The organism is Pseudoalteromonas sp. 120-MNA-CIBAN-0494, assembly GCF_040308885.1.
Lineage (GTDB): Bacteria > Pseudomonadota > Gammaproteobacteria > Enterobacterales > Alteromonadaceae > Pseudoalteromonas > Pseudoalteromonas nigrifaciens.
Genome location: NZ_JBEOOE010000020.1, coordinates 1 through 57,671 on the forward strand (window position 1 = coordinate 1; position 57,671 = coordinate 57,671).

The 57,671-nt window shown below is 40.2% G+C and carries 54 protein-coding genes and 1 pseudogene (1 of these 55 running past the window's edge); 41 read left to right on the forward strand and 14 right to left on the reverse strand.

Annotation, left to right across the window (positions count from 1 at the left end; genetic code table 11):
* The first annotated feature begins 207 nt into the window (after positions 1 to 207).
* The 6 genes from AAEY55_RS12220 (at position 208) to AAEY55_RS12245 (ending at position 4,778) form a co-directional block, all read left to right on the forward strand.
* Positions 208 to 1,209 (forward strand): fatty acid desaturase, encoded by a 1,002-nt coding sequence (locus AAEY55_RS12220; protein WP_011329065.1) that lies wholly within the window; start codon positions 208 to 210, stop codon positions 1,207 to 1,209.
* A 32-nt stretch (positions 1,210 to 1,241) separates the two neighbouring features.
* Positions 1,242 to 2,036, forward strand: coding sequence for a LuxR C-terminal-related transcriptional regulator (locus AAEY55_RS12225; protein ID WP_179807499.1), 795 nt, complete (start codon positions 1,242 to 1,244; stop codon positions 2,034 to 2,036).
* 180 nt (positions 2,037 to 2,216) lie between these two features.
* Entirely contained in the window at positions 2,217 to 3,479 is a 1,263-nt protein-coding gene (gene tyrS, locus AAEY55_RS12230) for a tyrosine--tRNA ligase (RefSeq protein ID WP_179807500.1), read from the forward strand.
* A gap of 95 nt (positions 3,480 to 3,574) precedes the next feature.
* On the forward strand, positions 3,575 to 3,787 hold the full coding sequence (locus AAEY55_RS12235) for a hypothetical protein (RefSeq protein ID WP_011329062.1): 213 nt from the start codon (positions 3,575 to 3,577) through the stop codon (positions 3,785 to 3,787).
* 132 nt (positions 3,788 to 3,919) lie between these two features.
* A complete protein-coding gene (locus AAEY55_RS12240) occupies positions 3,920 to 4,333 on the forward strand; it encodes a GFA family protein (RefSeq protein WP_350551560.1) in 414 nt (137 codons plus the stop codon).
* Between the two features lie 7 nt (positions 4,334 to 4,340).
* Entirely contained in the window at positions 4,341 to 4,778 is a 438-nt protein-coding gene (locus tag AAEY55_RS12245) for a Rid family detoxifying hydrolase (RefSeq protein WP_086993227.1), read from the forward strand.
* Positions 4,779 to 4,858: 80 nt separating this feature from the next.
* On the opposite strand, the gene AAEY55_RS12250 is transcribed toward AAEY55_RS12245, so the two are convergent.
* Positions 4,859 to 6,052, reverse strand: a complete 1,194-nt coding sequence (locus tag AAEY55_RS12250; RefSeq protein ID WP_350551563.1) for an MFS transporter — start codon at positions 6,050 to 6,052, stop codon at positions 4,859 to 4,861.
* Positions 6,053 to 6,166: 114 nt separating this feature from the next.
* Between AAEY55_RS12250 and AAEY55_RS12255 the strand changes: the two genes are divergently transcribed.
* Positions 6,167 to 6,961 (forward strand): helix-turn-helix domain-containing protein, encoded by a 795-nt coding sequence (locus AAEY55_RS12255; protein ID WP_011329058.1) that lies wholly within the window; start codon positions 6,167 to 6,169, stop codon positions 6,959 to 6,961.
* Here AAEY55_RS12255 and AAEY55_RS12260 read toward each other — a convergent pair.
* Both AAEY55_RS12260 and AAEY55_RS12265 read right to left on the reverse strand, forming a co-directional pair.
* The gene (locus AAEY55_RS12260) at positions 6,949 to 9,015 is read right to left on the reverse strand and encodes a TonB-dependent receptor (RefSeq protein ID WP_179807504.1); all 2,067 of its coding nucleotides are present in this window, start codon (positions 9,013 to 9,015) and stop codon (positions 6,949 to 6,951) included. The two genes, AAEY55_RS12255 and AAEY55_RS12260, sit on opposite strands and share 13 nt — an antisense overlap.
* A gap of 73 nt (positions 9,016 to 9,088) precedes the next feature.
* Entirely contained in the window at positions 9,089 to 9,748 is a 660-nt protein-coding gene (locus tag AAEY55_RS12265) for a YoaK family protein (protein ID WP_011329056.1), read from the reverse strand.
* Positions 9,749 to 9,929: 181 nt separating this feature from the next.
* On the opposite strand from AAEY55_RS12265, the gene AAEY55_RS12270 reads away from it, so the two are divergent.
* The 3 genes and pseudogenes from AAEY55_RS12270 (at position 9,930) to AAEY55_RS12280 (ending at position 11,803) form a co-directional block, all read left to right on the forward strand.
* Positions 9,930 to 10,178 (forward strand): TIGR03643 family protein, encoded by a 249-nt coding sequence (locus AAEY55_RS12270; RefSeq protein ID WP_011329055.1) that lies wholly within the window; start codon positions 9,930 to 9,932, stop codon positions 10,176 to 10,178.
* Positions 10,179 to 10,257: 79 nt separating this feature from the next.
* Positions 10,258 to 10,707: pseudogene (locus tag AAEY55_RS12275) on the forward strand (hypothetical protein).
* Between the two features lie 19 nt (positions 10,708 to 10,726).
* Positions 10,727 to 11,803 carry an endonuclease/exonuclease/phosphatase family protein gene (locus AAEY55_RS12280; RefSeq protein ID WP_011329053.1) on the forward strand — a complete coding sequence of 359 codons (1,077 nt, stop codon included), beginning with the start codon at positions 10,727 to 10,729 and terminating at the stop codon, positions 11,801 to 11,803.
* A 202-nt stretch (positions 11,804 to 12,005) separates the two neighbouring features.
* Here AAEY55_RS12280 and AAEY55_RS12285 read toward each other — a convergent pair whose 3' ends face one another.
* Positions 12,006 to 13,385, reverse strand: coding sequence for an NAD-dependent succinate-semialdehyde dehydrogenase (locus tag AAEY55_RS12285; RefSeq protein ID WP_179807506.1), 1,380 nt, complete (start codon positions 13,383 to 13,385; stop codon positions 12,006 to 12,008).
* A 286-nt stretch (positions 13,386 to 13,671) separates the two neighbouring features.
* On the opposite strand from AAEY55_RS12285, the gene AAEY55_RS12290 reads away from it, so the two are divergent.
* Positions 13,672 to 14,238, forward strand: coding sequence for a Crp/Fnr family transcriptional regulator (locus AAEY55_RS12290; RefSeq protein ID WP_182678290.1), 567 nt, complete (start codon positions 13,672 to 13,674; stop codon positions 14,236 to 14,238).
* Between the two features lie 48 nt (positions 14,239 to 14,286).
* On the forward strand, positions 14,287 to 14,784 hold the full coding sequence (locus tag AAEY55_RS12295; RefSeq protein ID WP_182678288.1) for a YgjV family protein: 498 nt from the start codon (positions 14,287 to 14,289) through the stop codon (positions 14,782 to 14,784).
* A gap of 34 nt (positions 14,785 to 14,818) precedes the next feature.
* Here the strand turns inward: AAEY55_RS12295 and AAEY55_RS12300 are convergent, their stop codons facing one another.
* Positions 14,819 to 15,331 carry an NUDIX hydrolase gene (locus AAEY55_RS12300; RefSeq protein WP_182678286.1) on the reverse strand — a complete coding sequence of 171 codons (513 nt, stop codon included), beginning with the start codon at positions 15,329 to 15,331 and terminating at the stop codon, positions 14,819 to 14,821.
* A 229-nt stretch (positions 15,332 to 15,560) separates the two neighbouring features.
* Between AAEY55_RS12300 and AAEY55_RS12305 the strand changes: the two genes are divergently transcribed.
* The 6 genes from AAEY55_RS12305 to AAEY55_RS12330 are packed head-to-tail and all read left to right on the forward strand — an operon-like array spanning position 15,561 to position 21,714.
* Positions 15,561 to 16,901, forward strand: a complete 1,341-nt coding sequence (locus AAEY55_RS12305; RefSeq protein ID WP_350545992.1) for a sigma-54 dependent transcriptional regulator — start codon at positions 15,561 to 15,563, stop codon at positions 16,899 to 16,901.
* 15 nt (positions 16,902 to 16,916) lie between these two features.
* Positions 16,917 to 17,123, forward strand: a complete 207-nt coding sequence (locus tag AAEY55_RS12310; RefSeq protein ID WP_182678284.1) for a histidine kinase — start codon at positions 16,917 to 16,919, stop codon at positions 17,121 to 17,123.
* A gap of 26 nt (positions 17,124 to 17,149) precedes the next feature.
* Positions 17,150 to 18,634 (forward strand): ATP-binding protein, encoded by a 1,485-nt coding sequence (locus AAEY55_RS12315; protein WP_182678282.1) that lies wholly within the window; start codon positions 17,150 to 17,152, stop codon positions 18,632 to 18,634.
* A complete protein-coding gene (locus AAEY55_RS12320; protein ID WP_011329045.1) occupies positions 18,635 to 19,096 on the forward strand; it encodes a response regulator in 462 nt (153 codons plus the stop codon).
* Between the two features lie 26 nt (positions 19,097 to 19,122).
* A complete protein-coding gene (locus AAEY55_RS12325) occupies positions 19,123 to 21,078 on the forward strand; it encodes a response regulator (protein ID WP_350551568.1) in 1,956 nt (651 codons plus the stop codon).
* A gap of 21 nt (positions 21,079 to 21,099) precedes the next feature.
* The gene (locus AAEY55_RS12330; RefSeq protein ID WP_306287789.1) at positions 21,100 to 21,714 is read left to right on the forward strand and encodes a fumarylacetoacetate hydrolase family protein; all 615 of its coding nucleotides are present in this window, start codon (positions 21,100 to 21,102) and stop codon (positions 21,712 to 21,714) included.
* 92 nt (positions 21,715 to 21,806) lie between these two features.
* Here the strand turns inward: AAEY55_RS12330 and AAEY55_RS12335 are convergent, their stop codons facing one another.
* Both AAEY55_RS12335 and AAEY55_RS12340 read right to left on the reverse strand, forming a co-directional pair.
* Positions 21,807 to 22,859, reverse strand: a complete 1,053-nt coding sequence (locus tag AAEY55_RS12335) for an aldo/keto reductase (protein ID WP_197182820.1) — start codon at positions 22,857 to 22,859, stop codon at positions 21,807 to 21,809.
* Positions 22,860 to 22,880: 21 nt separating this feature from the next.
* Positions 22,881 to 23,309: a thioesterase family protein gene (locus tag AAEY55_RS12340; RefSeq protein WP_086993205.1), complete on the reverse strand. Its 429-nt coding sequence runs from the start codon at positions 23,307 to 23,309 to the stop codon at positions 22,881 to 22,883.
* Between the two features lie 140 nt (positions 23,310 to 23,449).
* Here AAEY55_RS12340 and AAEY55_RS12345 point away from each other — a divergent pair, with 140 nt between their 5' ends.
* The 3 genes from AAEY55_RS12345 to AAEY55_RS12355 all read left to right on the forward strand — a co-directional run bounded on the left by AAEY55_RS12345 (position 23,450) and on the right by AAEY55_RS12355 (position 26,413).
* Positions 23,450 to 23,626 carry a hypothetical protein gene (locus AAEY55_RS12345; RefSeq protein ID WP_179807513.1) on the forward strand — a complete coding sequence of 59 codons (177 nt, stop codon included), beginning with the start codon at positions 23,450 to 23,452 and terminating at the stop codon, positions 23,624 to 23,626.
* Between the two features lie 73 nt (positions 23,627 to 23,699).
* Positions 23,700 to 24,755 carry a DNA polymerase IV gene (dinB, locus tag AAEY55_RS12350; RefSeq protein ID WP_011329039.1) on the forward strand — a complete coding sequence of 352 codons (1,056 nt, stop codon included), beginning with the start codon at positions 23,700 to 23,702 and terminating at the stop codon, positions 24,753 to 24,755.
* 122 nt (positions 24,756 to 24,877) lie between these two features.
* On the forward strand, positions 24,878 to 26,413 hold the full coding sequence (locus AAEY55_RS12355) for a leucyl aminopeptidase family protein (RefSeq protein WP_197182819.1): 1,536 nt from the start codon (positions 24,878 to 24,880) through the stop codon (positions 26,411 to 26,413).
* A 52-nt stretch (positions 26,414 to 26,465) separates the two neighbouring features.
* Here AAEY55_RS12355 and AAEY55_RS12360 read toward each other — a convergent pair whose 3' ends face one another.
* Positions 26,466 to 28,103 carry a methyl-accepting chemotaxis protein gene (locus AAEY55_RS12360; protein ID WP_197182818.1) on the reverse strand — a complete coding sequence of 546 codons (1,638 nt, stop codon included), beginning with the start codon at positions 28,101 to 28,103 and terminating at the stop codon, positions 26,466 to 26,468.
* Between the two features lie 136 nt (positions 28,104 to 28,239).
* Positions 28,240 to 30,465: a S9 family peptidase gene (locus tag AAEY55_RS12365; protein ID WP_197182817.1), complete on the reverse strand. Its 2,226-nt coding sequence runs from the start codon at positions 30,463 to 30,465 to the stop codon at positions 28,240 to 28,242.
* 111 nt (positions 30,466 to 30,576) lie between these two features.
* On the opposite strand from AAEY55_RS12365, the gene AAEY55_RS12370 reads away from it, so the two are divergent.
* A complete protein-coding gene (locus AAEY55_RS12370) occupies positions 30,577 to 30,975 on the forward strand; it encodes an HIT domain-containing protein (RefSeq protein ID WP_041454540.1) in 399 nt (132 codons plus the stop codon).
* Between the two features lie 27 nt (positions 30,976 to 31,002).
* The gene (locus AAEY55_RS12375) at positions 31,003 to 31,536 is read left to right on the forward strand and encodes a fused DSP-PTPase phosphatase/NAD kinase-like protein (RefSeq protein WP_086993181.1); all 534 of its coding nucleotides are present in this window, start codon (positions 31,003 to 31,005) and stop codon (positions 31,534 to 31,536) included.
* A 141-nt stretch (positions 31,537 to 31,677) separates the two neighbouring features.
* On the opposite strand, the gene AAEY55_RS12380 is transcribed toward AAEY55_RS12375, so the two are convergent.
* A complete protein-coding gene (locus AAEY55_RS12380) occupies positions 31,678 to 33,372 on the reverse strand; it encodes a dipeptidyl-peptidase 3 family protein (RefSeq protein WP_197182816.1) in 1,695 nt (564 codons plus the stop codon).
* Positions 33,373 to 33,655: 283 nt separating this feature from the next.
* On the opposite strand from AAEY55_RS12380, the gene AAEY55_RS12385 reads away from it, so the two are divergent.
* Positions 33,656 to 34,495: an HDOD domain-containing protein gene (locus tag AAEY55_RS12385; RefSeq protein WP_011329032.1), complete on the forward strand. Its 840-nt coding sequence runs from the start codon at positions 33,656 to 33,658 to the stop codon at positions 34,493 to 34,495.
* Between the two features lie 76 nt (positions 34,496 to 34,571).
* Here the strand turns inward: AAEY55_RS12385 and rdgC are convergent, their stop codons facing one another.
* On the reverse strand, positions 34,572 to 35,483 hold the full coding sequence (rdgC, locus tag AAEY55_RS12390) for a recombination-associated protein RdgC (RefSeq protein ID WP_011329031.1): 912 nt from the start codon (positions 35,481 to 35,483) through the stop codon (positions 34,572 to 34,574).
* A 469-nt stretch (positions 35,484 to 35,952) separates the two neighbouring features.
* On the opposite strand from rdgC, the gene AAEY55_RS12395 reads away from it, so the two are divergent.
* The 14 genes from AAEY55_RS12395 to AAEY55_RS12460 all read left to right on the forward strand — a co-directional run bounded on the left by AAEY55_RS12395 (position 35,953) and on the right by AAEY55_RS12460 (position 51,895).
* Positions 35,953 to 36,321 (forward strand): response regulator, encoded by a 369-nt coding sequence (locus AAEY55_RS12395; protein WP_086993178.1) that lies wholly within the window; start codon positions 35,953 to 35,955, stop codon positions 36,319 to 36,321.
* 229 nt (positions 36,322 to 36,550) lie between these two features.
* Positions 36,551 to 38,968 carry a bifunctional aspartate kinase/homoserine dehydrogenase I gene (gene thrA / locus AAEY55_RS12400; RefSeq protein ID WP_011329029.1) on the forward strand — a complete coding sequence of 806 codons (2,418 nt, stop codon included), beginning with the start codon at positions 36,551 to 36,553 and terminating at the stop codon, positions 38,966 to 38,968.
* Between the two features lie 9 nt (positions 38,969 to 38,977).
* On the forward strand, positions 38,978 to 39,913 hold the full coding sequence (gene thrB, locus AAEY55_RS12405) for a homoserine kinase (protein WP_350551572.1): 936 nt from the start codon (positions 38,978 to 38,980) through the stop codon (positions 39,911 to 39,913).
* Between the two features lie 10 nt (positions 39,914 to 39,923).
* The gene (gene thrC, locus AAEY55_RS12410; protein ID WP_338410988.1) at positions 39,924 to 41,207 is read left to right on the forward strand and encodes a threonine synthase; all 1,284 of its coding nucleotides are present in this window, start codon (positions 39,924 to 39,926) and stop codon (positions 41,205 to 41,207) included.
* A gap of 271 nt (positions 41,208 to 41,478) precedes the next feature.
* The gene (gene glyA / locus AAEY55_RS12415) at positions 41,479 to 42,735 is read left to right on the forward strand and encodes a serine hydroxymethyltransferase (protein ID WP_350551576.1); all 1,257 of its coding nucleotides are present in this window, start codon (positions 41,479 to 41,481) and stop codon (positions 42,733 to 42,735) included.
* A gap of 104 nt (positions 42,736 to 42,839) precedes the next feature.
* Positions 42,840 to 43,289, forward strand: a complete 450-nt coding sequence (nrdR, locus tag AAEY55_RS12420) for a transcriptional regulator NrdR (RefSeq protein WP_011329025.1) — start codon at positions 42,840 to 42,842, stop codon at positions 43,287 to 43,289.
* A gap of 2 nt (positions 43,290 to 43,291) precedes the next feature.
* Positions 43,292 to 44,440, forward strand: a complete 1,149-nt coding sequence (gene ribD / locus AAEY55_RS12425; RefSeq protein WP_192531648.1) for a bifunctional diaminohydroxyphosphoribosylaminopyrimidine deaminase/5-amino-6-(5-phosphoribosylamino)uracil reductase RibD — start codon at positions 43,292 to 43,294, stop codon at positions 44,438 to 44,440.
* 4 nt (positions 44,441 to 44,444) lie between these two features.
* On the forward strand, positions 44,445 to 45,098 hold the full coding sequence (locus tag AAEY55_RS12430) for a riboflavin synthase (RefSeq protein ID WP_086993175.1): 654 nt from the start codon (positions 44,445 to 44,447) through the stop codon (positions 45,096 to 45,098).
* A gap of 28 nt (positions 45,099 to 45,126) precedes the next feature.
* On the forward strand, positions 45,127 to 46,239 hold the full coding sequence (ribBA, locus tag AAEY55_RS12435) for a bifunctional 3,4-dihydroxy-2-butanone-4-phosphate synthase/GTP cyclohydrolase II (RefSeq protein ID WP_011329022.1): 1,113 nt from the start codon (positions 45,127 to 45,129) through the stop codon (positions 46,237 to 46,239).
* Positions 46,240 to 46,332: 93 nt separating this feature from the next.
* The gene (gene ribE, locus AAEY55_RS12440) at positions 46,333 to 46,797 is read left to right on the forward strand and encodes a 6,7-dimethyl-8-ribityllumazine synthase (protein ID WP_011329021.1); all 465 of its coding nucleotides are present in this window, start codon (positions 46,333 to 46,335) and stop codon (positions 46,795 to 46,797) included.
* A 15-nt stretch (positions 46,798 to 46,812) separates the two neighbouring features.
* Positions 46,813 to 47,223: a transcription antitermination factor NusB gene (gene nusB / locus AAEY55_RS12445; RefSeq protein WP_011329020.1), complete on the forward strand. Its 411-nt coding sequence runs from the start codon at positions 46,813 to 46,815 to the stop codon at positions 47,221 to 47,223.
* Between the two features lie 93 nt (positions 47,224 to 47,316).
* Positions 47,317 to 48,291 carry a thiamine-phosphate kinase gene (thiL, locus tag AAEY55_RS12450; RefSeq protein WP_179807524.1) on the forward strand — a complete coding sequence of 325 codons (975 nt, stop codon included), beginning with the start codon at positions 47,317 to 47,319 and terminating at the stop codon, positions 48,289 to 48,291.
* The gene (locus tag AAEY55_RS12455; protein ID WP_350551580.1) at positions 48,288 to 48,773 is read left to right on the forward strand and encodes a phosphatidylglycerophosphatase A; all 486 of its coding nucleotides are present in this window, start codon (positions 48,288 to 48,290) and stop codon (positions 48,771 to 48,773) included. Before thiL ends, AAEY55_RS12455 begins: the two co-directional genes overlap by 4 nt.
* A 35-nt stretch (positions 48,774 to 48,808) precedes the next feature.
* Complete coding sequence (locus AAEY55_RS12460; RefSeq protein WP_350551583.1) at positions 48,809 to 51,895, forward strand: diguanylate cyclase domain-containing protein; 3,087 nt, start codon at positions 48,809 to 48,811, stop codon at positions 51,893 to 51,895.
* A 70-nt stretch (positions 51,896 to 51,965) separates the two neighbouring features.
* On the opposite strand, the gene dxs is transcribed toward AAEY55_RS12460, so the two are convergent.
* From dxs to AAEY55_RS12475, 3 genes are all read right to left on the reverse strand, one after another.
* A complete protein-coding gene (gene dxs / locus AAEY55_RS12465) occupies positions 51,966 to 53,828 on the reverse strand; it encodes a 1-deoxy-D-xylulose-5-phosphate synthase (protein WP_179807526.1) in 1,863 nt (620 codons plus the stop codon).
* 112 nt (positions 53,829 to 53,940) lie between these two features.
* A complete protein-coding gene (gene ispA / locus AAEY55_RS12470) occupies positions 53,941 to 54,828 on the reverse strand; it encodes a (2E,6E)-farnesyl diphosphate synthase (protein WP_011329015.1) in 888 nt (295 codons plus the stop codon).
* Positions 54,829 to 54,830: 2 nt separating this feature from the next.
* The gene (locus AAEY55_RS12475) at positions 54,831 to 55,073 is read right to left on the reverse strand and encodes an exodeoxyribonuclease VII small subunit (RefSeq protein ID WP_011329014.1); all 243 of its coding nucleotides are present in this window, start codon (positions 55,071 to 55,073) and stop codon (positions 54,831 to 54,833) included.
* A 268-nt stretch (positions 55,074 to 55,341) separates the two neighbouring features.
* Between AAEY55_RS12475 and pomA the strand changes: the two genes are divergently transcribed.
* From pomA to AAEY55_RS12490, 3 genes are all read left to right on the forward strand, one after another.
* Positions 55,342 to 56,109 (forward strand): flagellar motor protein PomA, encoded by a 768-nt coding sequence (gene pomA, locus AAEY55_RS12480; protein WP_041454537.1) that lies wholly within the window; start codon positions 55,342 to 55,344, stop codon positions 56,107 to 56,109.
* A 2-nt stretch (positions 56,110 to 56,111) separates the two neighbouring features.
* A complete protein-coding gene (locus tag AAEY55_RS12485; protein WP_011329012.1) occupies positions 56,112 to 57,032 on the forward strand; it encodes a flagellar motor protein MotB in 921 nt (306 codons plus the stop codon).
* Between the two features lie 202 nt (positions 57,033 to 57,234).
* A protein-coding gene (locus AAEY55_RS12490) for a DNA topoisomerase III (RefSeq protein WP_350551588.1) crosses the window boundary here: on the forward strand, positions 57,235 to 57,671 show its 5' end (the start). It continues 1,504 nt past the right edge of the window; 437 of the gene's 1,941 nt are visible here — the first part of the coding sequence; its start codon is at positions 57,235 to 57,237; the stop codon falls past the right edge of the window.

Here is a 57,671-nt window from a genome sequence, read left to right on the forward strand (position 1 = left end):
GCCTTGCCAGTGTTTTATTTTTTGCTGTTTATTCATAATTACCTCAGGTTAATATGCTGAGTAAATTATGCATAGGTGCCATTAACATTGGTATGTGGGGCTAATTACGCGCTTACGTATCAAAGAGCATAAGAAAGTACTCTCAAAGGTGTTTTTTTTACCAGTTCGGGTATTATCCGCCCCAACATAATTGATCGGTTGTAATTTATGACTCATTTAAGTGCAAAAGAAAATATTCAAGCCATTGTTAAAGCTATTAAGGCTGAAGAGGCGAAGCTACGCGCTAAGCATCCATTATTAACGCATCAAAATACCTTGGGATTGGTTATTTTACTGTTATCTCTTGGGGCATTAGTTGGGGTTGGCTTTTTATATTATTTAGCCATTATTCCTGCGTGGTTATGTATTATTTTAGCTGCTATGGCTGCATCTATTTCGCATGAGTTAGAGCATGATTTAATTCATAAACAGTATTTTAGTAATCAGCCATTTATGCATAATTTTATGATGCTAACCGTGTGGTTAATGCGCCCTAATACTATCAGCCCTTGGTATCGTCGTAAGTTACATTTACACCATCATAAAACTTCAGGCACACAACAAGACCTAGAAGAGCGCTTAGTGGGTAACGGTATTAAAAATCCTTTGTTACGCGCGTTGGTTATTGTGGATGGCTTATTAGGCTTATTAATTAACGCCAAACGTTTTTCTAAAGAAATTAAAGGCTTTCACTTTTTTAAGATATTTAATGCCGGTTTTCCTATTACCACCGCTTACTTTATTGTTTTATACAGCGTAATTATATTTCATGGTGTTAATTTATTTACTGGGCTTGCACAAAGCTCGCCGGCTTGGTTATTAAGCACTATGTCGCTATTTGAGTTTTTAATGGTGGTGTTAATTGTACCTAATATTGTGCGCTCGAGCTCGCTAAATTTTGTTACCTCGTGCATGCATTACTATGGCGGTGTAACCAATATGCTGGAGCAAACCCATGTGTTAACCAGTCGGGTATTTATGCCGTTTCACTTGTTTTGTTTTAACTTTGGTAAAACCCATAGTATTCATCACTTTGTGCCAAATCAGCCATTTTATTTACGCCAAATGCTAAGTAAAAAAGTGCTAAATGTAATGCGCGAACATGGCGTGCGTTTTAATGATTTTGCCAGTATTAAACAGGCAAATTTTTATAATGCTAACGCCAATTAAACTTTTAATTTAACTAAAACACCGTGGCAGTAATGATTGCAAAACCCACTGAAAATGAGCTAATTGCGCAATGTGTTGAAGCAATCAATTCAACTGGTTTTGCACAAAAAATAGTTAATTACATTGCTCATTTAGTGCAATTTGACTGCGCGGTGATTTTAGGCTGTAGAGCCCATAAACACCCCATTTATTTATACGACTCGATAGATACTCGACGCGAGTTATTGTTTCAGCGCTATTTAACCAATTCGTTTATTAACGATCCCTTTTATATTGAACTGTCAAAAAGTGGCCATGAAGGTGTGTATCGGTTAGTCGATATCAGTGCAAATAAAGATTTAGCAGCTTATACCCAATACCAGCAACAGTTTTATAACGAAACCGGTTGGGTAGATGAACTAAGTATAAGTGTGCGCACAGATGAGAGCCGCTGGATTGTTATTTATTTAGGCTTTTTAGAAAGCAAACAGCGCTTTAGCGCCGCACAAAAAAGCACCTTAATAGCTCATTTTAGCCTTATAAAAGCATTATGCCGCCAACATTGGGGCAATAACTTATTATTGCTTGGGCCTTTAACTACCACAGCTACAGGGCGATTAATTGAGCGTGGCTTAGCTACCTTTGCCAACGAGCAACTTACCACCCGCGAGCGACAAATAGCTATGCTATTAGTGCAAGGCTGCGACTCTAACGATATTGCTAAGCAATTAAATATCACCTTAGGTACAGTTAAAAACCACCGTAAACGTATTTACGCACAATTAAAAGTGTCTTCGTTGAGTGAGTTTTTTCAGCTGTTTTTAAACCACTTAATCACTAGCGAGTAAGATTAGTTAGCATAAATATTTGCCTTGCCTTAATACTACTTTCGCACCGTTAAACAGCGCTTCTACTTAAATTGATTAATATAAAGTACTTTCTATCCCTTTAGGGATATATGGTTGTGTAGCAGCTTTAATTAGTATTTTTACCCTAACTAATTAACACATGTGTGTGGGATAAATACAATGACAACACAATTACTGGAAGATATTACACATCGCGGCCTGGTTTCTCAGGTTAGTGATTTAGCGCAGCTTGAGCAGTTATTAGCAACCTCGCAAGTTGTGTATTGTGGTTTTGATCCTACCGCGGGCAGTTTACATATTGGCCACTTAGTACCTTTGCTAATGTTAAAGCGTTTTAGTGATGCCGGCCATAAAGCGGTGACATTAATTGGTGGCGCAACCGGGTTAATTGGCGATCCAAGCTTTAAAGCCACCGAGCGCAGCTTAAACAGTAAAGAAACCGTACAAGGTTGGGTAGCAGATTTAAGCTCACAAGTAGAGAGCGTAATGAACCCGCATTTAAGCGAGCCAATTCAATTAAAAAATAATGCCGACTGGTTTAGCGGTATTGAAGTGTTGGATTTTTTTCGCGATGTAGGTAAGCACTTTTCAATTAATAATATGATCAACCGCGAGTCGGTAAAGCAACGTTTGCAACGCCCTGATCAAGGTTTATCGTTTACTGAATTTAGTTACACTTTATTGCAGTCGTACGACTTTGCTAAATTAAATAGCGAACTGGGTTGTAGTGTGCAAATTGGCGGCAACGATCAGTGGGGGAATATAGTAAGTGGGATTGATTTAACCCGCCGCTTAAATAAGCAAACTGTGTATGGATTAACTTTGCCACTTATTACTAAATCAGACGGTACTAAGTTTGGTAAAACGGAAGGCGGCGCAATTTGGCTTGATCCGAAAAAAACCTCACCGTATCGCTTTTACCAATTTTGGTTAAATTGTGACGATGCCGATGTATACAACTTTTTGCGTTTTTACACCTTTTTATCGGTAAAAGAAATTGAAGCCATTGAAGCGAATGACATTACCAGCCAACAAAAGCCTCAAGCGCAAGGTATTTTAGCCGAGCAATTAACCCGCTTTGTACATGGCGAACAAGGCTTAGCAAGCGCGCAGCGCATTACGCAATTATTGTTTAACGGCCAAGTACAAACACTCACCTTGGCAGAGCTTGAGCAATTAGAGCAAGATGGGCTCGCCGTACACGCTATTAGCGACGCGAAAATTAATATTGCTGAGTTACTGGTTAAAAGTGAACTGGCCAGCTCAAAGCGTACTGCACGTGAGTTAATAAACGCGAATGCGATTAAAATTAATGGCGAGGCCATTACAGATGAGCACGCACAGTTAGATTTTCCGCTGTTTGATCGTTTTTGGGTAATGCAGCGTGGTAAAAAGCAATTTAGGCTTATTAAGTTAGCTTAAAGTGTTACAGGCGTGTTGAATTGAACATCCTATGAAATAAAAAACGCACATAGCCTGTCTACTAATTAGGTTAATAGCCTTTTTGAGGTAGTACTATGTGTAGTTCAATGAAACGTAGCCGTGAGGTAAAAAAGTTACAGCTTAACTTTGAAGACGATCTTAGTAATGAGCAACGCTTGCGCTTTGCTGCTAAAGCAAATATAGCGCAAGCGCGCCGTGATGCGCTTAATAAAAACAGTGCTGATAAGCATATTGCTAAATCACGCTTTTTTAATTTATTTCGTTGGTTTAAACAGTATTTACCATAAATTTAGAGGCACTAAATAGTTGCTTTAGGCTGTGGTGTTTTATTGCTATGCAGGTACACTTTTAGTATAAAACTCGTGTAATACCGAAGCACCCTTAAGGGTGGAGCTCGTTAAAAATAATGGATATATAAAATGAACATAACTGGAAGCTGTTACTGCGGCGACATAAAATACCAAGCGAAAACACAAAGTAACACGCTATTAGTGTGCCACTGTAGTGATTGCCAATGCATGTCGAGTGGGCCATTTAGAGCGGTAATAATGAGTGAGCCTAACGGTGTTACTTTTACGCAAGGTAAGCCTAAAGAATATATAAAAACGGCGCAAAGTGGTAATAAACGTGCGCAAGGGTTTTGTGGTAATTGTGGCACCTCACTTTATGCTACCAACGAAGCGACAGAAAACCGTGTATATGGCCTTAGAATAGGGGCGGTTGATCAACGCGATGAGTTTACGCCAGTAGCGCAAATTTGGTGTCAGTCTAGCGTTAGTTGGTTGAACGATTTAGTGCAAGTGCCTGCATTTGCCACCACCCCAAAAAATTAGGTTTATGATGAAAAAAATAACATTAATTACCTTATTCACCAGTGTATTGAGCAGTGGTTTTGCTAATGCAAAAAACAGTGATATTGAGCACTTAAATGCGGCCTCAGCAAGTTTACCTTTTTCGCAAATTGTAAGGGTCGATAATACCTTGTATATGTCGGGTCAAATTGGGCTTACAAGCAGTGGTAAACTAGCACAAGGTGGTTTTGCAGCAGAGACTAAGCAAACGCTCGAAAATATAAAAAGTACTCTAGAGCAGCATAATTACAGTATGAAAAACATAGTAAAGTGTACGGTTATGCTAACCGACATAAATGACTTTAAAATGTTTAATAAAATATATGCTGAATACTTTACCCCGCCATATCCTGCGCGCAGTGCGTTTGCAGTAAAAGCGTTAGCACTAAATTCAGTTGTAGAGGTTGAATGTATTGGCGCTGTTTAAGCTAAATATATAAAAAGTACTAAACTATAATTAGTTATAAAAGTGGGCAAATGATTACACCGCCCACTTTTAATTAACGCTTACGCTTTGTTGCGCATAGTAATATTACGCCCGCCTAAATAACCAAACACCGCACATAGCGCGCTCGCACCTGCGCAAAACCATAAAGTAGATGCCCAGTTACCAAAATAACTGTGCAGCGCACCTGCAATAATAGGCCCAGTAGCGGCAAGTAAATAACCAATACACTGCGCCATACCAGAAAGTGCCGCAGCTTGATGTGAGTCGTGAGTGCGTAAACTAATAAACGACAAGCCCAATATAAAGCATGCACCCGAGCAAAACCCCATAGTGATTGACCACACAGACGCATAGTCTGGCATATACAACAGTCCAATCGACGACAGGCTTGCCAACACTCCTAAAACAAAGGTGAGTACGCGCTGATCTTTTAGTTTTGCTAATAAGGGAATTAAGATAATACCGGGTAAAGCCGAAGCTACCTGAAATGAGCCTTGCAGTGCACCCGCTTGTTGTGCGCTGTGGCCACTGTCTATTAAAATGCTTGGTAACCAGCCAATAATTATATAAGTAAATAACGAGTTACAGCCAAGTAGCAAGGTAATTTGCCACGCAAGGGCTTGGCGCCACACTTTAACGTCACCGGTGTTTTCAACCAGATCTTTAGTCGGTTTGGTGCGTAGCTTTAATTGCGGTAGCCAAATAAATAAACTTATTAAAGTAATTAACGCGTAACTGGCTAAAGCAATTTGCCAGCTCATTTGTTTATATTCGGCAAGGGGAATAATTAACGCTGAGTAACTACCGCCAAAAATACCCATAGCAAGCACATACGCCGAGGTCATTACAGCCACTTTGTGTGCAAAGTCGCGCTTAATTAAACTCGGTAACAGCACATTACCTATCGCAATGCCGACCCCAATGACGGCGGTGCCTAAATAAAGTACCGGCACAGAATCTATCATGCGCGATGCTAAGCCTAAGCCAATTAAAATAAGGGCAATAAAAAGCGACACTTCTAAGCCTTGCCTTTTAGCTAAACTAGTGGCTAATGGGCTTGCTAAAGCAAATGCAATTAACGGTAAGGTGGTAAGCATACCGGCTTGTGATGCGCTTAAATTAAAACTAAGAATTATTTGGTCCAGCACGGGGGCTAAACCAGTCACTGGCGCACGTAAGTTACTGGCAATAAGTAAAATTCCCAGTACTAATAATGCGTAAGATAAGCGAGATTGAGATTGTTGAGTTAACAAGGTAAACGTCCTAGCAGGTTGGTTATTTAGCAAGAAGCAATAGAGACTAGTATAAAGGCTAAGTCATCACTATAATTTAGTAAAAGAGACATTAAATAACTAAAAACAGACAAAATGCAGCTTCCCCAAGATTGGAATGAAATAAAAAACTTTGAAATCATGCCGCAGCCGGTTATTGCTAAAATAGAATATGCCCAGCTTAGCCGTGAAATTCCGCTGCATACTCATCCAAAAGGGCAGTTAATTTTAGCCCTGCACGGTTATGTTACCTGTGAAGTGGCAACAAAAATGTGGATGGTGCCTACTCATAGCGCCATTTGGATCCCGGCAAATGTAGAGCACAGTAATAGAGCATCTGATAATGCGCATTTATGCCACTTATTTATTGATGCAAACTTACAAGGTATGCCAAGTACAGCCTGTACATTAACCATTAGCCCATTAATAAAAGAGTTAATGCTTAGTTTGGCAAGTAATCAGCAAAACTATAGCTTAACGGGTAAAACCGCACGGCTTGCACAGGTATTATTTGATCAGCTGGTGGATATGCCAATTCAACCTTTAGACTTTGTACTATCAAAAAACAGTGTTATTAAAAACATGAGCAATCAACTTATTAGCCAGCCTTATAGCCGTAAAACATTGCCACAATGGGCACAGCAATTTGCTTTAACTGAACGTACTTTAGCGCGGTTAATAAAAAAAGAAACCGGTATGACCTTTGGTAAATGGCGCACTCAATTGCATATTATAATTGCACTGCAGGCGTTATCTAATCAGCAAAGTGTGCAGCAGGTATCGGAGCTATTAGGTTATGAGTCGGTGAGTGCGTTTATTACTATGTTTAAAAAAGTAATGAAAAAATCGCCCATGCGTTACATGAGCGATCTGGATGTTTACCAGCTATAAGTTGCTGAGATCATGGCGTTACGTGGCCGCCCTGGAAAGTAGCGGTCGCCGGTAAAGCTAGTGTAATCGGCGCGCTCGGCATAAGCGGTATCGGTTAAGTTAATAATACGCGCTGCAAGCGCTAAGTTATTTGTTATTTGCCACTGCGCTCGTAAACTTAAAATGTCATGCCCGTCATAACTGTGTAAGTTTTCAGGATCGGTATAGTAACGACCAACATGATGCCATTGCAGTGCCACATTGGCGTTATTAAACGCCTGCCAGGTTAAATCTAAATTGGCAATTTTACGCGGGGCGGTATCAACATCATTATCTTTAATATTGATATTATTGAGTATTTGCTCATTAGTATAACTATGCTTGGCATAACTGGCGGCAAAGTTAACTGACCAAGTTGAGGTGAGAGCATGCTCAAGTTTAAACTCAATCCCGCGGTGGCGCGAGCTGCCATTATTCACGGTAAAAAAGTCGCTGTCGCGGTAAATAGTATGGTGCTTACTCATAGCATAAACCGATAAATTATAACGACTATTTTGATAAACGCCTTTTAAGCCAAACTCAGCATTATTAGCTATTTCGGCACTTAAATTAGTGGTGTTTTGCTGGCGTTGTAACTGATATAACTCGGCGGCTTGTGGCGCTCGGTAGCCACGCGAAAAGTTAGCATAAAGCAGGTTATTAACAGTGTACTGATAGCTAACCCCAAGTTTTGGCGATAAGTTACTAAAATTATTTTTTGTACTTGCAGGGCGGCTATATCGGCAACCACCAAATCCGCACTCTGTACCGTCTTCTTTCGTGCGCCCCGCTAACATGTTGTTAGTGTAGTCGTATTGCATGTGCTCATAACGAGCGCCAAGAGTAACTAACCAATCGTTTAGTTGCAGATCAACACTGGCAAAAGGTGCATATAAAGTGGCATTTACGTCGTAATCGTAATGCTTACCTTGGGGTACTGTAGCAACTAAAAATGCCGAGCCTTGAGTTGACTTGTTTTGACTTTGTAAAAAGTCGGCGCGGGTGTATTCGCCATCTAGGCCAAAGTTAAGCTTAATATTATCCTCTAGCTGATGTTGATAAAGCGACTGCAGCCCCACACCGGTTTGACTGTTGTGCTCTAGTGGCGTACCAGGTAAAAAATGCTTAAAAAAGTCCATACTTTGGTTACGAAAATACACCGTTGTTGAGAGTGTATCGTCATTTATTTGCCAAGTGGCGTTACTCCATACTCGTAACGAACGTGCTTTTCTAAACGCATCCGGATCAAAGTTTTGTTGTGCTATGCTCTCGTCTTTATAGCTTTTAAGGCCAGTAATAAAGCCTGCGGTTTGTTGATCTAAATGGGTATAAGTAAGCCCAGAAGTAAGCGCTAAATCGCTATTATTATACCGGTGACGTAAGTTTACCTTTTGTTGTTTTACGCTTTCATCATCGCGATAGCCGCTGTCGTCAGTAATGCTGGCGTTAATACCTAACCCACTGCTGCCCATATCGTGGCCAGCACGTAATTTATAGCGGTTATAGCCAAACGAGCCATAATCTAGTCCGATTAAGCCGCCATCTTGCGTTGTATCTGGGGTGATCACGTTAATAACCCCATGCACCGCATTTGAGCCATACAGGGCAGAACCAGGGCCTTTAAGTACCTCTATACGCTGCGCCATTTCGCTATGTGCTTCAAACAACTCGTTTATATTACAAAACCCAGCTGCTCTTAGTGCAATACCATCCTCAAGTGTGAGTAAACCACCACAGGCACCTGCGCCGGATAAAACAGGTGAGCGCAGCGCGGGTAAATATTCTTGGCCATTACCACGTTGTATATTTGCGCCAGCGACTCTTTGCATGGCTTCTTCAATATGCGTAGGAGCAATGGCATTTAATTGTGCTTCATTGAGCACGCTAATAATTACGGGTAACTGTGTACTAAGCGCCTCAACACGCGACGCAGTGGTTGTTATGCGCTCAATTGGCTGAGCATCATTTTGCTTGGCAATGGCTATAAGTGGTAGCTGAGAGAGTAACAGCAAAGGGGGGAAGTAATGGCGTTTCATATATTCCTACACATTGATTATATGGCAATAGTGCTATGGTAAGCGTTAGGCAAACGTATTGAAATAACTTGCGTTAAACGGTATTGCGTAAACGATAAAGCCGATAAGTAATTGATAAAATAAAGCACATAACAGCCGGTACTACTAAAGTTGCTACAGAAAACAATTCAAATAGCATAAACCCAATTACACCACCGCATAAAAAACCTAGGGTGATCAGTAAAAACACCATGAATTTTCGGCCATCTACAGCATCGCCTTTTAATGCGCGGCCCATCATTAAACCAAGGTCGGTAAAAATACCGGTTAAATGTGTAGTACGTACTACTGCGCCACTGTAATTGGTTGCCAGCGCATTTTGTAAACCACAAGCGGCAGATGCCAGCACTATGCCATAAACAAAGGAGCTATAAAGTAAGTAGGCACTGGCTAGTAGTAATAACCCTTCAATAAACAATAAAGTATCGTAATGTCGGCCTAACTTTAACGAACCACCGTTGAGTAAAAACCCCGACAACGCAGAGCCAAGCATAAAGCTAATTATGATACTAAACAGTAATAATGCCGCACTGCCATCACTCATTAATTTAATGCCAAATAAAGTAACAGAGCCCGACAAATGAGAAATAGCCTGATGTTCAAATCCTAATAAACCCACGGCGTTCACAATGCCGGCAATAAATGCCAGTGTAAATGCGCCATATTCAACCCAGCGTGGCAGCTTTGTAAACATAGTTAACTTCTCTATACTTGGTTATAGATATATTTAATATCATACACTTAAACTTTCTTCTTCTAAAATAATGATAAAAAATAACCGTAATTAAATATATCTCTATTTTATATGGCTTAAGTTAAATTGATCGTGCAATTTTAGTGCTTCGTATTAGTTATTTTTTAAAGAGAAAATAACTATGTTTAACGCCCAGCAGCAATCGCGCATTATAGAAATGGCATGGGAGGATAGAACCCCGTTTGAAGCAATAGAGCAACTTTATGGCTTAAACTATTCGCAGTTGGTGGTTTTTATGCGCCAAAATATTGCCAGCGGTAGCTTTAAAGTATGGCGAAAACGCCACGCTGGGCGCAAAACCAAACATTTAAAGCTGCGTGATCCCGCCATTATGCGCAGCCATTGTAAAACGCAATATAAGCAGCGTTAAGATTAATTTATACAGAGTTTCATATAATGTTCAGGCTAACTTGTTAATCTTGCGTTATTAACTAAAGCAGAGATTAACTATGTATAAAACCATTTATAGCGCATTAATTATTTTAATATTGAGCTCATTTAACGCACAAGCAAAGCACGACAAAGATGATTATTATGATAAGCACCATAATAAACATAGTAAATACGAGCATGGCTCAAACAAGCAGTACAATAAAAAACACCATAATAAAAAACACTATTCAAATAAGCATGAGTGGAAAAAACACCATAAAAAATATGATCGCCACGATAACTACTTATCTAAATAAGAAGCTAAAAAACTTATTCGTCAAGGGTGGACACCACCGGGTTGGCATAAAAGTTACCACAGAGGTGATATTTTAGAGCGTGATATTTATAAGCGTGCCAAAGTAATAGACAGATACCGAGATAAAGGTACTGTACGCATAGAGGTAGATCGTACTATTATTCATATGGTACACGACACGCGCGAAATACTGTCTATTTTGAGTCGATAAGCAACCAACAGGAATTTAAATGTTTATTACGCTGGCAATAATAACAAGTTTTTTATTATTTATAACGCTATTACCTATGGCGTATAGCCAGCATTACCTGGTGCGTGGTTGCGACTTTATTCGCTTACAAGTGTTTTATATTGCAAGCTTTATAGCATGTGTTGCTGGGTACTTTGCATTTAATAACGCCACAGACTTTTTGTATATTGTTGCAGGCGCTGTATTAATTCTGTTTTTACAGGGAAAGTGGATATACCCATATACTTGGTTGGCAAAAAAAGAAGTGCAAAGCGCCTCAAAACACATTGCGCACAGTGTAAGAATTATGTCGGCAAATGTACTTATGTCGAACCATAACAGTGAGCAATTAATTAGCTTGGTTGATCAGCATCAACCCGACCTGCTTATTACCCTTGAAAGTGACAGCTGGTGGCAAAATAAGTTATCAGTACTTAAAAAAGACTATCCATATTACATAGAGTGCCCTAAAGACAACCGTTACGGCATGCACCTATACAGTAAATTTAAAATATTTGACGCACAAATATGCCAGCTAATAGAAGACGACATACCGTCAATTCATATTTTATTTGCAAGTGCACAAGGGGTTAAAATGCAAGCGCACTTTATTCACCCAGCGCCACCAAGCCCCACCGAAGAAGACTCATCGCGGCCGCGCGACTCAGAACTAATTATGGTAGCAAAAGCACTTAAAAACCCAACACGGCCAACCATAGTTGCCGGCGACTTAAACGACGTAGCTTGGTCGCGCAGTACCCGTTTGTTTATGCAAATTAGTGGCTTACTAGACCCCCGTAAAGGCCGTGGCTTTTACAATACTTTTCATGCAAGTTACTTTTTTATGCGCTGGCCGCTGGATCATTTATTTCACAGCGAAGGGTTTAAAGTAAAGCGTATTAAACGATTAGCTAAATACGGTTCTGATCACTTCGCGCTATTAACCGAGCTAACCTTTGAAAATGCCGACCAACAATCGCTAGAAACTAAATCGGCGCAGCACAAGCAAGAAGAGATTCAACAACTCGCTATGAGCAAAGCAGATAAACGCAAAGTGCCAGTGTTTGAAAAGAGTTAAGCTTTCAGTAATTAATTTATAAAGAGCTTAGGTGCTGCGTTTTAGCACGTGATAAAAATGATGAGTAAAAGTGCGATATAAAATCGTAATAACAAAAATTGATGTTAGATAAATTGAATACAAAAACACCGCGCTGAATTAGCGCGGTGTTTTATTTTACTTTCTAGTAACGAGTGTTTAGTACTCGTACTTTATAGTAAGTTTATGAGCTGTGGATCATGATGCTTTTAACGTTCACAAATTCGCGCATGCCAAAGCCGCCGTGCTCTCGACCGTAGCCACTTTCTTTAACTCCACCAAATGGTAAGTTTGGTTGCGCTAAACCGTAGCCGTTTATGTTGATCATGCCGGTGTCGAAGTGCTTTTTAGCCAGCTCAATGGCTTTTTTCTCGTCTTTTGAGAAAATGCCGCCACCTAAACCATAGCGAGACGAGTTAGCAATTTTCATTGCATCGTTGTTGTCTTTCGCTTTTATAAGCGAGGCAACAGGGCCAAATAATTCGTCGTCGTACGCTGGCATGCCTGGCGCTAAATTATCAAGTAGCGTAGGAGGGTAGTAAAAGCCGGTTTGCTCTGGTATTTCACCACCGGTGACTATGTTTGCTCCTGCTTTAACCGATTGCATTACTTGCTCGTGAATACCGTCGCGTAAATCTTTACGTGCCATTGGGCCTAAATCAGTGCCGTCGGCCATTGGGTCGCCCATTTTCATGGCTTCAAACTGCTGTTTTACTCTCGCTTTAAAGTCATCATACAGAGATTCAACCACTACAAAACGTTTTGCCGAAACACACGTTTCGCCGTTGTTGACCATACGTCCTGCTACACAAGTTTTTACGGCAAGTTCTAAATCGGCGTCATCAAGTACTAAAAAGGCGTCGTTACTGCCAAGCTCTAGTACGGTTTTTTTAACGTATTTACCCGCTTGCTCGGCCACTTTTTTACCTGTGCTATCGCTACCGGTAAAGGTAACGCCGCTAATCGCTTTATGCGCTATGAGTGCGCTGGCTGTTTTGCCATCAATAAGTAGGTTACTAAAGCAGTGCTCAGGAAATCCGGCTTGTTTAAACAAGGTTTCAATTTTTTCGGCCATACCAAATACATTACTGGCATGCTTTAACACTGTGGTGTTACCGGCCATAATATTAGCGGCGCTGTAACGAATTACCTGGTAAAGCGGAAAGTTCCAAGGCTGAATGCCAAGTAGTACACCCGTAGGCTGATAGCTAACAATTGCGCGACCGCCGTCCATGTCACGTTCTTCATCAGCAAGAATTTTAGGGCCGTGCTCGGCACTGTAACGACAAATGCCTGCGCACAGTTCAACTTCTTGCAAACCTTGGGCGTATACTTTACCCATTTCTTCGGTCATAAGCTTGGCGATGGCATCTTTTTGCTCTTCGAATAATGAAGCTAATTTGTTTAAGTGTTTTGCACGTTCGGTCACTGACACTAAGCGCCACTGTAAATAGGTTTGATGAGATTTTTCGATTACCTGCTCAGCTTGCTGTTGCGACAGCAGCGTATAGGTATTAATGATTTGCTCAGTTGTTGGATTGATCGTATTAACTGTGTTGCTCATTGTAATCTCCTCTATGTTTGTCTGTACTGAGAAGTGCAAAGGTAATGCCAGTTAAAGTTCTATTCGAGTTTATTTATAAGTTTATGTTATTAATAAATTTAATGTTTTTTATAATATGAATTTAATATTCTTATAGTTTATTTATCTGTTATATTTTGTAAACAATGCAAGTAGCTGCAAAATTTACAAGAAAATTAAAGTAATTTACGTGTTTTTAGGCTTAGCTTTTTATTATTAGCTTGCTAGTTAGAGCCAGTAAACCCTCATCAAAAAATGGTTAATATAAATGAATGAAATTTCAATCTTGCCGCTAGGCGATAGCTATCAAGAACTTGCTGCAAATTTAAAACTGCAACTTGCAGCGCAATACCCAATTAAGCATATAGCGCGCGATACCGTATTGTTACAACAAGGGCAAAAGCAGCGTTATGGCTATTTAATTCTTGATGGGGTGTTAGGTGCAATACATGATGATGCACAGGGCGGGCAAAGGTGTAAGGAGTTTTACTTTAAAGATGAGTTTGCGCTACTTTATGGAAACTGGCTAACGAATACCGAAGCGTTTTATCAACTAAAAGTAATTAATAGGGTAAGCGTTATTAGCGTCCCATTGAATATATTTAATCAACCCGAATGGCAAATAATTAAGCAACAACTTATTGCGCAGCAGCTTATATTTAAAGAGGCCAAAGAAGCATTTTTATTGCTTAATACACCCGAGCAACGCTACCGTTATTTATTAGCCGAAAAGCCCCATTGGTTGGCGCAGCTAAGTTTAACTCAAGTGGCTATGTATATTGGTATTTCGGCAATTTCATTATCAAGAATTCGTAAACGACTTAACTTAAGTTAAGAGTAATAACGTTAAAGCTAGTTAGACTTGCTGTTTTAAGGAGTCACTATGTTTTTAATTGCTCAGTCGTTAGTTGCTATAGCAACATTACTTGACCTTGCTTCGTTTCAGTTTAAGTCACGTTCGTTAATTTTAACCTGCTTATTTATGTCGGTATTACTGACTGCAGTGCACTTTTTTATGTTGGGGCACAATAGTGCAGGTTGCTTAATGTTAATTGCTGCCTTTAGGTATTTTTACTGCATTTATGCACGTAAAACGTGGGCAATGTATGCTTTTATGCTGCTGTGTTGCGTGGCTGTTTATTTTACTTGGCAAGATTGGTTTAGCGCACTTGCACTTATTGCGACATTAATTCAAACGTTTGCATCGTTTCAAAAGCACGACTTATATATGCGTTTATGTATGGTTGTAGGTACTTTATTTTGGATAAGCCATAACGTTTTTGCAGGCTCTCCGGTCGCTATTGTTATGGAAAGCTTATTTTTAAGCAGTAATTTAGTTGGCTTGTATCGTTTTTATAGCACAAAAAAAATACCTTGTTGAGCTTTACTCAGGTGTAAGTAAAGCTAATTACAGGCTATAACTGTTTAGCTATTTCTTTGAGTAAATAGGTTTCGCGAATAATCGACAGCCCTTGTTTATCGCTGGTGGCAAGTGTTCGCTCGTTATGGGCAATTGCTTCATTTATATCTACCCACTTGGCAATCATGCCATTTTGTTGCTCGTAGTGTTCAAGCTGTGCTTGGCCTAACTTTTGGTCAATATTACATACATAGCAATAAGATTTTATATGAATAATGTCAAAGTCGTCTTTGTACCAAGGGCGGTATTCTTCATACAGGCCGAACTCTTTCTTTATTATTATATTTTGTGCGCCGGTTTCCTCTTGCAACTCTCGTATTAACCCTTGCTCTATACTTTCGTGCTCATCAACACCACCACCAGGTAAACTAAAGTCATCATATCTTTTTGTATACATTAATAAAATATGCTGTTTATGCATGGCAATAGCGCGGGCGGTAATACGTGTGAATTGACTGCCTTGCTCAATATTAATACTTGGATGAATGAGGGTTTTTAATTGGCGCATTTGCTCTCCTGTAATAAAGTTAAATTATATCAGTTATTTATTTTAGGTTTTTGTTAAATAGTATATAAAGTGAGTGTTTTTTAAGTTTAAGTACATCAAGTATGCTTAAAATACTCTTTTATGAAAATTTAACTAAATAGTTAAAGCTTTGTAATTTAAGCGACAAATAGCGCGCCTTTCTTTTAGTGCTAAGGCCAAGTAGAATAATAAAAAAGCATAGGGATTAATCATGTTAAATATACTATTAGTGGACGATGACGTTGAGTTTAGTGACGTAGTTTGTCATATAGTCGAATTCCTCGGCCATAATATAAGCACTGCAACCAGTTTAAAAGAAGCCCATCAGTGGCTAGAAAACAATAGCTTTGATCACATACTGCTCGACTTTATGCTACCCGATGGTAGCGGCTTGCACCTACTCGATCATTTAAAAATGATAGGCCATTCACCTAAAATAACCCTAATATCTGGGCACCCTTCGGTAAAGGGAATTTTAGCCGATATGTGCGAGCCAAATGTTGCGCATTTATTAAAGCCATTACAGCGTGAAGATCTTGAGCGGGTATTAAATGGCCCGAAAAAAACAATTAAAAAAACAAAATCATCAGCTATAACCCGCCATTTTGGTACGCTAATAGGCGAGTCTACAGCAATGCATAAGCTGTACACCATGATAGAGCGAGTATCTAAAACCCACGCCAACGTAATGCTTATGGGCGAAAGTGGGGCGGGTAAAGAAGTGGTTGCTCAGGCAATTCATAATGCCAGCGAATGTGAAGGACCGCTGGTGGCAAGTAACTGTGGTGGTTTTTCAAAAGAGTTAATTAGTAGTGAGCTGTTTGGCCATGAAAAAGGCGCATTTACCGGTGCCATTGCACGTAAAGAAGGCGTGTTTGAACAAGCAAATGACGGCACGTTATTTTTAGACGAAGTAACCGAAATGCCAATTGGTATGCAACCAAACTTACTGCGCGTGCTAGAAACAAAAAAAGTAACACGTGTTGGCGGAAACCGCGAAATACCTACAAATTGCCGAGTTATTTCCGCGACTAACCGCTCACTTACCGATTTAGCGCAAAATAATATTATTCGTGAAGATATTTACTTTAGATTGGCAGTGTTTCCTATTGATATACCGGCACTGCGCGATCGTAAAGAAGACATTCCACTATTAGCAAACGCCTTTTTAGAGCAATTAAATGATGAAAATGGCACCGCATTTAACTGGAATAACGAACAGTTAAAAGAGCTACAAAGTTATGACTGGCCTGGTAACGTGCGCGAACTGCGCCATGCAATACATCGTGCGTTTATTATGAGCGATCCACAAACCAGTGATATTACCTTACCCGATAACTTAGAGTCGCCATTTTCAAAAGTGAATAGCCAAGTTAAGGACAAGCAAGTGTCGGCAGGACAAACTATTGAAGAAGTAGAAAAAGAACTTATTCATGCCACGCTCGATAAGGTACAAGGTAATAAAACACTGGCTGCACAAATGCTGGGTATTAGTACTAAAACACTTTATAACCGCCTTAATGCTTATGGTGGCATTGGCGAATATAAATAAAATTTGAGGAAAACAATGAGCAATGACAGTAAAAAACCTCTGAATGAGTTAGTACACGATGCGAGAGCGCCACTTAATCGAATTTCGATGAATGCGGAGCTGATAAAGCTGGTGCTAGAAAACGATATGCCTAAAGAGAAAGCACTCGATGCGCTAAATAAAATTATTGCTAACTGTCAGCAGTGCAGCGAAAGCTTACAAACAATTACAGACTCGCAATAATTTATCTCTTTGAATTAGGATGCTAAATGAGTACGCAAAAAGAACCAAGTAAAGCTAATGTCATTTGGGCAACATTTATTGTTGTGGTGTTATCTATTATTATTGGTAATGCATTTTTGGCAGTAAATACCATACGAGGATTAAGCCAAACGCAAAATAGTTTAGACAATACCAGTATGCTCACTAGCGCTATCGAAAAGTTACATTTGTCAGTTGTGCAGGCCGAGTCGGGTCAGCGAGGTTATTTACTTACAGAAAAAAGTGATTATTTAGTTCCTTATTATGATGCACTTGAGCAGCTTGAGTCACAAACTGAGCATGTAAAATCGTTAAGTTCAGAAATTAATGGCCAGGCAGAGCGCATTGCACTGTTATTGTCGTTAGTGGATCAAAAGGAAATTGAATTAAAAAAGACCGTTAACTTAGCGCAAAATAATAAAGAGCGCAGTGCGCTGTATTTAGTTAACACAGATAAAGGACGAGAGCTGTATAAACAAATTCGCTTAGCGGTAAACGAAATTCAAGACCGAGAAATGTTGTTTAAAGTTAGCCATTTTTCTAAGTTAGCAAAAATAAAAAATGAAGCTAAAATTACTTTTGTCATTACTGCAGTCACTAGTGGCTTGCTAATTATAGGCATGTTTGTACTTACACGGTTAAATTTAAGAAATGCTGCGCAGTATCGTGCAGAGCTTGAAAAACAAAACGAAACCTTAGCCAACAAAGTAACAGAGCGAACTCAAGAGCTAACGCTTTATTCAGATGAGTTGAGCCGCAGTAACCGCGAGCTAGAAGAGTTTGCCTTTGTAGCAAGCCATGACTTGCAAGAGCCGTTGCGTAAAATTCAAGCATTTAGCGATCGTCTCGAAACTATGTTTAAAGACGAGTTAGGTGAAAAAGGCATGGATTATATAGCGCGCATGAAAAATGCAGCGCAGCGTATGTCTAATTTAATTAATGACTTATTAGAATTTTCGCGTATTACCACCCGTGGCAAAAATTTTGTTGATACCGATTTAAATAGTGTATTAAATGATATTTTAAGTGATTTAGAAATTGCTATTAAAGAGTCTAATGCGCAGATTAATGTGGGCGATATGCCAATAATTCAGGCCGACCCAAGCCAGATGCAACAGTTGTTTTTAAACTTAATTTCAAACGCGGTTAAATTTAGGCATCCAGAACAACAACCGATTATTAATATTGAACATATAAAAACGAGTGAGTTTAGTGAAGGGCATAATACCGAGGTTTGGTGGCAAATAATTACCGTTAAAGACAACGGTATTGGTTTTTCGCCAGATTATGCAGATAAAATATTTGTTCCATTTCAGCGTTTACATGGTCGCTCGCAATATAAAGGCACCGGCATAGGTTTATCTGTTTGTCGGCGTATAGTAGAGCGTCATGGCGGTACTATAACAGCACAAAGTAACATGGGTGAGGGTGCAAGCTTCATTATAAAACTACCTGTGGAAAGCGAACTTTTCACATTGCAAGGAGAGGCTTAAATGCCACTTACGAAAGTAAAACCAATCACTATTTTAATGGCTGATGATGATGAAGATGATCGTTTATTAACTCAAGATGCCCTCACCGAAAGCCGTGTACTTAACGAGTTGCATTTTGTTGAAGATGGTGTGGAGCTATTAGAGTACTTGGAGCGAAAAGGTAAATTTGAGCAAAAAGATACATCACCCAGACCAGGTTTAATTTTATTAGACTTAAATATGCCACGTATGGATGGCCGCGAGGCATTGCAAGCTATTAAAGCAAACCCATGCTTAAAGGGTATACCTGTTGTTATTTTAACTACCTCAAAGCAAGAAGAAGATATGGTTAAAGGCTACGACTTAGGTGCTGCGTCGTATATAACTAAGCCAGTTACCTTTGATGGTTTAGTTGAACTAATGAAAGCACTCGGTAAGTACTGGGTTGAGTTTGTAGAGTTACCAAATACTTATAATGATTAAAAACAGCCACTAAAACGGGAGATTGCATGTCTATTAAGGCAACCAAGCTGCTACTTGTTGAAGATGATGAAGATGATTATATTCTTACTAGCGATTATCTTGAGCAGCTCAGTTCCCATACATTTGAGATTGAGTGGGTTAGCGACCCTAAACAAGCAGTTAAAGTACTTAGTGAGAATAAGCATGACATTTGTCTGCTAGATTATCGCTTAGGTGCCTCAGATGGCTTAAGTGTATTAAAACAAGCAATAAAAAACGGCTTTAGTGGCCCAATAATTATGTTAACAGGGCAATCTAATGAGGCGTTAGATTCGGCTGCACTTGATGCCGGCGCTGTAGACTATTTAGTTAAAAGTGAAATGACCACTAGCCGCTTTGCGCGCGCAATACGTTATGCTTTAGCCCGTCGCGATGTTGAAGATGAGCGACTTGAACGATTAAAAGCCGAAGCCGAAAACCGCTCAAAAGATCGCTTTTTAGCGCACTTAAGCCACGAACTACGTACCCCGCTGTCGTCGGTTTTAGGTTACACCGAATTATTAATGCAAAGCGACTTTAGTAAACAAGCCGAAAACGAGCTAGGTGTAATTTATCGCAATGGTAAACACTTATTAAGCTTACTTAATGACGTCCTCGATTTATCAAAAATAGCGGCCGATAAGCTTGAACTTAATTGCAGTGATGTAAATCTTGATAGCTTAATGGCTGACGTATTTACTTTAATGCGAGTGTCGGCGCTTGATAAGGGCTTGTCATTACGCTTTGAATCGCTACAGCCCTTGCCTTTAATCGTTAATATTGACGCAACTCGCCTTCGACAAATACTTATAAACATTATCAACAATGCAATTAAATTTACCGAGCAAGGCGAAATAACTCTTTGTGCTTGGACTGAGTTTGTTAGCGACCGTGAAATGCTATTTTTTAGTATTGAAGACTCGGGCATGGGCATTGCCCCCGAAAAACAAGCGCTTATATTTAAACCGTTTGAACAAATAGCTGATGTTGAGTCGCGTGCAGTGGGCGGTGCAGGTTTAGGACTTGCTATTTGTACTGAGTTACTTAACAGAATGCAGGGCTCAATAGCCTTAGAATCAGCAATAGGCAAAGGCTCTAAATTTATTATTTCGCTCTATCCGGGCAATATTAAAAATGTAGAGCGTAGCTTATTAAGGCTCGACTTAACCCCTAATATGCAGCAAAAAAATGCACCATGTAAAGTTAATGGTAGGGTATTAGTGGTTGATGATTTACGTGATTTACGCGTTTTAGTTGGCCACATGATCACTTCTGCAGGAGCAAAAGTAGATTACGCTGAGCACGGTAAGCAAGCGCTTGAAAAAGTACGTAATGCCCAGCAACAAGGAATAGACTACGACGCTATTTTTATGGATATACATATGCCAATTATGGGCGGAAAAGAAGCCACCATAGAGCTTAGAAAAATTGGCTTTGAAGGCGCAATTATTGCCTTAACGGCAGCAACTATGAAAGGCATACATAATGAGTTATCAGCATTAGGGTTTAATAATGTGATAGCAAAACCAGTCGATTCCAACTTACTGTATCAGTGCTTACAAGATACGCTTAGTAAAAATAATAAAACAGCAGATGTATTAATTCCCCCCGAAGTTACCCATAGTAATACCCGCTTTTTATTAGTAGAAGACGACGCCGATGCGGCGCAAATAACGCAACTTTTACTAGAAAGCTTAGGGGTTGAAACACACATAGCAAGCAGTTATGAGCATTGTTTAGCCATACTTAAAACAGATGCTAACTATGATAAAGTGCTGCTAGATATGAACCTGCCTGACGGCAGTGGTTTAGATTTAGCAAACCATATAAAACAACATTATCCAAAATTAAAGCGCGTTATTGTTAGTGGTATGGAACCTGATCCAGTAAAAATTAAACAGCTTGAAATTGAGCAAGTGCTGCTTAAACCAATTAATTTAGCTTTGCTCGAAACACTTATTTAACCAACAATATAGAGTTGATTTATGCAGTTAGTAACATTGGGTTGTGACAACGTATTGCCCTCAAAAGTGGTGTGTGTAGGGCGTAATTACACCGCACACATTGCAGAGTTAAATAATGAACTGCCAGAGCAAATGGTGTTATTTAATAAGCCTAATAGTGCAATTGGTACTAAGTTGCTAGCTAAGCATAATAAGGATGCTTTACATTACGAAACCGAGCTTTGCTTTGTGGTAAAAAATAGTCGTTTAGTTGGCGTTGGCTTGGGGCTTGATTTAACCAAACGCGAAGTGCAGGCTAAGTTAAAAAACAAAGGCTTGCCGTGGGAGCGAGCAAAAGCGTTTGACGGCTCTGTGCTATTAACGCCGTTTGTTGAGCTTAACGAAGAGATGCAACATTTTAGCTTTGAGCTCAAAATAAACGATCAACTAATACAACAAGGCAATAGCGATTTTATGTTACATAAACCAGCGCAAATTTTAGCTGAAATTAGTGACTTTATGTACTTAGAAGATGGCGACGTGATAATGACCGGCACACCTGCAGGGGTTGGTGAAGTAACGGCGGGCAGTATATTTAGTGTCACGCTGTACGCCAATGAGCAACGTATATTAGCGCATAAATGGCAGGCCGAGTAATAATGCAAAGTTAAAAGTGCATCTATGGAGTAGGTGCACTTAGCTTGCGGTTTTTACTTTTAACTTGGTCTTTTTAATTAATGCGCATTAGCTTAATAAGGCATAGGGTATTGTCTAAAAATACGATTAATAGCGCCGAGAATTTCATCGCTTAAAGTAAGGTTAAACGCGCCTATATCTTCTTTTAATTGCGCCATAGACGTGGCACCAATAATAGTAGAAGTTACGCCATCTACTTTATTACACCAAGCTAGGGCAAGTTCTGCTGGGGTTAAATTATGGGCGTGAGCAAGTTCTACGTATTGCTTTATTGCTTGTTGTGCGTTTGGCGTATCGCGGAAAATACCGTTACGTTGCATAAAGGTCCAACGCGTTCCTTCAGGGCGTGCGCCGTTTAAATATTTACCGGTTAATGAACCCGCAGCTAATGGTGACCAAGGTAAATAAGCAATATCTTCGTGTACACATTGTTCTATTAAGTAAGGCCAATCTTTGGCGTGTACTAGGCTAAATTCGTTTTGAATCGACACCATGCGCGGTAAATTATGCTCTTTAGCTAAGTTTAAAAACTGGTTAACACCCCAAGGTGTATCGTCTGAAAGGCCACAGTGTTTTATTTTTCCGGCTTTTACGCAGTCGTTTAAACCTTCTAATATATCGAGCATATCGGCAGTTTGTTGCTGCGAATCTACCTCGGTAAATTTAAGCATTCCTGGCCATTGTTTAGCAAAATGTGGCGTGGCGCGGTTGGGCCAGTGTAGTTGGTATAAATCAATGTAATCGGTTTGCAAGCGTTTAAGCGAATCATCAACCGCGGCAATGACTGTTTGGTGGGTAATATTGCTACCTTCACGTATCCACTCTAAACCGTTTCCGGCAATTTTAGTGGCAAGTACTATGTCGCTGCGTTTATCTTGATTGCGCGCTAACCAGTTGCCAATAATTTGCTCTGTTTTGCCGTAGGTGTCGGGAGATGGCGGTACAGCGTACATTTCGGCGGTATCAATAAAGTTAACACCTTGCTCAAGCGCATAAGCTATTTGCTGATCTGCATCGCTTTGCGTGTTTTGTAACCCCCACGTCATACTACCTAAGCAGACCCTTGAGACGTTTACACCACTGCTACCTAGTGGGTTGTATTGCATATAAGCTCCTTATTTACTGGCTTAGTTTTGGGTATATTGCTGTATAGCAGATAAAAGCGGCTCAGTGATTGGCGACTTTTTACCAGTTTGAAAGTCAAACATTACGACTTGCGAAGTGCCCGTAGTGGTAATGGCATTTTGCGCGTGGCTAAACACGTTGTAGTTCATCATAAAGCGATCTGTTTTAATATCGCTAATGGTGACACCTACAGTGAGAGTATCGGGAAAAGTAACCGGGCGTTTATAGCGAATGGTGTTTTCGCTGATCACAGGGCCAATACCTTTGCTGCTAATGGTTTCAAAAAGATTTATTTTATTTAAAAAATCGATGCGAGCTATTTCAAAATAGCGTAAATAAACGACATTATTTACGTGTTGCAGGGCATCCATATCTCCCCATGCCACAGTAATATCAGTATGAATAGGATGTTGATCTTTAAACGTTTGCATACATTTACGCCCTTTAATTTTAAAGTGTTTAGGTTATCAATATGGGGTTATTACCTCAAGGTAATTAACCTAGGGTATTTTATGTTTGGTTTAATTAAATAAAAGCTTTATTGTTATATAACACAGCTAGGGAGATATGTATGAAAAGTGTCGTTAATTGGCTTTTAGTCTGTTTAGTTTTTATAGCTGCATTTATTTGCTACGCGATGGGTAATGCATCGGGTGTAATTGCTTTAACAGTTGTGGGCTTTGCGTTGGAAGCAGGGTTTTGGCTGTACTCTTTTAAAAAGCGTAAAAATAATAAACGCTGTTTTTAATAGGGTACAAGCTTGCTAATTACAGGTGATTCTATAATAATGGCTGTATAAATAAACAGTTGTTATAGTGGTAATGAAAAAGTTTATTCATATAGATATGGACTGCTTTTATGCGGCGGTCGAAATGCGCGACAACCCTAAACTTGCCAATGTACCACTAGCAATTGGTGGTAATAGTCGCCGTGGCGTACTCTCTACTGCAAATTACATTGCTCGGGAATATGGCGTGCGCTCGGCTATGTCTAATTATCATGCTAAGCAGTTATGCCCCGACTTAGTTATAGTGCCTGGGCGTATGGCTGTTTATAAAGACGTGTCGACGCAAATACGTGCCGTGTTTAGTCGCTATACAGATTTAATTGAACCCCTCTCTCTTGACGAAGCCTATTTAGATGTAACCCATAGTGAGCAGTGTAAAGGCAGCGCTACACTTATTGCGCAGCAAATTCGTGCTGATATTTATAATGCCACAGGGCTTACTGCCTCGGCTGGTATTGCGCCAATTAAATTTATTGCCAAAATAGCCAGTGACGAAAACAAACCCAATGGTCAGTTTGTAGTATTGCCCGATCAGGTTGATGCCTTTTTAGCACAGCTACCGCTGGGTAAAATTCCGGGGGTAGGTAAGGTCACGCTCGAAAAGCTTAACTTAAAAGGTTTGTATACAGGCCAAGATGTACGCAAAAAAGGCGTAAATTGGATGCAGCAACATGTAGGTAATTTTGGCGTGTCGTTATATCAAAAGTGCGCTGGTGAACACATAGGCCGGGTGTCTACTGAGCGCGTACGTAAATCGCTAAGCGTTGAGCATACTTATGAGTACAATAAAAATAGTTTACAAGAATGCCTAGAACAACTTCCTTCACTGCTTGAGGAGTTAACCACTCGACTAAACAAGCAGCAGCTGCAAAATCAGGTAAATAAACTTAGTGTTAAAGTGAAATTTGCCAATTTTGTAGTGACCTCAGCCGATCAGGCGCATCAGCAATTAAATAGCGATATTTTTAGCGAACTATTAGCTAAAGCGTATCAACGCGGCTTACAGCAACCAGTGCGTTTGTTAGGTATTGGGGTAGGAATAAAGAATCAGCCGCAACACAATTTGCAGCTGAGCATACTTGATATGTAAACCCTGTAGTGACAAGTTGCCAGCGCATGTTAACTTAAGCTGGGAGCTTATCGCAGCTTGCTGGTCTTCAATATTCAAATCAACGATAATAGAGGCTTATGTTTTTAACAGGACCTTTATTTATGGCATACCCTAAAGCAGTAGTGGCTCAGCCAGTGAGCGCTAGCCTTGAATGCAACGCGCATGACGCACTTATTATAATTAGTGATGACTTTTCTCAATTAACTAATAACCCATTACGCGATGCTATTGCAGCGCAAGCAAAAGTAGATTCACGTATCGGTAAGCAAGTAACTTTATTAGTTATTAACAATAAACGTGTAGTACTGGCGCCTACTGGGCCATTAAATAGAGACTACGACGATGTACGCCGTTATTTTGATGCTGCAAAATTAGCAATAAATGAAGCTAAAGCATCGGGCAGTGTTAACCCTGCTATTTACTTGCCTAATATAAATGCCGACAGCCGTTATCAGCATGCGCTAGAAGTTGCTTACTTAGGAACTTGCCAAGCATTGTGGCAGCCATTAGAAGCGCGCGAATATCATGGCGAGGCTATTGAGCCAATTACGCAAATTGGTTTGGTTGATGCCACAGAGCAAACAATTAAAGCAGTGAATGCACTTGCAGCTGGACAATACGCAGCGCGTGATTTATGTGGCACTGAGCCTGAGCGCATGGCGCCGCCACGTTTTGCAGATTACTGTGTTGATTTATTTAAAGGCAGTAATGTTGTAGTTGATGTTATTGATGACCTTGCAGTTATAGATAAAAACTACCCTATGCTTAGCACAGTAGCTCGTGCATCGTACGCTGTTGAGCATCATCACCCGCGTGTAGTTAAATTAGAATATGTACCAGAGGGCGAGGTAACTCGTACACTCATGTTTGTAGGTAAAGGCTTAGTATACGATACCGGCGGCGCTGATTTAAAAGTGGGCGGCCATATGGCGGGCATGAGCCGCGATAAGGGCGGTGCAGCTTCTGTGGCCGGCTTTATGAAAGCAGTGGCCGACTACCAACCTAAGGGCGTTAAAGTAATTGCTTACTTAGCGGTAGTACGTAACTCAATTGGCTCTGATTGTTTTGTACCAGATGAAATTATTACTAGCCGTGAAGGTGTGCGAGTACGTATAGGTAATACAGATGCAGAAGGGCGCTTAGCTATGGGCGACCTGTTAAGTGAAATGAAAGATTTAGCTAAAAACCAAATTAACCCAACGCTATTTACAGTGGCCACTTTAACCGGCCATGCAGCCCGCGCTATGGGTCCTTATGGTGCTTACGTTGAAAATGGACCAGCACGTAGTGCTAATATTTCACGAAAGCTCGCTGATAACGGCGACTTATGGGCCGATGGCGCAGAAGTATCGCGTTCTCGTCGTGAGGATTATGACTTTATCAAGCCGCGTACTTTAGCAGACGATGTACTTTCTAGTAATAACGCAGCATCGGCTGTAACGGCACGAGGACATCAGTTCCCTATGGCGTTTTTAGCAATTGTTGGCGGCTTAGACAAGCATGGTAACGACTCAGCTCAGCCACTACCTTATGTACATATGGACATAGCGGGTAGCGCAGTAGAGGGCGGCGATTGGCAGCATGGCAAGCCAACGGCAGCCTCGGTAAGTAGTTTATTTGCTAGTTACTGTTTGTAATTACCATAAAGTAGTAATTAACAACGCCCTGTAAATACAGGGCTTTTAATTTTTAATCTAATTTAAAACGAGTTACTACACTTGAGAGTTGTGAGCTACTTTGTTTTAACTGCTCGCTGGCACCGGTTAATTGCTTGGTATTATCGAGTGACTCTTTAGTTGAATTAGCTAGATCGTTAATACGCAAGTTCACTTCATCTGCAGCTAAAGTTTGCTGCTCAGTAGCACGCGCTATTTGACTGTTCATTTCGGTGATCACACTAACTAAGCGTTCAATTTCATTTAATGATGTGTTTGCTGATGATGCCTGCTCAACCGTTGATGCTGAAAGAGCTTGGCTCGACTTCACCGCTTCTACCGCTGCTTTTGCACCGTTTTGCAGCTTAGTGATCATAGCTTGAATTTCGTCGGTGCTTTTACCAGTACGGCTTGCTAAAGTACGCACCTCGTCTGCCACAACGGCAAACCCACGGCCGTGTTCACCTGCACGGGCAGCCTCAATCGCAGCATTAAGGGCAAGTAAATTAGTTTGCTCTGAAATACTTCTAATTACTTCAAGAACTGATCCTATATTATTACTTTCGCTGGCTAAATCGGCGGTAACTCGGCTCACGGTTTCTATATTACTGGAGAGTGTTTCAATCGCCGTTATTGTATTGGCAACGACATTTTTACCTGATGATGCATTACTAGCTGCATCGTTTGCAGCTTGCTCGGCGGCTTCAGCATTGCGACTCACATCATGAATTTGATGGGTCATTTGCTCCATTGCTGCAGCTACCTGAGTGCTACTGTCGTTTTGTAATTCAATAAATGATTGGCTTGTTTTACTTGCTTCGTCAACGGTATGCGCATGTTGATTAACATCGTGTGCGCTTTGCGATACATGCGTTAACGATTCGCGCATTTTCAATATAAACGCGTTAAATGAATGAGAAAGCTCAGATATTTCGTCATTTCCGGTTTCATCTAAGCTGCGGGTTAAATCGCCTTCGCCTTGGGAAATATCTTTCATCATGTCGGCAGCTAAGCGTGTTGGAGTAATAATACTTTTACCAATAAAGTAGCTTAATATAATCAGTGCAATAATCATTACCACGGCATTTATAATTATTAAATTACGTTGCTCAGCAAATGCACCATCAATACTGTCGAGGTACACGCCCGAACCTATAACCCATTGCCATTGGTTAAAGCCCTTCACAAACGCTATTTTATCAACTGGTTTGTCTTTACCTGGTTTAGGCCATTTATAAGGTACAAACCCTGAACCTGCTTGTTGAGTCACCTTTACCATTTCTACAAATAATGCTGTGCCATCGGGGTCTTTGTTATTAGTTAAATCTGTACCATTTAAGCCTGGCTTAAATGGATGCATTATCATTTTTGGGTGGTAGTCATTTATCCAAAAATAGTTGGTATTATCGTACCTAAGGGCACTAATTGTAGCTAAAGCTTGCGACTGCGCTTGTTGTTGGGTGAGGGTATTACTTTGCTCAAGATTATAAAAGTGATCAATAACGCTATAGGCGGTTTCTACTAGGTTTTGAGTTTTAAGATATTGCTCATTTTTAAGCGCTTGATACTGATTACTTAAGCTCGAAATACTTAATATAACCAGTCCCAATACAACGATACCAACTAACAGTGCAAAACGCTGAAAAATAGTAAAACGACGAAGGTTGAGCATATGTTTATTCCTTAATGGGTACAGCACTGCTGTGCTTTTATTAAGTTTATTTATATAACTAAACTTAGCACTTATTAAGGCAAAAAAAAGGCTGATTTATAATCAGCCTTTAGTCTATTTATTCAACATTTAGTTGTTATTTAACATTAAAATGACGATTAAAGAAGTTAGTAATGGTTTGGTGTAGGTGCGTTTGCACTGTTTTACCGCGTAGGCTGTGTTTAGAGCCTGGGTAGGTCATCATTTCAAACGGTTTATTGGTATCTTGTAATTGTTTAAATAATTTAGTGGCATGAGTAAACAACACATTGTCGTCGGCCATGCCGTGGTAAATCATTAATGGACCTTTTAAGCCGTCAATATACGGAAATACCGCACTGTTTTCATAGCCTTTAGCATTAGTGGCCGGGTGGCCTAAATAACGCTCAGTATAATGAGTGTCGTAAAGTGCCCAGTCGGTTACTGGCGCGCCAGAAACACCTGCGTTAAAGTAATCGCCAGCTTTAAACATGGTCATTAGTGCCATGTAACCGCCATAACTGTGGCCGTAAATACCAATACGTTGTGGGTCTACATAATCAAGCGTACGTAAAAATTCCACGCCTTTAATTTGATCAGCAACTTCTACTTCACCTAAATTTTTATAAATAGCATCTTCAAACTTTTTGCCACGGTTGTATGAGCCGCGGTTATCAAGTTGAAAAATCACATAGCCTTGTTGCGCCATATATTGAAAATATAGGTTTTTACTACGCCAGCTATTAGTTACTCGCTGTGCATGTGGGCCACCGTATACGTTTACAATAACAGGGTGTTTTTTAGCGTCACTTATATTGCTTGGTTTAAATAACCTATAATGCATTACTTGGCCGTCTTCGGCTTTAAGTGTGCCGTATTCAGGCGTCGCTAAATCACTTAAGTAAGGCGTAAGCGGGTGCGTGTTATCTAGCTTGTTTTCTTCAAGCCAAGTAATAAACTCGCCATTTATTTTACGCAGAGCTGCAGCGTTTGGCTGATTAACCGCCGAGCTATTATCAATAAAGGTTTTGTTGTCTTTGGCAAGTACGACGTCGTGATATTGGCCTTGCTCGGTAATGCGTTTAATATCGCCTTTTTTAAATAACGAGGCACTGTATAAGTGGCTTTCGAGTGGGGTGTCTTTTCTGCCTGAAAAGTAAACGAGGCCTTTTTTCTCATCTATGCCTTTTAAGCTATCGACCGCCCATTCGCCGTTAGTAATTTGACGTACTAATTGGCCATTGGTGCGATAAAGGTATAAATGTTTAAAACCATCACGCTCAGACGCCCACACAAAATGCTTTTTGTCTTTTAAAAACTCAAGGTCAAAGTGTAAGTTTATCCAGGTATCGCTACTTTCGGTGAGCGCTACTTTTTGGCTTTTAGTTTTGCTGTTATAAAAGCGCAGCTCTAACGTTTGCTGTGAGCGGTTTTGCCATTGATACGAGAGCGTATTACTATCTTTTAACCATTTTGCTCGGGCAAGGTAAATATCTTCATCTTTGCCTAAATCAACCCAATCCACTTGCTGATTGTTTAAGGTAACTACGCCAAGCTGTATTTTAACGTTGTTAGTGCCAGTAAATGGGTAACGTTGATTGAATAGTTTTACTTCGTCGGCGTAAATTTCGTTGCGTAGCGCTTCTTTTACTGGGCTTTCGTCAACGCGAGTAAAGGCAATTTTAGACTCGTCGTCGGCCCACCAATAGCCGGTCATACGGCTCATTTCTTCTTGTGCAACAAATTCGGCCATGCCATTTTTAATAATGCCGCCGCCATCGCTACTTAATTGTATTTCTTTACCAGAATCGAGCGCTAAAGCGTACAGGTTTTGCTCGCGAATAAAAGATACAAAATTACCTTTGGGCGAAAAGCGAGCATCGGTTTCAAATGCCTCGGTATTGGTGAGTTTTTTACTTTTATTTGCTGCTAGTTCGTAGTAATACAAATCGCCGTTAAGTGGGAACAATAACGCTTTACCATCTTTAGACCACTTATATTCAAGAATACCTTGGCCAAAAATACGCTGGCGCTCGCGGCGTGCTTTTTCTTCGTCAGAGAGGTTCTCTGGGCCCGAGAATAACTTAGCTGAATCGACCAGCATGCGGTTGGTGTTATCTTTTAAGTTATATTCCCATAAGTCGTAGCGGTTATAGTCGTCACTTTTGCCTTGTAAATAAGTAACGCGATTGCCGTCGGGCGAAAACTTTAATTGCACTGGAGATTTACCCGATAAACTCGGGTCGTCAAAAATACGCTCTAGCGAGAGTGGTTTTGCTTGTACGCTAACAGCACTTGCTAGCAGAGGGATGGCCAGTGAAAGATGTTTTATTTTTTTTAGCACAGGGTTGCCTTCGCTTTAATAAATATTGCTTAGAATGGTAAAGCCAAGCGTGTGCAACTGCAACTAAATGCTATAAAGTGGTAATTATTAAAGACAAAGTAGGACACTATGATGACCCACCCCACATTTGAACTAGCCCCAGAGCTTAAGCGCGATTGTATAGAGCTTGCCGATTGGCCGCTGTGTAAAGTATTACTATTGAACGATAGCCAGTACCCCTGGTTTATTTTGGTGCCAAAAAAAGCCGGTTTAAAAGAGATAATTGACTTAAGCGAGGATGAGCAAGTTACTTATTTGCGCGAGTCGGCAAAATTGAGTCATTTATTAATGCGGGTATTTAATCCCGATAAATTAAACGTGGCGGCGCTTGGTAATATGGTGCCGCAATTACATATTCATCATATTGCGCGTTTTACTAGCGATGCCGCTTGGCCTGCGCCAGTATGGGGTAAACACCCGGCAGTGCCATATGAAGACGAGAAAATAGCAAAAATAAAAGCCCACTTTTAATTCTAAAACCTTATAGAGAGAGCCAAGATGAGACATATTAAGTTGTTTGCCAATGCATTATTTATCACTGCGCTATTAACTACAGGCGCAGCGTTTGCAACAGAGCAGTCTATTAATATTACAGCAGTTAAAACTAGCGATGTGCGTAATTTAGTTATTCACGAAAATCAAACGTTGTCTGCGGCACAACCAACGAGCGAGCAGCTTAAACAACTCGCTAATGCTGGAGTAAAGCACGTAATTAATTTACGTGGCGAAAACGAGCAAGACTGGGATGAAGCCCAGTTGGTGGCTTCGTTAGGGATGCAGTATCACGCATTGCCAATTGCTGGCGCGCAAGATGTTAGCGTTGAAAACGCACAAAAGCTGGCTAAAATAATGGCAGAACTAAACGGCGAACCTGTGCTGTTACATTGTGCTAGTAGCAATAGAGTAGGAGCTTTAATGGCTATTTCTGCTCATGCAGAGGGGCTTGATATTGAATCGGCCCTAGCAAAGGGAAAGCATTGGGGAATGAGTAGTTTAGAGCCTGTAGTGCGCAGCGTTATTACTGCTAAGTAATTATTACTAAATAATTAGCGTTTAGCTTAAATAACGACACCGAGCACTTTTAACTCAATAAAAAAGCGTTACAGTTTTGAGCTGTAACGCTTTTTTAGTTTTTATTTACTAGGCTATTTTAGGTAGTAAATAGGCTATAAACTATTTAAGGCCCAACACTGCTTTGCCTTGTTTAAAAGTAACATCAACCGGAATATTAGCTTGGCTTAGCTTTTCTAAATCCTCTGCTAGCTCTGCTTTAATATTACCGTGCGTAGCAATAAGCTGATCTACTTTTTGATAATCGCCATCACCTTGAATGGTTAAAATTAAGCGCGATAATTTAGCCATAGCATGGCTCATTTTTTCCATATTTACACGGTATAAACCGGCTTCATTTTTAGAAAAAGCACCTTCTTGAGCAAAAAAGTTAAAGCGGATCATATTCGCTTTACCATGAGCACTAGATGCACCAAAACGTACTGAGCGGAATATACCAGCCATAAAGGTGGTGTAGTAATCCTCTAGTGTACCTTCAGTAATTTCGCCTTTTTTAAGTAGTTGCTCAATCATGTATAAACCTAAAATATCGGCTTTACCTTCCTCTAGCGCACTGGCGTGTTCTTGTAATGATTGGCGCACAGTTCCCTTACCAGTAAGGGTATTTTTAATGCCTAAGCCATGAGCTACTTCATGGAACATGGTATTAGCAAAAAATGCATCAAAGGTAATATGCTTACGTTGCTCAGGCACAATAAGTTGCTCTGCAATTGGTACTAAAATTTTGTCAAACTTAGCGCGCATAGCATTTTTAAGTTGTAAACGGCGCGTGCCTTTTTCAAGCTGTACTTGCTCGTCGTTTGGTAAGTTTATTGCAATGGTTTTACTGCCCGCATTTGAGTGCCCTGCATAGTAAACAACGTCGTAGGCATTTAGGTCGGCGTCTGATCCCGGAACTTCTTGTTTATATTTATCATCAACCGGTAAGCCTTTTTGTAGCTCAGGTAAAAAGGCAGCAAATTTAGCCAGGCGTTCGCTCCATGCTAAATCTTTAATTAATACATAAGACTCATAAGCAGCACGGTAACCAAACAATTGGTCTTCATAAGTTTCAATTGGACCAATAACCACATCTACAGGGTTATTTTTCATATCCATCCACGCAAAATCAGACGCTTGAAAGTCATCGTTTAGTAGCGCGTCTGAACGAAGGTTTAAGTAGTTAGCAAACTCTTTATCGTCTGCTAGTTTACTTGCTTCACGTAGCAAGTTAGCAGCCTCTAAAAGCTCGGTTGCGTACTCTTTAGAATATGGCACGCTGTAAAGGTTACCTTGCTCATCACGTTTAATAATAGAGTAAAGCCCATTTTTATCTGCAAGATCAGCTTTATTTAACTCTTCTTTAGTTATATCTGCAGGGTAAAACTGTGCACCAGTTGCTTTTTCTTTATAGCTTGATAAAAACACTTTATCGCCGTTTAAACGATCCCATGGACCGTAGTTTATGTCGGCAAATTTACGCACTTTGTCATCAGCTAGTTTAGCTAAAAATGACTCTTTATTTTCACCAAACGCTTGCTGCCAAAATAAATCATCCATAATTATTGAAGCATCTATAAGCTTTGCCACCATGGCTTTTTGGTTATCACTTAAATGTGATAAATCAGTTTGTAAGCTAAAGTCAGTGTAAATGTCTAAACGTTGTTTATCGGTATTTATAAGTGTTGGACCTACTGGCTTTACTTGCTCTGTTTTAACAGCCGTTTTATTACTAGAAGAAGGTGCTTGCTCTGAACAAGCACTAAGAAAAACGATGCCGGAGAGCATAATTGCTTGGCTAATTTTATTTAAATTCATTATTTTGCCTATTTAAAAGTAAGATTTATTATTTGTACGCAGTTCGCTAAGGCGCTTACTATCTTAAAAATACTGCCTTATAGTGACTGCATTAAAGCAAAACACCGTGGTAAATAGCAAGTTTTAGGCGTTAGAGGTGTAATTAATTGATGTTAAATAGTAAGTAAAAAATAAATTTATGTAATTTTGTTAGCTTTAACTATAAGTTAAGTAATACTCAAGCATATAATAACAACAATATAGGGCTTGTTTTAGCTTATAAATAACTAATCATAGGGATGTTATGTCTACTGAAAACGCATTGTTAACAATTTTGATCGATAGAATAAATAACGACACTTTGGTGCTGCCTACTTTACCTGAAGTGGCAATTAAAGTGCGCCAAGCTGCTGATAATAATGACGTGAATTTGATGCAAATGGCCGATGTGATTGCACATGATCCAGCACTAACAGCCCGGATGATTAAAGTAGCTAACAGTGCAATTATGGGGCGCTCAGTTAAGGTATCTAACTTACATCAAGCAGTTACTCGCATAGGCTTACGACAAATTAAAAATATTGCAACGGCTATGGCAATGGAGCAATTGTTTGTATCTAACAACGAGCTAATTAAAGGTTACATGGGCAAAGCGTGGCAAAAAACGTTAATAGTAGCGAGTCACTCAATTGCATTAATGGAATTTTACTTAAAGAATAATAAGCAAAACTCTTTAAATAGAGATTCGATTACCTTGGCATCATTAATTTATAATATTGGAGTATTACCCATTTTAACCGAAGCCGAACGCCATCCTGAGGTATTTGCTAATCCTAGCTTTTTAGCCCATGCAATTCAAAAGCTCAGTGGTAAAATTGGTGGCTCTATAATGAAAGCGTGGGAGTTTCCTGATGAATTTGTTGATGTGGCGCAAAACTGGGCTGATGCCAGTCATCGCCCTGAGCAGGTAAGCTATATTGATTTTATTAGGATTGGTGCAATTTTAGAGGGCACGCTACAAGTGTCAGATAAGTCGGCCGCGCTACAGGTTTATATTAACAAAGGAATTATTCCTTCTATGCAGCTTTTCACCAGCGATGAGTATCACGCTATGGTTGACGATATAAAAGAGATGTTTTGCTAATAGTAATTAAGTAGTGAGTGTAAAAAAGCACGATTAAATCGTGCTTTTTTTGGCTTAACTTAGCAAGGGGTAGCGCTTAAGCTAAGTCGTCTATATCGCCTAAGCCTTGAGTTAGCTCTTCAAGTAGCTGTTTAATTTCTTCTGAAGCTAAAATAAAGTCAGCATCGAGTTTTACTGCCATGTCTTCTTTTGGAATATCAGCATTTTCTTCTTTTAAGGTATCGCTGTAGCTTAAACGCTTAATAGAACCGTCGTTTTGCAGCATAAACTTAACGCGTTCTTGCCAATCAAGTGCAAGCTTAGTAACACGTTTACCGGTTTCAAGGTGCGATTTAACTTCGTCGCACGATAGGTCGTGGCCTTTAAGCTTAACTTGCGCACCACTGTCATCTGCTTCTTCTAACTCTGCATCTGAGCCTATTGCAAAACCTTCAGGCGTGCTGAAGTTAGTTAACCAGTCGGTTAAAAATACATCTAGGTCGTAATTGGCAAATGCAGGTACTACAGGCAGTGTGCCTAACGATTTACGCAAAAGTGCGAGTAACTCTTCGGCTTTGTTAAAACTGCCGCTATTAACCACAACCCAGCCGTTTTCTTGGTCAATAAATGCAAACTGTAAGCTCGACTTTTTAAATGCTTGTGGTAGCAGTGTATGTAAAATGTTTTCTTTTAATTCGTCTTTTTCTTTCTTTTTAACGGGGCGATTTTCTTCAGCTTCAATTAAATCGACTTTTTCTGCAACTAGCTCATTTATAACCGATGCAGGTAATACTTTTTCTTCGCGCTTAGCGCAAACTAAAATACTTTTTTGTGAAAAATGCGATAAAGTTTCGCCGTGTTTCCCAAACGCTTTTGTCCAGCCAAATGTAGCCAGCTCTTGGCCCGTACATGGACGAAATAAGTCTTGCTCTAATGCTTTGTCAAAATCTTCTTGTGTATACGAAACATCTTGTTTAAAGCGATAACATATAAGGTTACTAAACCACATAGGAATACAGATCCATTTGAAAAATTTGCACAATCATAGCAATAAAATCAGTATCTCGAAATGGCTGATTTTATTGTGGCATATTTAAAAAATAGCAAGTTGTTTTAAGGAGCGCAGTCATAATTGAGTATGTGTAATCTTGCTTGCTGTCGCTGCGCACTTGTTGCGCAATAAGTTGCTACACTTTTATACAGGCCGTTTAAAACTAAGCGCATATGTATTTAGCGTTTAGCTTTTTGCATTACACTATAGTTTAATGCTGGGTTTGATAATCGCAGGCTAGGCCAAATATAAATAACTCTTGGTTGAATAAATTTCAATTTTGAAAAATTAACACGCCCTAGTGTATTTTACATTAATTCAGTTATAGTGAAGCTCGATATTTTTGAAGTTTTTCGGCTTTAAGTTTGGCTGAACGAGAGGTTGTTTTTATGCTGGCTTTAATGCATCGCCTTAGTAACTGGTTTTCATGATGAACTTTTCTATTTTAGTTTGTGACGATTCAGCAGTAGCCCGCAAACAAGTGATACGTTGCTTAAATGACTGTATAACCGCCGATATACGCCAAGCGATAAATGGAGTAGATGCGTTAGCGTTATTGAAAGAACAACATTTTGATTTAGTTTGCCTCGATTTAACTATGCCGATACTCGATGGTGTGCAGGTGTTGGAGCATATTAAAGCAGAAAAAATGGAGTGTTTTGTATTAGTCATTTCGGCAGATATTCAACAGCAAATGCAGCAGCGCGTAGCACAATTAGGTGTTATAGGGTTTATCGAAAAGCCAGTTGGCAAAATAATACTTAATAATATTTTGCATAAATTTGGCATTTACTAGAAGTTAAGATGAAAAAAAAGACTGTTTTATCTTCTTAATGAGGGTTGACAGTATAGCCTGTGTTAAGGCAGTCTTAAGCTATGAAAACATTTAGTCTTGCAGCGACCATTATTATTACAACCATCATCCTAACTGGATAGTGGCATAGGTCGGTGCAACAAATTTAAAGGCCTGTGTTCACTTAGAACCCAGGCCTTTTTTCGTTTTATGGAATGAGGAAACATAAAAAATGCGCGTTTTAAAATTTGGCGGATCATCGCTTGCCGACTTTGCTTGCTTAGAGATGGTTGCCGTGCTTGCAAAAGCACAATTAAAAGATGAAATGTTATTAGTGCTTTCAGCCCCCGGTGGCATGACAGATTCATTAGTTGCATTAGCCTCAGCGGCTGAGCAGGGTGAAGACTTTAGTCACTTGTGGCAAGCACTGGTAAATCGATGTGACGAGTTAAAAAAAGCAGTAGAGCAAGGCTATGGTGAAATTGAAAACTGGCCAAATTTTACCGAGCTTAAAAATAAACTTGATGGTGTATCACTTATTAAATGCTGCCCTGAGCAAGTACGTGCTTTTATTATTAGCTTTGGTGAGCGCGTTAGTGTGTCGTTAATGCAATGCTTACTCGGTGATTTAAACGCGCAGTACCTTGAAGCGACCAATTGCATAGTATCAACCGGTGGTTACATAGATGCAGAGGCAGACTTAGTTGCCAGTAAAGTGCGCTTTCAAGCCGTATTAAAAGAACAACCAGCAACTATTTATATTATGCCCGGTTTTACTGCCAGTAATGAGCAAGGCGAACTAACCACTTTGGGCCGAAATGGCTCAGATTATTCTGCGGCAATTGCGGCAGCTTGTTTAGAAGCCGATGTTTGCCAAATTTGGACTGATGTAGATGGTGTTTACAGTGCTGATCCGCGTTATATAAAAACCGCCACTAAAGTTGATTTTTTATCTTATAAAGAAGCGATGGAGCTTTCTTACTTTGGTGCAAAAGTATTACACCCTAAAACAATTTTACCCTGCGCTAAAGCGGGTGTACCGTGCGAAATTAAAAACACGCGTAACCCCAATGCACAAGGCTCACTTATTAGTAACGAGAGCGTTTCATCTGAGCCAGTAAAAGCACTATCAAGTTTACAAGATTTAGCAATGCTTACCGTGTCGGGCCCGGGCATGAAAGGTAAAGTAGGGATGGCATCTAAAGTATTTAATGCCCTTGCCCTTGATAATGTGTCGATTGTTTTAATTACCCAGTCATCGTGTGAGTTCAGTATTAGTTTTTGTGTTCATGAGGTCGATTTAGCGCTGGCACTTGAAGCGCTGCAAACCGCATTTAAATTAGAGTCTCAAGCAGGTTTAATTGAACCAATACAAGTAAAGCGTAACTTAGCTATTGTTACTTTGGTGGGCGATAATATGCGTGCGCACAAAGGTTTAGCGGCTAAGTTTTTTGCATCACTTGCTCAAGCACAAGTAAATATTGTAGCTATAGCCCAAGACTCTACCGAAAGTTCTATTTCGGCCGTGATCGATGGTGAACGTTGTAATGGCGCTGTAAAGGTTTGTCATGAGAACTTCTTTACCCATATTCCATCAATTGACGTGTTTTTATTAGGGTGTGGTTTAGTAGGTCAAGAGCTTATTGAGCAATTAGAGCGTCAACAAGCTTGGCTTGAAAAACGCAATATTAAACTTAAGCTTTATGGGGTTGCCAACTCTCGCCAGCTACACTTAGACAGTGAAGGTATTGCCTTTGATGACTGGCAGCAAAAGCTTGGCGCATCAGAGCAGGCTTTTGATTTAAAACTAGTTGAACAATTTGTACAGCAAAATCATTTAATAAACCCAGTATTAGTTGATTGTACTTCGTCAGATGCGTTATCGGCGCAATACGTAGACTTTTTAAATGCCGGTTTCCATGTCGTAGCCGCAAATAAAAAGGCCAATACAAGCTCGTATGCTTACTATCAAGACTTAATTGCAGCAACGCAAAAAAATGGCCGTAAGTTTTTATACGAAACCAATGTAGGAGCCGGTTTGCCGGTACTTGATAACTTAAAATCGTTATTTGGTGCAGGAGACGAGTTACTAGAATTTAGCGGTATTTTATCAGGCTCGCTATCGTACATGTTTGGTGCGCTGCAAGATGGCTTGTCACTGTCTGAGGCAACAATTAAAGCTAAAGAAAGTGGCTTTACTGAACCTGATCCGCGTGATGACTTATCGGGGACAGACGTAGCACGAAAACTATTAATTATTGCCCGCGAATCTGGGATGCCACTAGAGCTAAGCGACATTGAAGTAGAGTCGGTATTACCGCACGGTTTTGCACAAGGCGATGATGTAAATACGTTTATGGAAAAGCTCCCTAGCCTAAACGCAGGTTTTAACGACCGAATAGCAAGTGCTGCCGCAGAGGGTAAAGTACTGCGTTACGTAGGCACAATTAAGCAAGGTCACTGTAAGGTAGGTATAGAAGCCGTTGATGCAAAGCATGCACTTTACGATATTCGTGATGGCGAAAACGCATTAGCAATTTTAAGTCAGTATTATCAGCCACGCCCATTTGTTATACGAGGCTATGGCGCAGGCTCGGCAGTAACAGCCGCTGGTGTATTTGCTGATATTTTAAAAACGTTATCGCGCTAGGAGCAAACAATGATTGAAGTATATGCTCCCGCATCTATTGGTAATTTTGCCGTTGGTTTTGACGCATTAGGCGCAGCTCTTGCACCTATTGACGGCAGTTTATTAGGCGATGTAGCCGTTGTTAGTGCCGCATCGAGTGATGAGTTTATTTGCTCTGGCGAATACGCGCATAAGCTACCAAGTGATGCCAGTGAAAACTTAGCGTATCAATGTTTAGTGCATTTTAGAGCGCATGTAGCGCCTAATATGGCAAGTGTAAAGTTGGAGCTGAAAAAGAACTTACCCATAGGTTCAGGGCTAGGATCAAGTGCGTGTTCGGTGGTTGCAACCTTTGCTGCCCTTGATAAATTTGCCGGTACCAAGCTTAGCCAAGTTGAACTTATTGAGTTAATGGCCGACTTTGAGGCAGTTGTTAGTGGTGGTCGTCATTACGATAACATCACGCCATGTTATTTAGGTGGCCTGCAGCTAACTGGCGATTTAATTCCTAATAAATCAATTGCTTTACCAGTTGATGAAAACTGGTATTACGTTGCTGCGTTTCCTGGTTTTTCACTTAATACAGCAAAAGCACGCTCAGTTTTACCAAAGGAGTTGAGCATGCACGCAGGTGTAGAATTTGCGCAGCGTTTATCTGCCTTTAGTAGTTTATTGTTAATGCATCGCTTTGATGATGCATTAAGTATTATGCAAGACCATATAGCCGAGCCATACCGTGCGCCACTTATAACAGGTTTTAGTGAAGCAAAAGCGAGTTTGCCAGCGCTAGGCGCCGAAATTGTTAGTATTTCTGGTGCAGGGCCAACATTATTTACTGTGTGTAAAACATTAAAAGCTGCACAGCAGTGCGCGCAGTGGCTTGAAAGTAACTACATAAACGAGCAAGGTTTTTGCCATATTTGTAAATTAGATAACGACGGCACACGTCAATTAACAGTTTTATAGGATAGTAGTTATGCAATTACATAATTTAAAAGATAGTTCGCAACAAGTGTCGTTTGTTGAGGCAGTAAAAACGGGTTTAGGGCGTAATCAAGGGGTGTTTTTTCCCGAGTCGTTAACACCACTAACGGATGTTGATGCACTACTTGATATGGATTTTGTAACCCGTAGCAGTAAAATACTCTCGCATTTAATTGGCGATGAATTACCAGCAGATACCGTTGCACATATGGTTAAAAATGCATTTAACTTTCCGGTTAAGCTGGTGGAAGTGGCAGAGAACACTTATTGCTTAGAATTGTTTCATGGGCCTACCTTAGCGTTTAAAGATTTTGGTGCGCGCTTTATGGCAGAGTGTTTAGCGCAGTTTAATCAAGGCGATAAAGTGACTATTTTAACTGCAACGTCGGGCGATACTGGCGCGGCGGTTGCACATGCGTTTTATAATAAGCCTAATATCGACGTGGTAATTTTATACCCTAAAGGCAAAATTTCACTGGCGCAGCAAAAGCTCTTTACTACATTGGGTGGCAACATTCATTGTTATGCGGTTGAAGGCAGCTTTGATGATTGCCAAGAGTTAGTTAAAAATGCCTTTTTAGATGAAGAAGTTAAATCTACACTGGGGCTTAACTCTGCTAACTCTATTAATATTAGTCGCTTAGTGGCACAAGTTTGTTATTACTTTGAGGCAATTGCACAATTACCAAAAGCAAAACGGGCTACTGCGCATATTTCGGTTCCAAGTGGTAACTTTGGTAATGTGTGCGCGGCAATGATAGGTGCTGTTATTGGTTTGCCTGTTGGCAAGCTTAGTGCAACTACTAATCAAAACGATACAGTACCGCGCTTTATGCTGGATAAAAACTGGACGCCAAACGCGACACTTGAATCACTTTCAAATGCAATGGATGTAAGCAAGCCAAATAACTGGCCACGAGTGCAATCTATGCTCGACAACAATTGGTTTAGCTACGATAATTTTTATTCAACTAGCGTAAACGAGCAAGATACGCAAACAGTGATGAAAAATATTCAACAAACAGGTTATGTTGCTGAGCCGCATACCGCTATTGCATACCAAGGACTTGTTGAAAATCGCGCTCCTGGCGCTGCCGGAATCTTTTTAGCAACGGCTCATCCAGCTAAATTTAAAGACAGTGTTGAAGGTATTTTAAACATTGAACTAGCTATGCCAAAACCACTTGCAGATGCATTAGCCAAGCCATGTTTAGCTAATGATATAAATGCTGATTATGATGCCTTACGTACTGAAATAATTAAAAAATTAAGTTAAAAGTAAGATCTAATTAAAGCGGCCTTGGTCGCTTTTTTTATAGGTATATTTTAGTGTGGGTGTTAATACTTTCATTAGCTATGTAAATATAATAATTAATATATATTTTAATTTATTATGTAATGATTAAAAAATATCATCTTAAAAAGCCTGTGAAATAAATTCAATCCCTGTTTAAATATCCTCAACTTAAGAGCGTAGGCAAATAGTCGTTTTAAGCGTACAATAAAGCCTCTAAAAAATACCATACACCTTGCCCCAGGAGACCCCAATGTTAGAACGTAGCATGAATATTTCAGATTTTGACCCAGAGTTATTTGACGCAATTGCAAAAGAAACTGCGCGCCAAGAAGATCACATTGAATTAATCGCTTCTGAAAACTACTGTAGCCCACGCGTACTAGAAGCACAGGGTTCACAGTTAACTAATAAATACGCAGAAGGTTATCCGGGCAAACGTTACTATGGCGGTTGTGAGCATGTAGACGTTGTTGAGCAATTAGCGATTGACCGTGCTAACGAACTATTTGGTTCTGACTATGCAAACGTACAACCACATGCTGGTTCGCAAGCAAATGCGGCCGTTTTTTTAGCATTGTTAAACGCCGGTGATACCGTACTAGGTATGAGCTTAGCTCATGGCGGCCATTTAACGCATGGTTCACACGTAAACTTTTCAGGTAAGCTTTATAATGCAATTCAGTATGGCCTAGATGAAACTACAGGCGAAATTGATTACGCACAGGTTGAAGCGCTAGCACTTGAGCACAAACCAAAAATGATTATTGGTGGCTTCTCAGCATACTCAGGTATTGTTGATTGGGCTAAATTACGTGAAATTGCTGATAAAATTGGCGCTTACTTTTTTGTAGATATGGCGCACGTTGCTGGTTTAATTGCGGCGGGTATTTACCCAAGCCCAGTTCCTCACGCACATGTTGTTACTACAACTACACATAAAACCTTAGCAGGCCCTCGTGGTGGTTTAATTATTTCGGCATGTGGCGACGAAGCTATTTACAAAAAGCTTAACAGTGCTGTTTTCCCTGGTGGCCAAGGCGGTCCTTTATGTCATGTTATTGCTGCTAAAGCTGTGGCATTTAAAGAAGCCCTACAACCAGAATTTAAAGTATACCAAACACAAGTTGTTAAAAATGCACAAGCTATGGTTGCTGTTATGCAGGAACGTGGCTACAAAATTGTATCTGACAAAACTGAAAACCACTTATTCTTACTTGATTTAATCAATAAAGATATTACCGGTAAAGATGCTGATGCTGCTTTGGGTAACGCTCATATTACAGTTAACAAAAACTCAGTGCCTAACGATCCACGTTCACCGTTTATAACATCTGGCCTACGTATTGGTTCACCTGCAATCACTCGTCGTGGTTTTAAAGAAGCAGAATCTAAAGAGCTTGCTGGCTGGATCTGTGACGTACTAGATAACATCAATGATGAATCAGTACAGGCGCAAGTAAGAGAAAAAGTAAAAGCAATTTGTGCAAAACTACCTGTTTACGCTTAATAAAAGTAAAACAGTAATTTAGATCACAATCGCTTAGTTTTTTGCTAAGATAAAGGCCGCTTTAAAGCGGCCTTTTTTGTTTTTTAAAACGGAAGTACCTAGCTATGCATTGCCCATTTTGTACCGCAAAAGATACCAAAGTTATTGACTCTCGCCTGGTTGGCGGTGGTCACCAAGTGCGTCGTCGTCGTGAATGCAATGACTGCCATGAGCGTTTTACTACGTTTGAGGGCGCAGAACTGGTTATGCCACGGGTAATAAAACAAGATGGCAGCCGCGAACCCTTTAACGAAGATAAATTGTTAAATGGTTTAAACCGCGCACTGGAAAAACGCCCCGTAAGTACCGAACAAGTAGAAGAAGTAGTTAATATAATAAAGTCGCAATTACGCGCAACCGGTGAGCGAGAGGTTTCGAGCCATTTAGTGGGAGAGTGCATTATGGAAGCGCTTAAAAAGCTCGATAAAGTAGCTTATGTGCGCTTTGCCTCGGTGTATCGCTCGTTTGAAGATATTCGCGAATTTGGCGAAGAAATTGCCCGTTTAGGGGAGTAAGTATGCAAAGCGACTGCGTTTTTAACCAAGATGACGAAATGTATATGGCACGTGCTATAGAACTGGCTAAAAAAGGCCGGTTTACTACCACGCCTAATCCAAACGTAGGTTGTGTATTAGTTAAAAACAATGAAATAGTAGGCGAGGGATTTCATCAGCTTGCCGGACAAGGGCATGCAGAAGTAAATGCACTTGCTATGGCTGGCAGTAAAGCAAAAGGCGCAACTGCTTATGTTACGCTTGAGCCATGTAGCCATTATGGCCGTACACCACCGTGCGCAGAAGGTTTAAAAGCCGCCGGTGTGGTAAAAGTAATTGCCGCTATGGTCGATAGCAATCCACAAGTGGCTGGTAAGGGGCTGAAAATACTTAGCGACGCTGGTATTGAGGTTGCGTATGGGTTACTTGAAGCACAGGCTAGGGCGCTTAATTTAGGCTTTTTTAAACGCATGGAGCATGGCCTGCCCTATGTTACGTGTAAAATGGCCGCCAGTATTGATGGTAAAACAGCGCTTAATAATGGCCAAAGTAAGTGGATAACAGGCGCAGCAGCACGCCAAGACGTACAGTTATATCGTGCACAAAGTTGCGCTATTTTAACCGGTGCCGACACAGTATTAGTAGATGACGCTAAATTAAATGTGCGTAAAAATGAATTACCGCAGGCATTACCTACACAGTTACCGCTTCGCCAACCGGTGCGTGTTATTATTGACTCGCAAAATCGTTTAACCCCAAATCTTGCTTTATTTGCTATTGAAAGTGAAATAATAATTTTTACTACCAAGGTTGATAAATCGCAACATTGGCCGCATTTTGTAAAGCATATAGTAGTAACTGCTATTAATTCAAAAGTTGATTTAACCGCGGTTTTAAAAAAGCTCGCAAAGCTGCAATTTAATACTGTGTGGCTAGAGGCTGGAGCAACCCTTGCGGGTAAAATGGTTGAACTGGATTTAATAGATGAATTTATTTTTTATCTAGCGCCTAAATTAATTGGGTGTGATGGCAAGAGTTTAGTTAATTTTCCTGAGTTGATCAGTATGCAAAATACGATTGATTTAACTTTTAATGAGTGTACGCGTATAGGTGATGATTTACGTATTAGCGCAGTAAAAAGCTCATTAAAACCACTTGAAACAAAAGAGTAATGCTATGTTTACTGGGATAATAGAAGCCACAGGCAAAATTGCTTTATTACAAAAAAAACAAGGCGATTTAGCTATTCGTGTACAAAGCCCTGACCTTGATATGAGTGATGTTAAGTTAGGAGATAGTATTGCCACTAATGGTGTGTGTTTAACTGTTGTTGATAAACATGCCGATGGTTTTAGTGCCGACTTATCGAATGAAACGATAGATTTAACTGGTTTTGCTCATTACACATTAGGGCAAACAGTTAATCTTGAAAAAGCCATGCAACCGGTTTCGCGTTTAGGTGGGCATTTAGTGTCTGGCCATGTTGATGGCATTGCTACAATTACCGCCATTACGCCAAATGCACGTGCTACAGAATATTGGCTAACCACAGATGAAAACCTAATGAAATACATACCGTATAAAGGTTCTGTATGTATTGATGGTATTAGCCTAACAGTGAACGCAGTAGAAGGTAATAAATTTAAATTAACGATTGTGCCCCATACTAGCGAGCAAACTACGATAGCTAATTTTAAAGTGGGCACCCAAGTTAATTTGGAAGTCGACCAAATTGCGCGTTATTTAGAGCGGCTTATAAAAGGCGCAGAGCAGCCTACGGGCGCTGATATTTCAATGAGCTTACTCGCTAAAGCGGGCTTTATTAAGTAACGCAACTAACAACTAATAAGAGTGAATTATGAACTTACATAGCGCAGAAGAAATTATCGCAGACATTAAAGCCGGTAAAATGGTTATTTTAATGGACGATGAAGACAGGGAAAATGAAGGCGATTTAATTATTGCCGCCGAGCATATTAGTGCAGAAGCTATTAACTTTATGGCCACGCATGGCCGTGGTTTAATTTGTTTAACTATGACGCAACAGCGATGCGAGCAACTTGATTTACCGCTTATGGTAAAAAATAACGGTGCTGCGTTTTCAACTAATTTTACAATGTCGATAGAAGCTTCAAAAGGCGTTACTACAGGTATTTCGGCAGCAGATAGAGCACGTACAGTACAGGCCGCTATAGCTAAAGGCGCAGTGCCTAGCGATATAGTACAGCCTGGGCATATTTTTCCTATAATGGCACAACCTGGCGGTGTTTTAACGCGTGCAGGGCACACTGAAGCAGGCTGCGACTTAGCCCGTTTAGCAGGGCTTGAGCCTTCATCGGTTATTGTTGAAATACTCAATGCAGATGGCACTATGGCGCGCCGTCCTGACTTAGAAGTATTTTCTAAACAGCACGATATTAAAATTGGCACCATAGCTGATTTAATTGAATACCGTAACTTAAACGAAACCACGATAGAGCAAGTGGCAAAGTGTAAGTTACCTACCGAGCACGGTGAGTTTGATTTAGTAACCTACAAAGACACCATTGACGGACAGCTACATTACGCATTAGTAAAAGGCGAAATAAAACAACAAGCGCCAACCGTAGTGCGAGTGCATTTACAAAGCACCTTTAACGATATTTTACTCTCAGATAGAAACTCTGAGCGTAGCTGGGGCGTGTCTGACGCAATGGCTTATATAGCGAAGCACAATGGTGTGTTAGTTATTTTAGGCAAACAAGAAAGCACCGCAGAACTTGAGGCAACAGTAAAAGCGTTTGCAGCCGAAGACTCGGGTGAAGATGTAACACCGAATAAATTTACAGGTACGTCTCGTACTGTAGGCGTGGGTTCACAAATTTTAGCCGATTTAGGCATTAAACAAATGCGTTTAATGAGTCGCCCTAAAAAGTACCATGCACTTTCAGGGTTTCATTTAGAAGTTGTTGACTACATAGAGCCGCAGTAATTAGGCGCTAGGCTATTATTTTATTTTTATGGTATGATGCGCTGCAATTTTTGCGCAATCGAAATCGCTCAAACTTATTTTTAAGGTTATCAAATGAAAATTATTGAAGGTAGTAAGTACGCTCCGGGCAAAAAATTTGCCATTGTCATTTCTCGCTTTAATGACTTTATTGGTAGTAGCTTATTAGCAGGCGCTATTGATGAATTAAAACGCACAGGTGGTGTATCGGATGACGATATTACCGTGGTTTATGTACCTGGCGCGGTTGAATTACCTTTAGCAGCGAAACGTATTGCGGCAAAAAAACAGTATGATGCAATCATCGCTTTAGGCGTAGTGATCAGAGGTGGTACTCCACACTTTGACCTAGTTGCTGGCGAATCAAACAAAGGTCTTGCGCAAGTATCACTTGAGTATGATATACCGGTTGCATTTGGCGTATTAACCACAGAAAGCATTGAACAAGCAATTGAGCGTGCTGGCACCAAAATGGGCAATAAAGGCGGCGAAGCTGCTTTAGGCGCGCTTGAAATGGTTAATGTGTTAGATAAAATTTAAGTTTAAGGAATTTTTGTGAAACCAGCAGCAAGACGTAAAGCACGTATATTAGCACTTCAGGCCATTTATTCTTGGCAATTAAGTGGCAATGCAATTGCCGATATCGAACAACAAATGTTGATCGAAAACGACGTGACTAAAATTGATGTTGAATATTTTAAAGATTTAGCCAGTGGCGTTGCGGTAAATTATAAGCAACTAGACGAGGCTGTATCACCGCATTTAACCCGTCCATTCGATGAGTTAGATATGGTTGAACGCGCAATATTACGTTTAAGCAGCTATGAGCTAAAATTTCGTGAAGATGTTCCATACAAAGTGGCTATCAACGAAAGCATTGAATTAGCTAAAATGTTTGGCGCTGAAGATAGCCATAAATTTGTAAACGGTGTACTTGATAAAGCAGTTAAGCATTTACGTAAGTAATATTTAGTCAAATTTTGATAATTATTTTATCAAAACTGGCTGGTATAAATTACCGTTAAAAAGGAGAGCCGGCATAGGTCGGCTTTTTTGTGTATGAAGGAATTTGAATTAATTAATCGTTATTTTAAAGGTCGTGGTATTACTCGCCGTGATGTTAACTTAGGGATTGGAGATGACTGTGCATTAGTTACTGTGCCGCAAAATTGTCAGCTTGCTATTACAACCGATACACTCGTTGCTGGTGTGCATTTTTTTGACGACATTGAACCTCGCGCACTCGGGCACAGAGCATTGGCTGTAAATTTAAGTGATTTAGCGGCAATGGGGGCAGAGCCAACATGGGTTTCTATCGCTTTAACACTTCCGAGTATTGATGAGCAATGGATTGAAGAATTGACTGACGGCATGCATGAAATTGCCGAATATTTTAATGTGCAAATAATAGGTGGCGATACGACTCAAGGACCTTTGAGTATTACTATTTGTGCAAAAGGTACAGTGCCCGAAGGCACTGCGTTATGCCGAAATGGCGCAAAAGTAGGTGACTGGATTTTTGTTACTGGGCCGTTAGGTGATGCAGGGCTTGCAATAGAGTCTCGCAAGCAAGGCTTAACAATTGAACCTGAACACCTAAAACATATTAAAAAGCGCCTTAACTTCCCTACACCTAGAGTGGCTGCAGGGCAGGTATTACGTGGGCTTGCGTCTTCTGCTATTGATATTTCAGATGGTTTACTAGCCGATTTAGGCCATATACTAAATATGTCGCAGGTTAGCGCAACGGTTAATATTGAAAGCATACCCACCTCGGATGCAATGAAAGCTAGCCTTGATTTTGAACAACAATTACCGTTTATACTAAATTACGGCGACGACTATGAACTGCTTTATACCGTGCCTGATAGCAATAAAAGTATGCTTGATGTAAAACTGCGTCAATATGGCGTAGAGGCAATTTGTATTGGCCAAATAAAAAGTGGCGAAGGGCAAATTGACCTGTTACATAAAGGCGAAAAGTTTACTTTTAAGCACCAAGGTTTTGAGCACTTTTCTAAGGATTTAAGTTGAACAACAAGCGTTTATTTAACCTAAAGCGTCCACATCAGTTTTTTGGTTTAGGTTTTGGTACTGGGCTTGCACCTATAGCCCCAGGCACATTTGGTACTTTGGCCGCTTTACCTTTTATTTTTATAACCATGCACTACCCGTTGTGGTTACAAATAGTATTTGCTGTAGTGATCAGTGTTTTTGGTATTTGGGCTTGTGGCAAGACCGCAGATGATTTAGGGGTACACGATCACCCTGCGATTGTATGGGATGAAGTGGCAGGTTACTACATCACTATGATTGGTACGGGACTGAGCTGGCAAACATTATTGGTTGGTTTTTTACTGTTTCGTTTTTTTGATATAGTCAAACCAGGCCCTATCCGTGTGCTCGACAAGCGTGCCCATGGTGGATTTGGCATTATGATTGATGACGTACTTGCAGGTATATTTTCACTTATTTGTTTGCAAGCGCTGATAAAAGTAGGTTTACTACCCTTTTAGTTTATTATTTGATTGTTTAGCTAGGTGGCAGCAATATGATGCGATTTTTACTAGTTTTTGTACTACTAACCTGTGCTATGCCAAGTTGGGCCTCAATTACTGATTACGTAGTTAAACAATGGAATATTAAAGATGGACTCCCCTCGCAATCACTCAAAAGTGTTGTGCAAGACCAGCAAGGTTATATGTGGCTGGGAACTCAATTTGGTTTAAGTCGTTTTGACGGCAATACTTTTACCAACTACAACACGCAAAATAGTCTTTTTTTACCAAGTAATGGTATTAATAAATTACTAATAGATGGCCAAGGCTTTTTGTGGATCGGCACCAAAAATGGGTTAGTGGTTATTGACCCTGCAACACTTAGTGCACAAGAGTTTAATATTAAAGGCCCGGTTAGAGATATTTTAGAGGACTCTAAAGGCGGTATTTGGATAGCCGCTAATGGCCTGTATTATGTTGATCGTAGTTTGGTTGATTTACGCGATCAAACTAATGAGCCATCACCCATAGTTAATCCCACTGTTATTACTCAAATAGTTGGCTCTGTGAGCAAAATGGCGCTCGCACCTGAAGGTATTTGGTTAGTAAACGACAGACATTTACTGCGCCTGACAAAAAGCGCTGCCGACTTTTCTAAATTACGCTTAGAGCTTACTGCCAAAGTGTCATTACCCGACAGCTTAGCGCAAACCATAGTGCACGATCTCTCTTTTTTAAATGGTAATTTATATTTAGCCTCTGAGTTGGGTGCTTATTTTTTAGATTTAGATGACGAACTACGTTCTTTCCCACTGCCTAATGTGAATAACTCTGCAGTTTATAAATTTATGAGCGACACCAATGGTGGCTTATGGGTATCTACTTATGGGCGTTTATTATTTCGTGGCAAGTCAGGTGATTGGCAATGGGTTGAGCCAAGTCAGTTAGATCAAAGTATTTGGTTTGCTGACATGTTTCGCGATGATCAAAATAATGTTTGGCTAGCCAGTTTTAGTGAAGGTTTATGGCTTGCTCACGAAGGCCGTATTGAACGTCACTCGGCAATTTCTAAAATGACTGAAACGGTAATGGCGATTAGTAAATCACCCGATGACAAACTGTGGATTGCTAACAAAAGCGGTGTTGGTTACTTTGATACCAATAAAAACTTTATTAATATAATAAACAGTAGCAAGTATGGGCATGCCTCGGTGCATGATTTACAGTTTGATGGCGATCGGCTTTATATTGCTACTGGGCGTGGGTTATTCTTTTATGAAGACGACACTCTTTACAGCTTTCCTGGGCGCGTATTAAACGACAACCCGGTATTTGCGATTAGCTCAGCTACCCGAGGCGGATTTTGGATTGGTACCGGCCGAGGATTGTATAGACTCAATTATAGTGGTTTAAGACCCTTTGCTTATAATGCATTTTTAGGCAGTAAGTTTATTACTTTTGTATTAGATGCCCCAAATTTTGGCATTATTGGTACTAGTAAAGGTGCGTATTACTTTACAGACCGAGGAATAGAAAAAATAGGTGACCAAACTACCTTAGAAAGTGCTTATGTAACCAGTATTTTGCATATAGATGGAGTTGGGATATTAGTTGGTTCGTTAAACGATGGCTTGTTCTATCGTAGTGGACAAGGACAATGGCAGCAGTTAGATGCGGCAAATGGCTTACCTTATGGTTCTATTTTTAGCTTAAAGTACGATGAAAAATTAAAAAGAATATGGGTAAGCACCATGAAAGGTGTTTATCGGATGCCGGTAGATCAATTTAAAACGCAGATCCAAAGCTTAAAAGTTGAAGAAGTTATTTCCTCGTTCGACCGCCAACTCGATGGTAAAGCCAGCCAATGTTGTAATGGCTTAGGGCATGACGCGGTTGTTGATATGAACAATTCTATTTGGTATCCCAGTTTACAAGGTGTAGTTGAAATACCTAAAAGCGTTGAGTTGTTTGGTTTACGTGGTTTAAAACCTAAAATAGAAACATTAACTACACCATTACGTAGTTTAACCACTGCTGCATTAGGTAATAAACCGCGATTAAAAATAGACGAGCGCGATGTTACTTTAAAATACACAGCCATAGATTATTACGCGCCAAATAGTATTGAGTTTAGGTATAAATTAAATGGTTTAGATACTGACTGGCGATACGCGAATACTCGCCGCGAAGCTATTTATACCAACCTTCCAGCCGGTTCTTTTTTGTTTCAGTTAGAAACAAAACGCCAAGGCGAGGATTGGAACATAGCCCAATCTGTTGATTACGCTTTTGTAGTACCTGAGCGTTTTGACGAAACAATTTACTTTAGATTACTGATCACCAGTGGTTTTGTTTTATTGTTTTATTTAGTGTTTTGGGTATTTAGAGCGCAAGAGCGCCGTAAACAAGAAGTGTTAGAAGGGTTGATCACTGATCGTACCTTAGAGCTTCGCCAAGCAAACGATAAGCTTAATAAAGTTAACTCACAGCTTAAGCTAGTGAGCCATTCAGATGAGCTTACAGGGTTACGTAGTCGCCGCTTTTTGTTCGACCAACTACCTAAAGATATTGAACATTTTCAGCGTAACTCACAATCACTGCAAGCGCAGGGCAAGTCGCTAGTATTATTAATTATAAACTTAGACAACTTTAGCCGTATTAACGATGCGTATGGGCCAATTGCCGGAGATAGTTGTTTGCAGCAAATGGCGGTATTACTTAATTCGCGTACTCAGGGCTCAGATTATGTGGCACGTTGGAGCGGCGATGAGTTTTTACTTTTATTACGTGACTTTAAATGTAACTTAATTGACAGCTATGTGTCGGATCTTTGCCAAGGAATTTCCGAACATGCATTTCAATTGCCAAACGGTAAAAGCACTCATATTTCAGCCTCAATTGGTTGGTCGTTCTATCCGCTACCACTATTAGGTGGCCAAGTTATTAGCTGGGAAACCTCGATTAATTTAGCTGATATTGCACTGCATCAAGTTAAAAAACGCGGTGGCGATGGGGTCGCTAACATTACCTTTGATGAGCAGTTAGATGCGTTTGAGTTTGAGCAAAACCCTAATGTTGAACAGCAAATAGGCTTGCTACAAGCCAATGGTTTAGCTGATATTAAAGTATGGATGCGATAAGTAACTAATATTTAGATATTAAAAAAGGAGCCTAGGCTCCTTTTTTAATATGCTTTAAATGAGTAGGAGGTTAATTAATAAACGCTTTGATAGCAGTTAATATTCCTTGCTCGCCTAAGCCCATTTCGTCGTGCATTTCGTCTTGTGTACCGTGCTTAATAAATTCATCAGGGATACCCAAGTTAAGAATGCTAACCTGTGCTTTTTGCGTTGCTAAATACTCATTAACCGCAGAGCCAGCACCGCCAGAAATTGCATTGTCTTCAAGCGTTACTATTACATTGTGGCTGTTTATTAACTCATCGAGTAACGCAGTATCAAGCGGTTTAATAAAGCGCATATTAACTAAAGTCGCATTGAGTTCATCAGCTGCTAGTTGCGCGTTTTCAAGTAATGTACCAAATGACAATATAGCCACTTTAGCACCTTGCTTAACAACATCGGCTTTACCAATTTCAAGTAATTGCATATTAGTTGCAATTTCTGCCGTACCAGCACTACCACGCGGATAACGCACAGCAACAGGGCAATTTGCTTGATAACCAGTATATAACATGTGGCGACACTCATTTGTATCGCTTGGCGCCATAATGACCATATTTGGAATGCAGCGCATAAAGCTTAAATCGTACGCACCTTGATGTGTTTCGCCGTCTGCGCCAACAATACCAGCACGGTCAATAGCGAATAGCACAGGTAAGTTTTGCAGCGCTACATCGTGAATTAGCTGATCGTACGCACGTTGTAAAAAGCTTGAGTAAATTGCGACAACGGGTTTTAAGCCTTCACAAGCAAAACCAGCAGCGAGGGTTACAGCGTGCTGCTCGGCAATCGCAACATCAAAATACTGATCAGGATGCTCTTTTGAAAAACGCACCATGCCAGAGCCTTCGCGCATAGCCGGTGTTATCGCCATAAGCTTGCTGTCTTGCTTTGCTATGTCGCATAACCAGTCGCCAAATACATTAGAAAATGTAGCCGCACCGGGTTTTGATTTAGGTAAACTTGATGTATTAGGATCAAACTTAGGTACGCCGTGATAGCCAATAGGGTCGGCTTCAGCGGGTTTATACCCTTTGCCTTTTTGGGTTTTTATATGCAGTAATTGCGGGCCTTTTAAGTTACGCATATTACGCAGCGTATCTACTAACATGTTTACATCATGGCCATCAATTGGGCCAATATAATTTAGGCCTAATTCTTCAAAGAAGGTACCAGGGATCATCATCCCTTTAATATGCTCTTCCATTTTACTGGCAAGTTGCTTAACTGGTGGCACACCCGAGAGTAGTTTTTTACTACCTTCGCGAATGTTAGTATAAAAGCTACCCGATAAAATACGGGCAAAGTGATTTGTTAACGCGCCAACGTTTTCAGAAATCGACATTTCGTTGTCATTTAAAATGATCAACATATCTGATTTTACATCACCTAAGTGGTTCATGGCTTCAAAAGCCATGCCTGCTGTAATAGCACCATCACCTATAACGGCAACCGTTTTGCGTCCTTTACCTTCTTTTTGCGCAGCAATAGACATGCCCAACGCAGCTGAAATAGAGGTACTAGAATGGCCCACACTAAACGTATCGTATTGGCTTTCTTCGCGAAATGGGAAAGGGTGCAAGCCATCTTTTTTACGAATGGTGTGCATTAAATCGCGACGCCCGGTGAGTATTTTGTGTGGGTAAGCTTGATGGCCTACATCCCATACAAGGCGATCATCTGGGGTGTTATACACATAATGTAGTGCCACAGTGAGCTCTACGGTACCTAAACCAGACGCTAAATGCCCGCTACTTTGCGATACCGAGTTGAGTAAGTAGTCACGCAACTCATGGCTAAATGCAGGAAGCTTATCTTGTGCTAAGTCTCGCAAGTGGGCTGGTTCGTTAACCAAATTAAGTAATGGATACTTGCTGCTATCAAGTGTCATGGTTTTATATATGTCCTTCGCTAACATCAACTAACTGTGCAAACGCGTTGTTTGAGTTATTTGATGTTCAGTAATAATTTTAGTGCTAAGTTGCAATACGTTTAAGCCGTGTTTAGTGGTCACGTTCAATTAAATAGTTAGCTAGTGACGCTAAAGCACTGGTATCGGCGTCTATATTTGCTAACGCTGCATGGGCTTGTTGTATTAAGTTTTGCGCTTTTTCTTTAGCGCCTAGCATACCTAATAAAGCGGGATATGTCGCTTTATTCGCAGCGATATCTGACCCTTGAGGCTTACCTAAAGTAACGGTATCGCCTTCTACGTCTAAAATATCGTCATGTACTTGAAATGCAAGCCCTATGGCATAGCCAAAAGTGGCTAAATTTTCTAACGTGTTTTGACTAACATTGTTCGAGCACAAAGCCCCCAGTGTAATTGCACAGCTTATTAGCGCACCGGTTTTTAACTTATGAATACGCTCAAGTTCAGCCACGGTTATTACTTTATCAGTAGCTGCAATATCAAGCCCTTGGCCTGCCACCATACCTTGTAACCCAGAGGCATGTGCCAGTTCAGCAATCATTTTAACTTGAGCTTGAGCACTACAGTTAAAATTATGCTTGGCTATTAACTCAAATGCTAAAGCTTGCAGTGCATCACCGGCTAAAATTGCGTGTGCTTCGCCGTACACGATATGACAGGTTGGGCGTCCGCGACGTAATTCATCATCATCCATAGCTGGTAAGTCATCGTGAACTAACGAGTAGCTATGAATACATTCTATAGCTGCAGCAAGTACGTCTAAATCTTGTTTATCTGCGCCGAGCATTTTACCCGTTGCGTAAACCAAAAAAGGACGCAATCTTTTGCCGCCATTCATTAAACTATAATGGGTGGCGGCTTTTATGGTCTCGTCAGTATTAAGCGATTGGTCAAAATAAAGGTTAAGAGTATTGGCTACATCAGTTTGAGCATGTGTAATAAGTTCTTTAATAGTCACGGCTATTCCATATCATTATCAAAGTCGGTTAATACAGACTTCTCATCTTTGCCCATTAAAATAGCCACCTTTTGCTCAGCTTGTTGCAACTTACTAGACGATGCGCCTGCTAAAGCAATGCCACGCTCAAACTGTTTTAATGACTGCTCAAGCGATAAATCACCTTGTTCCATTTCACTAACGATTGTTGTTAATTCTTCTAGTGCTTGCTCGAAACTTAAGTTTTCAGGTTTTTTAGTCGCCATCTTTATTTCAACTTACATAATAAATTTAGAAGTCAATTTTAGGGGGAATGCTAAACTAGGTCAAAGGATGAAATGGTTTTTTCGTTAATAAACGCTTTATGTTTTAAAAAATTGATAATTAGATAGATTACACAAGTTGATCTAGAATAGTGCTTAATCCAGCTTTTTATGTTTATCTATAAAAAATGGCTTAAGCAATTCAGTATCTTGCCGATAAACAATTAATAACAAACGTTTGCATATAAAAGCAAAAACCTTTGGAGGGAATGTGGATTTAGCAACCATTATTGGGATCCTTGGCGCAATTGGCTTAATTGTCATGTCCATGTTTATGAGTAGTAGCGGTGAAATGGCTATGTTTTACAACACGCCCTCTGTTGTAATCGTATTTGGCGGTTCATTATTTATCGTTTTATCAAACTTTACTATGTCACAGTTTTTTGGCATAGGTAAGGTGGTTACCAAAGCGTTTATGTTTAAGCTTGAGTCGCCAGAAGAGTTAATCGAAAAAGCAGTTGAACTTGCAGATTCAGCACGTAAAGGCGGGTTTTTAGCACTTGAAGAGGCAGAAATACCGAATCCATTTATGCGCAAAGGCGTTGACATGCTAGTAGATGGCCACGACGCAGACGTAGTGCGGGCCACACTGCAAAAAGATATTTCATTAACTACAGCACGGCATGAGTCGGGTGCTACTTTATTTAAATCTTTGGGTGATATAGCCCCAGCAATGGGAATGATAGGCACTTTAATAGGCTTAGTTGCGATGTTATCTAATATGGATGATCCTAAAGCAATTGGTCCGGCTATGGCGGTGGCATTGTTAACCACATTATACGGCGCATTTTTAGCTAACGTAGTCGCTATTCCTATTCAAACAAAATTGGAGCTGCGTAAAGACGAAGAGGCAATGAATCAACGTTTAATTTTAGATGCGGTTTTAGGTATTCAAGATGGTCAAAATCCAAAAGTAATAGAAGGTATTTTGAAAAACTATCTTGCTGAATCAAAACGTAAAGTAAACACTGAGGATTAACTATGTCTGATCAAGAGTGCAAGTGCCCACCCCCAGGTTTACCTGCGTGGATGGGGACATTCGCAGATTTAATGTCGCTATTAATGTGCTTTTTTGTGCTCTTGCTTGCGTTTTCTGAAATGGATGTACTTAAATTTAAACAAATTGCCGGTTCGATGAAATTTGCATTTGGTGTACAAAATAAAATAGAAGTTAAAGATATTCCCAAAGGCACATCAGTTATTGCTATGGAGTTTACTCCGGGCAAGCCAGAGCCTACCCCAATTGAAACAATTCAACAGCAAACGGTAGAAATGACCCAGCAAATGTTAGAGTTTCAGGCAGGTGATGAAAGTTCAGCAGGCGGAAGGCAAGAGCAGCGGGGCGATAAACGTGGTGGCGAGTCGCGTAGTACTTCCAAAGAGCAAGCATCGGAGCAAGCAATTTCAGCGGCCGATCAACAGCAAACAAACGACTTAGTTAAAAAAATTGCCCAGCAATTAGAAAAACAAATAATTGATGGTGCCATAGAGCTTGAATCATTAGGGCAGCAAATAATTATTCGTATTCGCGAAAATGGCTCTTTCCCTTCGGGTAGTGCATTTTTACAACCTAAGTTTAAACCCATTATTCAAGAAATTGGCGTGCTATTAAAAGATGTGCCTGGAGAAATTACTGTGTCGGGGCATACCGACGATTTTCAGGTTTCAAACGAGTTATATATTAATAACTGGGATCTTTCATCTAAGCGTGCAGTTGCAGTAGCTAGTGAGCTGCAAAAAGTAGTTGGATTTGATAAAAATAGAATGATGGTAGTAGGGCGTGCTGAAACCCGGCCGTTAGTGCCAAATGACAGCAATGAAGATCGCCGTCGTAATCGTCGCGTTGAAATATCTATTTTACAAGGAAAAGCCAAAGAGTCTGATCCTATCGATGTAAGGTAGCAGTCATTTTATTAAAAACACACTTGGTTTAAGCAAACTAAGTGTAATTGATTTCAGGTGACTTTTAGTCAAAATTGACTAAAAGTCACCACCTCAGCCAAATACCTCAGAGTTGTTAAATAGTACGGTTTAATAAAAACATCCCACGCTGTGAATTGATATGCTAAACTACTGTGTATATAAACAGTAAAAGAGCTTGCTTATGAAACTCTATATTGCCGAAAAGCCGTCATTAGGGCGTGCTATTGCCGACGCGTTACCAAAACCGCACAAAAAGCACGATGGCTACATTGAAGTTGCAAATGGTGATTGCGTATCTTGGTGTATTGGTCATTTGCTCGAGCAAGCCGAGCCCGATGACTATGATGAGCGCTTTAAAAAGTGGCAGTTTGAGCACCTACCTATCATTCCTGAGCAGTGGCAATTAAAAGCAAAAACTAAAACTCGCAAGCAACTTACTGTGTTAAAAAAGCTAATCAAACAGGCTACAGCACTAGTGCATGCAGGTGATCCCGATAGAGAAGGGCAATTACTTGTCGATCAAGTTATTGAAGAAGCCAAAATAAGTAAAACTAAAAAGCAGCATATTCAACGCTTATTAATTAGTGATTTAAACTTAGCTGCAGTAAAAAAAGCATT

Coding starts and splice junctions, on each gene's coding strand:
- AAEY55_RS12220 (WP_011329065.1), top strand. CDS start 208: ATGACTCATTTAAGTGCAAAAGAAAATATTCAAGCCATTGTTAAAGCT.
- AAEY55_RS12225 (WP_179807499.1), top strand. CDS start 1,242: ATGATTGCAAAACCCACTGAAAATGAGCTAATTGCGCAATGTGTTGAA.
- tyrS (WP_179807500.1), top strand. CDS start 2,217: ATGACAACACAATTACTGGAAGATATTACACATCGCGGCCTGGTTTCT.
- AAEY55_RS12235 (WP_011329062.1), top strand. CDS start 3,575: ATGTGTAGTTCAATGAAACGTAGCCGTGAGGTAAAAAAGTTACAGCTT.
- AAEY55_RS12240 (WP_350551560.1), top strand. CDS start 3,920: ATGAACATAACTGGAAGCTGTTACTGCGGCGACATAAAATACCAAGCG.
- AAEY55_RS12245 (WP_086993227.1), top strand. CDS start 4,341: ATGAAAAAAATAACATTAATTACCTTATTCACCAGTGTATTGAGCAGT.
- AAEY55_RS12255 (WP_011329058.1), top strand. CDS start 6,167: ATGCAGCTTCCCCAAGATTGGAATGAAATAAAAAACTTTGAAATCATG.
- AAEY55_RS12260 (WP_179807504.1), bottom strand. CDS start 9,015: ATGAAACGCCATTACTTCCCCCCTTTGCTGTTACTCTCTCAGCTACCA.
- AAEY55_RS12265 (WP_011329056.1), bottom strand. CDS start 9,748: ATGTTTACAAAGCTGCCACGCTGGGTTGAATATGGCGCATTTACACTG.
- AAEY55_RS12270 (WP_011329055.1), top strand. CDS start 9,930: ATGTTTAACGCCCAGCAGCAATCGCGCATTATAGAAATGGCATGGGAG.
- AAEY55_RS12280 (WP_011329053.1), top strand. CDS start 10,727: ATGTTTATTACGCTGGCAATAATAACAAGTTTTTTATTATTTATAACG.
- AAEY55_RS12285 (WP_179807506.1), bottom strand. CDS start 13,385: ATGAGCAACACAGTTAATACGATCAATCCAACAACTGAGCAAATCATT.
- AAEY55_RS12290 (WP_182678290.1), top strand. CDS start 13,672: ATGAATGAAATTTCAATCTTGCCGCTAGGCGATAGCTATCAAGAACTT.
- AAEY55_RS12295 (WP_182678288.1), top strand. CDS start 14,287: ATGTTTTTAATTGCTCAGTCGTTAGTTGCTATAGCAACATTACTTGAC.
- AAEY55_RS12300 (WP_182678286.1), bottom strand. CDS start 15,331: ATGCGCCAATTAAAAACCCTCATTCATCCAAGTATTAATATTGAGCAA.
- AAEY55_RS12305 (WP_350545992.1), top strand. CDS start 15,561: ATGTTAAATATACTATTAGTGGACGATGACGTTGAGTTTAGTGACGTA.
- AAEY55_RS12310 (WP_182678284.1), top strand. CDS start 16,917: ATGAGCAATGACAGTAAAAAACCTCTGAATGAGTTAGTACACGATGCG.
- AAEY55_RS12315 (WP_182678282.1), top strand. CDS start 17,150: ATGAGTACGCAAAAAGAACCAAGTAAAGCTAATGTCATTTGGGCAACA.
- AAEY55_RS12320 (WP_011329045.1), top strand. CDS start 18,635: ATGCCACTTACGAAAGTAAAACCAATCACTATTTTAATGGCTGATGAT.
- AAEY55_RS12325 (WP_350551568.1), top strand. CDS start 19,123: ATGTCTATTAAGGCAACCAAGCTGCTACTTGTTGAAGATGATGAAGAT.
- AAEY55_RS12330 (WP_306287789.1), top strand. CDS start 21,100: ATGCAGTTAGTAACATTGGGTTGTGACAACGTATTGCCCTCAAAAGTG.
- AAEY55_RS12335 (WP_197182820.1), bottom strand. CDS start 22,859: ATGCAATACAACCCACTAGGTAGCAGTGGTGTAAACGTCTCAAGGGTC.
- AAEY55_RS12340 (WP_086993205.1), bottom strand. CDS start 23,309: ATGCAAACGTTTAAAGATCAACATCCTATTCATACTGATATTACTGTG.
- AAEY55_RS12345 (WP_179807513.1), top strand. CDS start 23,450: ATGAAAAGTGTCGTTAATTGGCTTTTAGTCTGTTTAGTTTTTATAGCT.
- dinB (WP_011329039.1), top strand. CDS start 23,700: ATGAAAAAGTTTATTCATATAGATATGGACTGCTTTTATGCGGCGGTC.
- AAEY55_RS12355 (WP_197182819.1), top strand. CDS start 24,878: ATGGCATACCCTAAAGCAGTAGTGGCTCAGCCAGTGAGCGCTAGCCTT.
- AAEY55_RS12360 (WP_197182818.1), bottom strand. CDS start 28,103: ATGCTCAACCTTCGTCGTTTTACTATTTTTCAGCGTTTTGCACTGTTA.
- AAEY55_RS12370 (WP_041454540.1), top strand. CDS start 30,577: ATGACCCACCCCACATTTGAACTAGCCCCAGAGCTTAAGCGCGATTGT.
- AAEY55_RS12375 (WP_086993181.1), top strand. CDS start 31,003: ATGAGACATATTAAGTTGTTTGCCAATGCATTATTTATCACTGCGCTA.
- AAEY55_RS12380 (WP_197182816.1), bottom strand. CDS start 33,372: ATGAATTTAAATAAAATTAGCCAAGCAATTATGCTCTCCGGCATCGTT.
- AAEY55_RS12385 (WP_011329032.1), top strand. CDS start 33,656: ATGTCTACTGAAAACGCATTGTTAACAATTTTGATCGATAGAATAAAT.
- rdgC (WP_011329031.1), bottom strand. CDS start 35,483: ATGTGGTTTAGTAACCTTATATGTTATCGCTTTAAACAAGATGTTTCG.
- AAEY55_RS12395 (WP_086993178.1), top strand. CDS start 35,953: ATGATGAACTTTTCTATTTTAGTTTGTGACGATTCAGCAGTAGCCCGC.
- thrA (WP_011329029.1), top strand. CDS start 36,551: ATGCGCGTTTTAAAATTTGGCGGATCATCGCTTGCCGACTTTGCTTGC.
- thrB (WP_350551572.1), top strand. CDS start 38,978: ATGATTGAAGTATATGCTCCCGCATCTATTGGTAATTTTGCCGTTGGT.
- thrC (WP_338410988.1), top strand. CDS start 39,924: ATGCAATTACATAATTTAAAAGATAGTTCGCAACAAGTGTCGTTTGTT.
- glyA (WP_350551576.1), top strand. CDS start 41,479: ATGTTAGAACGTAGCATGAATATTTCAGATTTTGACCCAGAGTTATTT.
- nrdR (WP_011329025.1), top strand. CDS start 42,840: ATGCATTGCCCATTTTGTACCGCAAAAGATACCAAAGTTATTGACTCT.
- ribD (WP_192531648.1), top strand. CDS start 43,292: ATGCAAAGCGACTGCGTTTTTAACCAAGATGACGAAATGTATATGGCA.
- AAEY55_RS12430 (WP_086993175.1), top strand. CDS start 44,445: ATGTTTACTGGGATAATAGAAGCCACAGGCAAAATTGCTTTATTACAA.
- ribBA (WP_011329022.1), top strand. CDS start 45,127: ATGAACTTACATAGCGCAGAAGAAATTATCGCAGACATTAAAGCCGGT.
- ribE (WP_011329021.1), top strand. CDS start 46,333: ATGAAAATTATTGAAGGTAGTAAGTACGCTCCGGGCAAAAAATTTGCC.
- thiL (WP_179807524.1), top strand. CDS start 47,317: ATGAAGGAATTTGAATTAATTAATCGTTATTTTAAAGGTCGTGGTATT.
- AAEY55_RS12460 (WP_350551583.1), top strand. CDS start 48,809: ATGATGCGATTTTTACTAGTTTTTGTACTACTAACCTGTGCTATGCCA.
- dxs (WP_179807526.1), bottom strand. CDS start 53,828: ATGACACTTGATAGCAGCAAGTATCCATTACTTAATTTGGTTAACGAA.
- AAEY55_RS12475 (WP_011329014.1), bottom strand. CDS start 55,073: ATGGCGACTAAAAAACCTGAAAACTTAAGTTTCGAGCAAGCACTAGAA.
- AAEY55_RS12485 (WP_011329012.1), top strand. CDS start 56,112: ATGTCTGATCAAGAGTGCAAGTGCCCACCCCCAGGTTTACCTGCGTGG.